At 64.3% G+C, this 57,384-nt stretch carries 52 protein-coding genes, 1 pseudogene and 1 riboswitch (2 of these 54 cut by a window edge); of the genes and pseudogenes, 18 read left to right on the top strand and 35 right to left on the bottom strand.

The window, feature by feature from the left end:
• From B4383_RS10870 to B4383_RS10885, 4 genes and pseudogenes are all read left to right on the top strand, one after another.
• Nucleotides 1-554, top strand: partial view of an NUDIX domain-containing protein gene (locus tag B4383_RS10870; protein WP_078288242.1) — the 3' portion only. The gene continues 166 nt to the left of window position 1, outside the view; only the last 554 of its 720 coding nucleotides appear in the window; its start codon lies beyond the left edge, outside the window; it ends in the stop codon at nucleotides 552-554.
• A gap of 64 nt (nucleotides 555-618) precedes the next feature.
• A complete protein-coding gene (locus B4383_RS10875; RefSeq protein WP_078288094.1) occupies nucleotides 619-1,941 on the top strand; it encodes a lipase family protein in 1,323 nt (440 codons plus the stop codon).
• Between the two features lie 225 nt (nucleotides 1,942-2,166).
• Nucleotides 2,167-3,036, top strand: a pseudogene (locus B4383_RS10880) (FAD-dependent monooxygenase); the annotation flags it as partial.
• A gap of 157 nt (nucleotides 3,037-3,193) precedes the next feature.
• On the top strand, nucleotides 3,194-4,849 hold the full coding sequence (locus B4383_RS10885; protein ID WP_078288093.1) for a hypothetical protein: 1,656 nt from the start codon (nucleotides 3,194-3,196) through the stop codon (nucleotides 4,847-4,849).
• Here B4383_RS10885 and B4383_RS10890 read toward each other — a convergent pair.
• Complete coding sequence (locus tag B4383_RS10890) at nucleotides 4,846-5,766, bottom strand: LysR family transcriptional regulator (RefSeq protein ID WP_078288092.1); 921 nt, start codon at nucleotides 5,764-5,766, stop codon at nucleotides 4,846-4,848. The genes B4383_RS10885 and B4383_RS10890 overlap by 4 nt on opposite strands.
• A 66-nt stretch (nucleotides 5,767-5,832) precedes the next feature.
• Here B4383_RS10890 and B4383_RS10895 point away from each other — a divergent pair, with 66 nt between their 5' ends.
• Nucleotides 5,833-7,329, top strand: a complete 1,497-nt coding sequence (locus B4383_RS10895) for a malate:quinone oxidoreductase (protein ID WP_078288241.1) — start codon at nucleotides 5,833-5,835, stop codon at nucleotides 7,327-7,329.
• Here B4383_RS10895 and B4383_RS10900 read toward each other — a convergent pair.
• From B4383_RS10900 to bioB, 3 genes are read right to left on the bottom strand one after another with little or no spacing between them, the layout of a single operon-like run.
• The gene (locus B4383_RS10900) at nucleotides 7,313-8,062 is read right to left on the bottom strand and encodes a DUF2567 domain-containing protein (protein WP_078288091.1); all 750 of its coding nucleotides are present in this window, start codon (nucleotides 8,060-8,062) and stop codon (nucleotides 7,313-7,315) included. The genes B4383_RS10895 and B4383_RS10900 overlap by 17 nt on opposite strands.
• Entirely contained in the window at nucleotides 8,059-8,286 is a 228-nt protein-coding gene (locus tag B4383_RS10905; protein ID WP_139360283.1) for a hypothetical protein, read from the bottom strand. Before B4383_RS10905 ends, B4383_RS10900 begins: the two co-directional genes overlap by 4 nt.
• A gap of 17 nt (nucleotides 8,287-8,303) precedes the next feature.
• The gene (gene bioB / locus B4383_RS10910; protein WP_078288089.1) at nucleotides 8,304-9,338 is read right to left on the bottom strand and encodes a biotin synthase BioB; all 1,035 of its coding nucleotides are present in this window, start codon (nucleotides 9,336-9,338) and stop codon (nucleotides 8,304-8,306) included.
• Nucleotides 9,339-9,415: 77 nt separating this feature from the next.
• On the opposite strand from bioB, the gene B4383_RS10915 reads away from it, so the two are divergent.
• Entirely contained in the window at nucleotides 9,416-10,057 is a 642-nt protein-coding gene (locus tag B4383_RS10915) for a TetR family transcriptional regulator (protein ID WP_078288088.1), read from the top strand.
• On the opposite strand, the gene bioD is transcribed toward B4383_RS10915, so the two are convergent.
• From bioD to B4383_RS10930, 3 genes are all read right to left on the bottom strand, one after another.
• On the bottom strand, nucleotides 10,050-10,733 hold the full coding sequence (gene bioD, locus B4383_RS10920) for a dethiobiotin synthase (protein ID WP_078288087.1): 684 nt from the start codon (nucleotides 10,731-10,733) through the stop codon (nucleotides 10,050-10,052). The two genes, B4383_RS10915 and bioD, sit on opposite strands and share 8 nt — an antisense overlap.
• Entirely contained in the window at nucleotides 10,730-11,875 is a 1,146-nt protein-coding gene (locus B4383_RS10925) for an 8-amino-7-oxononanoate synthase (protein ID WP_078288086.1), read from the bottom strand. Before B4383_RS10925 ends, bioD begins: the two co-directional genes overlap by 4 nt.
• 63 nt (nucleotides 11,876-11,938) lie before the next feature.
• On the bottom strand, nucleotides 11,939-13,255 hold the full coding sequence (locus B4383_RS10930) for an adenosylmethionine--8-amino-7-oxononanoate transaminase (RefSeq protein WP_176126535.1): 1,317 nt from the start codon (nucleotides 13,253-13,255) through the stop codon (nucleotides 11,939-11,941).
• Nucleotides 13,256-13,377: 122 nt separating this feature from the next.
• Between B4383_RS10930 and B4383_RS10935 the strand changes: the two genes are divergently transcribed.
• Together B4383_RS10935 and glgX are read left to right on the top strand one after the other, a co-directional pair.
• On the top strand, nucleotides 13,378-15,558 hold the full coding sequence (locus tag B4383_RS10935; RefSeq protein WP_078288084.1) for an acyltransferase family protein: 2,181 nt from the start codon (nucleotides 13,378-13,380) through the stop codon (nucleotides 15,556-15,558).
• 40 nt (nucleotides 15,559-15,598) lie between these two features.
• The gene (gene glgX / locus B4383_RS10940; protein ID WP_078288083.1) at nucleotides 15,599-17,740 is read left to right on the top strand and encodes a glycogen debranching protein GlgX; all 2,142 of its coding nucleotides are present in this window, start codon (nucleotides 15,599-15,601) and stop codon (nucleotides 17,738-17,740) included.
• Nucleotides 17,741-17,746: 6 nt separating this feature from the next.
• Here the strand turns inward: glgX and ilvA are convergent, their stop codons facing one another.
• Both ilvA and B4383_RS10950 read right to left on the bottom strand, forming a co-directional pair.
• Nucleotides 17,747-19,006, bottom strand: coding sequence for a threonine ammonia-lyase IlvA (gene ilvA, locus B4383_RS10945; RefSeq protein ID WP_078288082.1), 1,260 nt, complete (start codon nucleotides 19,004-19,006; stop codon nucleotides 17,747-17,749).
• Entirely contained in the window at nucleotides 19,003-19,440 is a 438-nt protein-coding gene (locus B4383_RS10950) for a nitroreductase family deazaflavin-dependent oxidoreductase (protein WP_078288081.1), read from the bottom strand. The genes ilvA and B4383_RS10950 overlap by 4 nt, the downstream gene beginning before the upstream one ends.
• Nucleotides 19,441-19,598: 158 nt before the next feature.
• On the opposite strand from B4383_RS10950, the gene B4383_RS10955 reads away from it, so the two are divergent.
• From B4383_RS10955 to B4383_RS10965, 3 genes are read left to right on the top strand one after another with little or no spacing between them, the layout of a single operon-like run.
• A complete protein-coding gene (locus B4383_RS10955; protein WP_078288080.1) occupies nucleotides 19,599-19,805 on the top strand; it encodes a hypothetical protein in 207 nt (68 codons plus the stop codon).
• 33 nt (nucleotides 19,806-19,838) lie between these two features.
• Entirely contained in the window at nucleotides 19,839-20,597 is a 759-nt protein-coding gene (locus tag B4383_RS10960) for a hypothetical protein (RefSeq protein WP_078288079.1), read from the top strand.
• A 2-nt stretch (nucleotides 20,598-20,599) separates the two neighbouring features.
• On the top strand, nucleotides 20,600-21,418 hold the full coding sequence (locus B4383_RS10965; protein ID WP_078288078.1) for a DUF6498-containing protein: 819 nt from the start codon (nucleotides 20,600-20,602) through the stop codon (nucleotides 21,416-21,418).
• A gap of 7 nt (nucleotides 21,419-21,425) precedes the next feature.
• Here the strand turns inward: B4383_RS10965 and B4383_RS10970 are convergent, their stop codons facing one another.
• On the bottom strand, nucleotides 21,426-21,842 hold the full coding sequence (locus B4383_RS10970; protein WP_078288077.1) for a DUF5313 domain-containing protein: 417 nt from the start codon (nucleotides 21,840-21,842) through the stop codon (nucleotides 21,426-21,428).
• 161 nt (nucleotides 21,843-22,003) lie between these two features.
• Here B4383_RS10970 and B4383_RS10975 point away from each other — a divergent pair, with 161 nt between their 5' ends.
• Nucleotides 22,004-22,396, top strand: a complete 393-nt coding sequence (locus tag B4383_RS10975; RefSeq protein WP_078288076.1) for a metalloregulator ArsR/SmtB family transcription factor — start codon at nucleotides 22,004-22,006, stop codon at nucleotides 22,394-22,396.
• On the opposite strand, the gene dnaE is transcribed toward B4383_RS10975, so the two are convergent.
• The 5 genes from dnaE to lspA all read right to left on the bottom strand — a co-directional run bounded on the left by dnaE (nucleotide 22,367) and on the right by lspA (nucleotide 29,148).
• Complete coding sequence (gene dnaE / locus B4383_RS10980; protein ID WP_078288075.1) at nucleotides 22,367-25,924, bottom strand: DNA polymerase III subunit alpha; 3,558 nt, start codon at nucleotides 25,922-25,924, stop codon at nucleotides 22,367-22,369. The genes B4383_RS10975 and dnaE overlap by 30 nt on opposite strands.
• 154 nt (nucleotides 25,925-26,078) lie before the next feature.
• The gene (locus B4383_RS10985; protein ID WP_078288240.1) at nucleotides 26,079-26,627 is read right to left on the bottom strand and encodes a lipoprotein LpqH; all 549 of its coding nucleotides are present in this window, start codon (nucleotides 26,625-26,627) and stop codon (nucleotides 26,079-26,081) included.
• 12 nt (nucleotides 26,628-26,639) lie between these two features.
• Nucleotides 26,640-27,608 carry an EamA family transporter RarD gene (rarD, locus tag B4383_RS10990; RefSeq protein WP_078288074.1) on the bottom strand — a complete coding sequence of 323 codons (969 nt, stop codon included), beginning with the start codon at nucleotides 27,606-27,608 and terminating at the stop codon, nucleotides 26,640-26,642.
• A complete protein-coding gene (locus B4383_RS10995; protein WP_078288073.1) occupies nucleotides 27,605-28,522 on the bottom strand; it encodes an RluA family pseudouridine synthase in 918 nt (305 codons plus the stop codon). The genes rarD and B4383_RS10995 overlap by 4 nt, the downstream gene beginning before the upstream one ends.
• Nucleotides 28,519-29,148: a signal peptidase II gene (gene lspA, locus B4383_RS11000; RefSeq protein WP_078288072.1), complete on the bottom strand. Its 630-nt coding sequence runs from the start codon at nucleotides 29,146-29,148 to the stop codon at nucleotides 28,519-28,521. The genes B4383_RS10995 and lspA overlap by 4 nt, the downstream gene beginning before the upstream one ends.
• Before the next feature lie 98 nt (nucleotides 29,149-29,246).
• Here lspA and B4383_RS11005 point away from each other — a divergent pair, with 98 nt between their 5' ends.
• The gene (locus B4383_RS11005) at nucleotides 29,247-30,164 is read left to right on the top strand and encodes an asparaginase (protein ID WP_176126534.1); all 918 of its coding nucleotides are present in this window, start codon (nucleotides 29,247-29,249) and stop codon (nucleotides 30,162-30,164) included.
• On the opposite strand, the gene B4383_RS11010 is transcribed toward B4383_RS11005, so the two are convergent.
• Nucleotides 30,129-31,496 (bottom strand): DNA polymerase IV, encoded by a 1,368-nt coding sequence (locus B4383_RS11010; protein ID WP_078288239.1) that lies wholly within the window; start codon nucleotides 31,494-31,496, stop codon nucleotides 30,129-30,131. The genes B4383_RS11005 and B4383_RS11010 overlap by 36 nt on opposite strands.
• Before the next feature lie 161 nt (nucleotides 31,497-31,657).
• Here B4383_RS11010 and B4383_RS11015 point away from each other — a divergent pair, with 161 nt between their 5' ends.
• Entirely contained in the window at nucleotides 31,658-32,227 is a 570-nt protein-coding gene (locus B4383_RS11015; RefSeq protein WP_217697259.1) for a class I SAM-dependent methyltransferase, read from the top strand.
• Nucleotides 32,228-32,315: 88 nt separating this feature from the next.
• Here the strand turns inward: B4383_RS11015 and ileS are convergent, their stop codons facing one another.
• Nucleotides 32,316-35,606, bottom strand: a complete 3,291-nt coding sequence (ileS, locus tag B4383_RS11020; protein WP_286143860.1) for an isoleucine--tRNA ligase — start codon at nucleotides 35,604-35,606, stop codon at nucleotides 32,316-32,318.
• A 213-nt stretch (nucleotides 35,607-35,819) separates the two neighbouring features.
• The gene (locus B4383_RS11025; protein ID WP_078288069.1) at nucleotides 35,820-37,076 is read right to left on the bottom strand and encodes an MFS transporter; all 1,257 of its coding nucleotides are present in this window, start codon (nucleotides 37,074-37,076) and stop codon (nucleotides 35,820-35,822) included.
• A gap of 90 nt (nucleotides 37,077-37,166) precedes the next feature.
• Here B4383_RS11025 and B4383_RS11030 point away from each other — a divergent pair, with 90 nt between their 5' ends.
• A complete protein-coding gene (locus tag B4383_RS11030) occupies nucleotides 37,167-38,039 on the top strand; it encodes a LysR family transcriptional regulator (protein ID WP_078288068.1) in 873 nt (290 codons plus the stop codon).
• Between the two features lie 15 nt (nucleotides 38,040-38,054).
• Entirely contained in the window at nucleotides 38,055-39,104 is a 1,050-nt protein-coding gene (locus B4383_RS11035) for a putative nucleotidyltransferase substrate binding domain-containing protein (RefSeq protein ID WP_078288067.1), read from the top strand.
• Here B4383_RS11035 and B4383_RS11040 read toward each other — a convergent pair.
• Genes B4383_RS11040 through mutA form a run of 4 tightly spaced genes read right to left on the bottom strand, consistent with a single transcriptional unit; the run spans nucleotide 39,093 to nucleotide 44,774 of the window.
• Complete coding sequence (locus B4383_RS11040; protein WP_078288066.1) at nucleotides 39,093-39,677, bottom strand: hypothetical protein; 585 nt, start codon at nucleotides 39,675-39,677, stop codon at nucleotides 39,093-39,095. The genes B4383_RS11035 and B4383_RS11040 overlap by 12 nt on opposite strands.
• 9 nt (nucleotides 39,678-39,686) lie before the next feature.
• Nucleotides 39,687-40,667: a methylmalonyl Co-A mutase-associated GTPase MeaB gene (gene meaB, locus B4383_RS11045; protein WP_078288065.1), complete on the bottom strand. Its 981-nt coding sequence runs from the start codon at nucleotides 40,665-40,667 to the stop codon at nucleotides 39,687-39,689.
• A complete protein-coding gene (gene scpA / locus B4383_RS11050; protein ID WP_078288064.1) occupies nucleotides 40,667-42,943 on the bottom strand; it encodes a methylmalonyl-CoA mutase in 2,277 nt (758 codons plus the stop codon). The genes meaB and scpA overlap by 1 nt, the downstream gene beginning before the upstream one ends.
• A gap of 1 nt (nucleotide 42,944) precedes the next feature.
• A complete protein-coding gene (gene mutA / locus B4383_RS11055) occupies nucleotides 42,945-44,774 on the bottom strand; it encodes a methylmalonyl-CoA mutase small subunit (RefSeq protein WP_078288063.1) in 1,830 nt (609 codons plus the stop codon).
• Between the two features lie 181 nt (nucleotides 44,775-44,955).
• On the opposite strand from mutA, the gene B4383_RS11060 reads away from it, so the two are divergent.
• Nucleotides 44,956-45,687 carry a TVP38/TMEM64 family protein gene (locus tag B4383_RS11060; protein ID WP_078288062.1) on the top strand — a complete coding sequence of 244 codons (732 nt, stop codon included), beginning with the start codon at nucleotides 44,956-44,958 and terminating at the stop codon, nucleotides 45,685-45,687.
• Here the strand turns inward: B4383_RS11060 and B4383_RS11065 are convergent.
• From B4383_RS11065 to B4383_RS11090, 8 genes are all read right to left on the bottom strand, one after another.
• A complete protein-coding gene (locus B4383_RS11065) occupies nucleotides 45,684-46,058 on the bottom strand; it encodes a DoxX family protein (RefSeq protein WP_078288061.1) in 375 nt (124 codons plus the stop codon). The two genes, B4383_RS11060 and B4383_RS11065, sit on opposite strands and share 4 nt — an antisense overlap.
• On the bottom strand, nucleotides 46,055-46,423 hold the full coding sequence (locus B4383_RS11070) for a DoxX family protein (RefSeq protein ID WP_078288060.1): 369 nt from the start codon (nucleotides 46,421-46,423) through the stop codon (nucleotides 46,055-46,057). The genes B4383_RS11065 and B4383_RS11070 overlap by 4 nt, the downstream gene beginning before the upstream one ends.
• Before the next feature lie 53 nt (nucleotides 46,424-46,476).
• On the bottom strand, nucleotides 46,477-46,608 hold the full coding sequence (locus B4383_RS27120) for a hypothetical protein (protein ID WP_286143861.1): 132 nt from the start codon (nucleotides 46,606-46,608) through the stop codon (nucleotides 46,477-46,479).
• Nucleotides 46,609-46,696: 88 nt separating this feature from the next.
• On the bottom strand, nucleotides 46,697-48,418 hold the full coding sequence (locus B4383_RS11075) for an Nramp family divalent metal transporter (protein WP_078288059.1): 1,722 nt from the start codon (nucleotides 48,416-48,418) through the stop codon (nucleotides 46,697-46,699).
• Nucleotides 48,415-49,719 (bottom strand): CBS domain-containing protein, encoded by a 1,305-nt coding sequence (locus tag B4383_RS11080; protein ID WP_078288058.1) that lies wholly within the window; start codon nucleotides 49,717-49,719, stop codon nucleotides 48,415-48,417. Before B4383_RS11080 ends, B4383_RS11075 begins: the two co-directional genes overlap by 4 nt.
• Nucleotides 49,720-49,856: 137 nt before the next feature.
• Complete coding sequence (locus B4383_RS26650) at nucleotides 49,857-49,994, bottom strand: hypothetical protein (protein ID WP_176126523.1); 138 nt, start codon at nucleotides 49,992-49,994, stop codon at nucleotides 49,857-49,859.
• Nucleotides 49,995-50,225: 231 nt separating this feature from the next.
• Nucleotides 50,226-50,394: riboswitch (M-box (ykoK) riboswitch) on the bottom strand.
• A gap of 70 nt (nucleotides 50,395-50,464) precedes the next feature.
• Nucleotides 50,465-51,619 carry an SPFH domain-containing protein gene (locus tag B4383_RS11085; RefSeq protein WP_078288057.1) on the bottom strand — a complete coding sequence of 385 codons (1,155 nt, stop codon included), beginning with the start codon at nucleotides 51,617-51,619 and terminating at the stop codon, nucleotides 50,465-50,467.
• A 30-nt stretch (nucleotides 51,620-51,649) separates the two neighbouring features.
• Nucleotides 51,650-52,075: an NfeD family protein gene (locus B4383_RS11090; RefSeq protein WP_078288056.1), complete on the bottom strand. Its 426-nt coding sequence runs from the start codon at nucleotides 52,073-52,075 to the stop codon at nucleotides 51,650-51,652.
• A 65-nt stretch (nucleotides 52,076-52,140) separates the two neighbouring features.
• Between B4383_RS11090 and B4383_RS11095 the strand changes: the two genes are divergently transcribed.
• Nucleotides 52,141-52,968 (top strand): hypothetical protein, encoded by an 828-nt coding sequence (locus B4383_RS11095; RefSeq protein WP_078288055.1) that lies wholly within the window; start codon nucleotides 52,141-52,143, stop codon nucleotides 52,966-52,968.
• Here B4383_RS11095 and B4383_RS11100 read toward each other — a convergent pair.
• The 5 genes from B4383_RS11100 to B4383_RS11120 form a co-directional block, all read right to left on the bottom strand.
• Nucleotides 52,965-53,987 carry a ferrochelatase gene (locus B4383_RS11100; protein WP_078288054.1) on the bottom strand — a complete coding sequence of 341 codons (1,023 nt, stop codon included), beginning with the start codon at nucleotides 53,985-53,987 and terminating at the stop codon, nucleotides 52,965-52,967. The genes B4383_RS11095 and B4383_RS11100 overlap by 4 nt on opposite strands.
• A gap of 16 nt (nucleotides 53,988-54,003) precedes the next feature.
• Nucleotides 54,004-54,813 carry an NADH-dependent enoyl-ACP reductase InhA gene (gene inhA / locus B4383_RS11105; protein WP_078288053.1) on the bottom strand — a complete coding sequence of 270 codons (810 nt, stop codon included), beginning with the start codon at nucleotides 54,811-54,813 and terminating at the stop codon, nucleotides 54,004-54,006.
• Between the two features lie 75 nt (nucleotides 54,814-54,888).
• On the bottom strand, nucleotides 54,889-55,635 hold the full coding sequence (gene fabG1 / locus B4383_RS11110; RefSeq protein ID WP_078288052.1) for a 3-oxoacyl-ACP reductase FabG1: 747 nt from the start codon (nucleotides 55,633-55,635) through the stop codon (nucleotides 54,889-54,891).
• Between the two features lie 74 nt (nucleotides 55,636-55,709).
• Nucleotides 55,710-56,720 carry a VWA domain-containing protein gene (locus B4383_RS11115; RefSeq protein ID WP_078288051.1) on the bottom strand — a complete coding sequence of 337 codons (1,011 nt, stop codon included), beginning with the start codon at nucleotides 56,718-56,720 and terminating at the stop codon, nucleotides 55,710-55,712.
• On the bottom strand, nucleotides 56,717-57,384 hold the 3' portion of the coding sequence (locus B4383_RS11120; RefSeq protein WP_078288050.1) for a DUF58 domain-containing protein. The gene runs 298 nt beyond the window's last position; the window shows 668 of its 966 coding nt (coding positions 299-966); its start codon lies off the right edge, out of view — the gene reads right to left on this strand; it ends in the stop codon at nucleotides 56,717-56,719. Before B4383_RS11120 ends, B4383_RS11115 begins: the two co-directional genes overlap by 4 nt.

Raw genomic sequence — 57,384 nt, forward strand, 5'->3', positions numbered from 1 at the left:
GCGGCCAAGTCCGCCCCGACGAGGACCTCCCCTCCTCCATCCGTCGGCAGCTCGCCGAGAAGGTGGACGTGCGTGAGTTGGCACACCTTGAACAGTTGGCCGTGTTTTCCGCGCCGAACCGAGTGCCTGGCCCACGCACCATCGCCTCGACGTTTCTCGGGCTCGTCCCCTTCCCCGCCACCCCCGAGCTGCCCGCCGACGCTCAGTGGCACCGTGTGAGCGACCTGCCCGCGATGGCCTTCGACCACCGCGTGATGGTCGCGCACGCACACACCCGCCTGGTCGCGAAGATGTCCTACACAAACATCGGATTCGCTTTGGCACCACAGCAATTCACGCTCTCAACGCTCCGCGACATCTACTGCGCGACGCTGGGATATCCCGTCGACGCCACCAACCTTCAACGTGTGCTGGTGCGGCGCGGCGTGCTCACGCCGACCGGCACCACCGTGCGATCAGGCCGCAGCGGTGGTCGTCCCGCGGCGCTCTACCGATTCACCGATGACCGGTACCGGGTCACCGACGAGTTTGCTGCGCTACGCCCTCCTGGATGACAGGGCTAGCCCCTTAGAGTCTCCTTAAGGTATGAATGCCGGGGACATTGAAGGGAGCGCAGGCATGGCACCCCACGACCTGGCTATATCCGATGACGTCAAGTGGATCGGCGAACCGGCTCATCAGGACATTGAGCGCGGCGTTCGCCCGCTATTGCCCACCGAGGATCCGTTCTACCTCCCGCCTCTCGGCTTCGAACACGCCGCGCCCGGCACCGTGCTGCGCACCCGGGATGTCGAAATGGCGTTCCTGGGCGTGATCCCCCAGCGATTTACCGCGACGCAGCTGCTTTACCGCAGCAATGACCTCAATCGGCGCGCCGACGCCGCGGTCACCACGGTGCTCACACCCACCGGCACCGGCCCGGCGGCAACGGTTCCGATCGTGTCGTATCAATGCGCCATCGACGCCGTCACCGATCGCTGCTTTCCCTCCTACGCCCTGCGGCGGGGCGCACATGCGCTCGGCTCCTTCGCGCAGTTCGAACTGCTGCTGATCGCGGCGCTCCTTGCCCAGGGCTGGGCCGTGTCCATACCGGATCACGAAGGCGTCGACGGCATCTGGGGAGCCCCGGAAGAACCGGGATACCGGACCCTGGACGGACTTCGGGCAGCCCTGAACTGCGACAGACTGGGACTGTCCCGGCAAGCGCCTATCGGGCTATGGGGTTACTCCGGCGGAGGTCTCGCCACCGCGTGGACGGCGGAGGTCAGCGCGGACTACGCACCCGAGCTCACCATCGCCGGCGCTGTGCTGGGATCCCCCGTGGGGGACCTGGGACACACCTTCCGGCGACTCAACGGCGGACTGTTCGCCGCCCTACCCGCCCTGGTTGTCGCCGCTCTGTCGCATGTCTACCCAGGCCTTGAGCGCGTCATCGAGGAGCACGCAACACCCCAGGGCAAGGCATTTCTCGGACGGCTCGAAGACATGCCGACCTTGCGGGCCATCGTCGCCATGGCCTTCAAGGACATGGATGATCTGGTGGACCAGCCACTGGACCAGCTCCTCGAGACACTTGAGGTGCAGCACGTCTTCGACAGCATCAAACTCGGCAAGACGGTCCCCACCCCACCCGTCCTGATCGTTCAGGCCGTGCACGACCAGATCATTTCGACCTCATGCATCGACGAACTGGCAGACAACTACCGCGGCGGTGGCGCCCACGTCACCTATCACCGCGATCTGCTCAACGAGCACCTGCTGCTGCATCCCATGTCCGCACCGATGTCGATGGCATGGCTGGGCGCACGATTCAGCGGCGAGGCACTGCCGACGGCACCGCGCCGTACGAGCTGGCCGCTGGCCTTCAAACCCTCGACCTACCTCGGCCTGCTCAAGCTCGGCTGGGTGAGCGCCAAGGTCATGGGCGGACGTCCCCTCTAAGGACGCTCAGCTGTTCGGCGCGGCGATGGTGGCGTCCACCGCGGCCTTTTTACCTGTCGATGCGACCGATCCGCGTACTCGATGGTGCGCAAGCTGATCGCGTTGCTGGCGGGCGCGAAACCGTCAGGGGTGCAGATGATCCGGGCAACCGTGGCCCGAACTGCCTCATGGTGGCCAGATCGCGCACGATGATGCCCCATGACAACACGATGCGACCACAACACGGAGTACATCTTCGGAGACTCCATCACGTCGCTCACCGAAGACGACATCGGGGTGCACGTGACCTTCGAGCAAGGCCCCGAGCGCCGGTTCGACCTCGTTGTCGGCGCCGATGGCTTGCACTCGAATGTTCGTGGTCTGGCGTTCGGTCCCGAGTCTGGCTGTTCACACTGGCTGGGTGAATACCTGGCGGTCGCATCGATACCCAACTATCTCGATCTGGCCGACCGCGCGGTGATGTTCTCGAAGGTCGACCGAATGGCAGGCATATACAGCACCGCTCAGCTCCCGGATGCTCGGGCGTTCTTCCTCATTCCGTACTCCCGAGCCACTCGACTATCACCACCGGGACATACCGCGGCAGAAGGAACTCTTGCGGGACGTATACGCCGACTTCGGCTGGGAGGTGCCCCGCATGCTGGCGGAGGTCGACGCGACCGTCACCTTCTACATGGACTCCATTACCCAGCTGCGGATGACCACCTGGTCGAAGGGCCGCATAACGCTCGTCGGCGACGCCGGATACTGCCCCGGCCCCGCCGTGGGCGGAAGTGCCAGCCTCGCAGTCGTGGGGGCGTAGGTACTCGCCGGGGAAATCGCGACCGCCGCAGGTGATCACACCCGCGCCTACCCCGCCTGCGAAGCGGCCATGGCGAGCACGTGCACCGCAGCCGCCGCCTGGCTCTCACCCCGTCGGGCACCCTGGTGCCCAAGAGCCGTGTCGGCCTGTGGACTCTTGTTCACGGCGCACGAATCCTTGGCCATTTGCCATCACCACTGGCCCGCATTGCCTCGCGGCTGGTCGCGGCACGCGCGCTCAATATCCACGACACCTTCGCCATCCGTGACTACCAGGGGCTCGTCCGCCCTTAGCATATTAGCCAGGGCCCGGATCGGAAAGCGCGAGAACATCTTTGGAGACGACGGTTGCTGCGTTGCTGCACGACACCGCCTCGTCGGAATGGCCCGTTCACGCGTGAGTACCCCGTACGCTGACGTCCGGGTCGCTTCGAATCGACAGAGGAGTGAGATGGACCGGACCGCCAATCCCTTGTTCAAGGCGGGTATGGCCGCTATCACCGCGACCGCCCTGGTCGTGGCACCAACGGTGGTTCCGCGCACGCCGCAGGCCATCTCATTGCCCGATATCCGATCCGCCTCAGTTCGTCTGAGCTCGTTCGCATTCCCGCCGCAGACCGGCAAGGCCCCGCTGAGCACATTTGCCGCATTGAAGTTCCCGCTGCCGTCGACCGCCGCCGGGGCGTCCAGCGCGCCGATCACCGATCCCTCTCTCTCGGTGAAGCCGCGTGCGGCGGCCCCCCAGCCTCTCACGCCCTCCGCCGCACCGTCTCGGTCCAGTGCGCCCGCGGCGGCGGCCGCGGGTCCGGCCGTCGCGAACTCCATCACCAACGGCATCGACCAGGCCTACCAGTTCATCCAGTACTGGGTGGACTACGGCGTGGACCTCGCGCAGTGGGGTGCCGGATTTGTTCCCGTCATCGGCGGACTTGTCAGCGCGCAGATCGGCATCGTCTACGACAACCTCATTCGGCCCATCGCCAACAGCTTTGTCTATAACCTCGTCGACCCCATCATCAACGACCCCAGCTTCTCCAACATCGTCAATTCGTTCGGGCGATTCGGTGGTGACATTGTCAACTCCGTCATCAATTTCGCATGGGCAGAGGCACGCTATTTCCTACCGCCGTTGCCGCCCCTTCCCGGTTTGGCCCTGCAAGCGACAGCGGATGCCGTCGGCACGACCCCCACGTCCGTTCACGAGGCATTGGCGCCCTTCACCAAGGCGTTCAAGGATGCAGAGGAACATTTCGCGGAGGCACTGGGTCTGACGAAAATCGATCAGAAGCTGACAAGCCTCGAAAAGACCGGCACCGCACAAGAAACCACTGATGATGCCGCGAAGGACACCATCAAGGGCCCCGCTGTCGATACCAAGGAAGCCAAGGACGTACAGGGTCCTAAGGAACCGGGCCCTCAGGAAGCTGCCGAGAGCACGACGCCCGCCAAGGACAAGACCGTTGCCGTCGTCGACAAGGAGAAGAAGACGGACGAGAAATCCACGTCCAAGAACAAGGAGACCGCGGCGGAAGGCACCAAGGAGTCTCCCAAAGATGCCGCACCCACCCGTACGGTGACCGACGCTCAGGGAACTTCTGGCGAAGCAGCCAAGGAGACCACGCAGGCGAAAGACACTGAGAGTCCCAAGGATTCGGCGAAGAACGACAAGTCGCCCACCGCGGCGGCGGCCAAGGACCAGTCGGACAAGCCGGTCAAGCAGAAGGTTCCCACGGCCACCACCACCGAACACGGCACCATCAGCGCACAAGGCACCGTTCGCGGCCCCATTTCGCAGTCGACCACCGGACAAGCGAGGGCATCCGCGTCGGGTGCCAAGGTCGCAGACAACAAGACATCCGATACCACGTCGACGGACGCCAAGGCCCCCAATACCAAGACAAAGGCTTCGGAGACCAAGGGGCCAGAGACCAAGGGTTCGGAGGCGAAGACCTCCGGCACGAAGCCATCCGAATCCAAGAGTTCCGGATCCAAGTCGCCGAGCACCTCTTCGACACACGACTCGACGAGCAAGTCCTCGGGATCGGGGAACAGCTCGTCCTCATCCGGTGGCGGGAGTTCGAAATCGGGCGGCGGCAGCCACGATTAGGCGTCGCGCGTCTCGCCACCGTTGACGGCGGTCGGTGAGAAATGCTGGAGCAAGAAATCGTTCAGGCGACGGGTGGGCGCCGCGCGGGTGGTGGTGCCCCAGGCGAGGGCAATGGAACGGTGCTGGCCTCCGCCTGCGAGCGGAATTTCGCGGATACCGGGCGGCGTGCGGTCATCATGAGGCAGGAGTGCAATGCCAAGCCCGCGGCTGATGAGTTCGCGGATCGTGCCGAACTCGGTGACTTCGATGGCGATGTTTGGGGTGTATCCCGCTTCGCGGCACCACGTCTCGGTGAGCTGCCGGAGGTTGTAGCTGGGCGGGTTGGCGATGAACGTCTCGCCGGCCAGCTCGTCCAGATGTAGTTCGGCCGCCGCGGCGAGCCGGTGGTGCGCGGGGACCGCGACCTGAATCTGTTGGATACCGATCGTGGTGTGGTGCAGGCGCTCTGGCGCGGGGATCACTACGGCAAGGTCGAGATGGCCGGTCATCAGCTCTGCGCCGAGTTGCGATCCGTGCGCCTGCTTGAGGAGCACCCGGATGCCCGGGTTCCGATGACGGAAGGCGGCGAGCAGATCTGGGATATGACCCGAGCCCATGGTGAGCGGGAATCCGAAACGTACCGTGCCGTGCTCTGGGTCCGCGTCGCCGGTGAGCTCCGCGAGTGTGCGATCGAGCTCGGCGAGAGGTTCACGCGCGCGGGCAGCCAGTCGTCGCGCCTCAGGAGTCAGCCGCACCGTCCTACCGTCGTGAATGAGCAGTGGCACCCCGAGCGCCGACTGCAGCGCGTGAATCCGTCGGCTCATCGACGACTGCGGAATGTCCAGCGCGAGAGCGGCCTGCGTCATGTGTCCGTCGTGGGCGGACAGTTCCACCAGAGCCCGCAGTTGGGGAGCCAGCTGGGACGTCCATCGATCCATTATCGGATGGTACTCCCGCAATCATTCATTGGACGGAATGAATGATTGCGGCGGATGGTGGACCATATGAGCACATTCTCGAGCACGCCAGTCCCCTCCCATGACGATGCCGACGTGGTGCTGATTGGCGGCGGCATCATGTCCGCGACCTTGGGTTCGATGTTGTCGGTCCTGGAACCTGACTGGCGAATTGTGTTGCTGGAGCGGGCCGCTGCGCTCGCCAGCGAGAGCAGCGATGCCTGGAACAACGCCGGTACCGGGCACAGCGGATTCTGCGAACTCAACTACATGCCAGACCCCGGGGACGCCACGAAGCCCGCGGCGATAGCTCGCCAGTTCCACCTGAGCCGTCAATGGTGGTCCTACCTCGCCGACAACGGGCTGCTGCAACCCGCTGCGTTCATTCACGCCGCCGGGCACATGGACGTCGTGTTCGGTCAGCGCGATATCGACTATCTACGGCGTCGCTACGAAACGCTGTCTACAGAGCCGATGTTCGCCGGAATGCGGTTCAGCGATGCCCCCGGCACCATCGAGTGCTGGGCACCGCTGGTAATGCGCGGCCGCACGCCCGATGAGCCCGTCGCCGCCACCCTGCACCCCGACGGAACAGATATCGATTTCGGCGCCCTCACCCATGCGCTGACGCGCATCGTCACCGAACACAGTGGTCAGATCCGCCTCGGCCATGAGGTGCGCACGCTCAACCAAACCAGCGACGGATCATGGATAGTGGGCGGGGCAAATCCCCATGGCCACTTCACCATACGAGCGCGCAGCGTGTTCGTCGGCGCCGGCGGCCACGCACTGCGGCTGCTGCAACGCGCGCGCCTTCCCGAGGTGCGTGGCTACGCGGTCCTGCCCGTCGGCGCAGCCTTCCTGCGGTGCGGGAATCCGGGAGTAGCCGATCAGCACGCGACCAAGGTATACGGCCAAGCGCCCGTGGGTGCGCCACCGATGTCGGTACCGCATCTGGACAAACGCCTGGTTCGCGGTCGGCCATACCTCATGTTCGGACCGTATGCGACCTTCAGCACCAAGCTGCTCAAACATGGCCGGTGGGTGGACTTCTTCACCACGGTGCGGTGGCACAACGTACACGTGATCGCGGCCGCGCTCATCCAGAACCTCGCGCTCATCAGATACCTGATCACCCAGGTGATAGCGGGCCCGCGACAACGCTTTTCGCAGCTGCGCCGGTACTACCCCGCCGCCAGGCCCGGCGATTGGGAACTTGTCCCCGCAGGTCAACGAGCGCAACTCATTACGCCCGACCGTCGACGCGTGGGCGTGCTTCAGCACGGCACCGAACTCGTGGTCAGTGCGGACGGCACCATCGCGGGGCTACTCGGCGCCTCTCCGGGTGCGTCCACCGCAGTCCCGATCATGCTCGACGCCCTCCAACGCTGCTTTCCCGAGCGATGGCACACCTCGTGGCAGACAACGATGGTCGGCGCGATTCCCGGCGCCGGGGACGTCAGCTGGGATCACGCGGCGGTGGCGAGCTCCGTGCGGGTGACCGCGTGCTCGCTGAGGCTCGAGGAGGCTACGCCGTCGAACTAGCGCCTTCCACGGGCGGAACGGTCGCGGGTGCCCGGTAGACGGGGACCTTCACCGGCGGCCAGGCATCGAGATCATCACGGGCACAGGCGACTACACAGAACATGTACGTGACCGCCGCCAGACACGGCGCCAGCGCGAGCGTGACCGCGATCTGTGCCGTCGTGTGACCGTAGAACACCGCGGGCGCCTCGACGACATACTTGATGCGATGCCCCTCTTCGAGCCGAGCACCCGCGATATCCAGTACGCCATAACGCAACCGGACCAGCGCGGCTCCGACACCCGCCGCCACCTCCGAGCCCGCAAGGGCACCTAAGGTGAGCGCGCCCACCATCATCGGGCCACGGTGTGAACGCCATTGCCAGGCCGCGGCAGACACGATCACCGCGACCACCGTGGCCATCCCCATCAGCATGGTGGTCGCGATGAAGTAGTTGTCGGCCTCATTGCCCAGGTGCACAAACACCCGGCCGTTATCGCGCGTATCGGCGATGGCTCCGTGCACACCCGGAGCGATGACGCTCCACAACGCTCCCACCAACGCCCCGGCGGCAGTGAGCCCGCCGAGCACGATCGCGGCCGCGCGAAGATGCGAAAAGCGCGGCGGTGCCACCTGATCCACGATATGCGAGGTGGCAGTCACGGGCGTCAACGGCTCGTCACTTGTGCTCATCGGAACCAACGGCTCTTCGCTCGCGCTCATCGGCACCGATGGCTCTTCGCTGGCGCTCATCGCTGCTCGAGCTGCTTGGAGTCCGCCTCGCCGTGTCGGGAGCATTTGGCGTGCCAGCCGTCCGGGCGCACCTGCACGATCATCCGCCGCCCGCATGCCGCACAAAACCGCGGTGGCTCCAACCCAAGCTGTGCCGCCGTCGGCACAAACAGTCCAGTCGACCCGTCCATTGATTCGCCGGTGTACACGTTGTACTTACCGGCGGCTACCGGTTCTGTACCCATCACGTACAGGCTATTGGTCACAGGCTGCTGTTGAGTGCCTTGATCGGCATCTGCAGATCGACGAGCAGTTCCAGGTCCGCCTCGGCCGGACGGCCCAGTGTCGTCAGGTAGTTGCCGACGATGACGGCATTGATACCGCCCAGAATGCCCTGCTTGGCACCCAGATCACCCAGGGTGATCTCCCGTCCGCCGGCGAAGCGCAACATCGTGCGCGGCAGCGCGAGACGGAATGCAGCCACGGCACGCAGTGCGTCCGCGGCGGGGAGCACCTCGAGGTCGCCGAAGGGCGTCCCGGGGCGCGGGTTCAGGAAGTTCAGCGGAACCTCATCGGGTTCCAGCTCGGCCAGGTTCGCGGCGAATTCGGCGCGCTGCTCCAGCGTCTCGCCCATGCCGAGGATGCCGCCGCAGCAGACCTCCATGCCCGCCTCGCGAACCATCCTGAGGGTGTCCCAACGCTCCTCCCAGCTGTGCGTGGTCACCACATTTGGGAAATGCGACTTGGCGGTTTCGAGGTTGTGGTTGTACCGGTGCACACCCATCGCCGAGAGACGGTCGACCTGCTCCTGGGTCAGCATGCCCAGCGAGCAGGCGATCTGAATGTCGACCTCATTGCGGATGGCCTCGATACCGGCCGCGACCTGAGCAAGCAGGCGCTCGTCGGGACCGCGAACGGCCGCCACGATGCAGAACTCGGTGGCACCGGACTTCGCGGTCTGTTTGGCGGCCTCGACCAGGCTCGGGATATCGAGCCAGGCGCTGCGCACAGGGGACGCGAACAGACCGGACTGTGAACAGAAATGGCAGTCCTCGGGGCAGCCACCGGTCTTGAGGCTGATGATGCCCTCGACCTCGACCTCCGGGCCGCACCACTGCATCCGAACCTCGTGCGCGAGCGCCAGCAGCTCTTCCAGGCGGTCGTCGGGGAGCTGAAGCACCCGCAGCACCTGATCCTGGGTGAGACCTACCCCCTGCTCGAGCACCTGCTCGCGGGCGATGGCCAGTACGTCGCGATCGGTGTCGCCCGCGGTGGTTGCTTCGGCTGCCTGAGTCACGCAGCACTCCTCACAGTGTCTTGTCTTTGTGTCTAGTCTCTGACGGTCCCAATCCTGAACGGTGTTCAGGTTAGAGTATTGCCATCACCGAGCCAAACAAGGGGCGTACCGCCCCGCTTAACCGACACGACCTGGTGCGCCGGGCCACCGCGATTCTGGACGACTACGGAATCGCGGATCTGACGATGCGCCGGCTCGCCCGCGAACTCGATATCGCACCGAGCGCACTCTACTGGCACTTCGCGAACAAACAGCAGCTGCTCGGCGCGGTCGCCGATCATGTGTTGGCGCCGTTGGCGGAAACCGACTGTCGTGATGTGCCGTGGCAGCAGCGCGTCGATTTCCTGTGCTCCGCGCTGCGCGACGCACTGCTATCCCACAAGGACGGCGCGGAGTTGGTGTCGGCGAGCTTCGCCTCGGGCCAAACCTCCCATATGATCGCGGTGCTCAATCGCCTGGCCGAGGCCGCTGTCACCTCGGGACTAGGTGCGGTACCCGCCGCACTGGCCGCCCGCAGCATCGTCTACTACGTGCTGGGTTATGTCGCCGACGAACAGTCTCGGCTGCAGTGGGACTCTGCCGGCGCGCTGGAAGATGGCCAGTCGTTCCTCGCCGACGGCGCGGCGCTGGCAGATCCCACCGCCCAGTTCGGTTTCGGAGTGCGCCTGCTTGTGGACGGGATCGACCAATTGGCCCGCCAGTCCAGCCCAATCAGCTAGCGGCCACCAGCTCGGCCACCCACTGCGGGTCGAAGAGCGCCATGCTCATCTCGGCGAACACCGCGGGCATCAGCCGTGCGGCCCCCTCCGGAATCACCGCACGCACCGGTGTCTTGAACTGATTTGCCAGTTCCTCACGGTTGAGTCGCTGCGGCAAGTCCGGCTCTGCCGGGAAACTCCCCACCACCAAGCCGGCGCAGGGAACCGACTGCGCCGCAAGGGCTTCCAGCGTGAGGGCGGTGTGATTCAGGGTGCCCAGGTCGGCGGTCGTCACCACCAGCACCGGCGCGTCGAGAACAATCGCCAGATCGCGCAGCGTCTTACCGCCCGCGGCCAACTCCACCAGCAGACCACCGGCTCCCTCAACCAGCGTCAATGCCCCGGGGCGATCGAGGGCGAATATCGACGTGGCCATCTGTACGTGGTCGAGCAGGGCCAGACCGGCCCGCGACGCCGCCGCCACGGGAGCCAGCGGTTCGGGATAACGCGCCAAGGTCTCGACGCGTGTCACTCCGGACAGGCGGGAAACCTCATCGGCGTCGCGGTCCTCGCCGGTCTGCACCGGTTTGCATACCGTCACCTCGATACCCTGGCTCACCGCGGCCGCAGCCAGCGCCGCCGTTGCCACCGTCTTTCCCACCCCGGTCGATGTTCCGGTGACCAGGAGGACCGTCACCGGCGGGCCAGCGCCAATACTCCGGCGAGCACCTCGCGTACGCGATCCATATCGGCGTCGGTGAGCGAGGCCCGGGCCGTCAAGCGCAGCAGTGACTGCCCCTCGGGGACCGACGGCGGACGGAAACAGCCCACCCGCACCCCCTGATCCAGGCATGCCTTGGCGGCGTTGAACGCGATCGTCGGGTCACCGAGCACCACCGGCACCACCGCGGATTCGGGAGTGTCCGCCAAACCGCACCACTGACCCAGCGTCGCCGCGTGGTCGAGCACTGCGCGGACCCGTTCCGGTTCGTCAGCCATGAGCCGCAGCGCCGCCAACGCCGACCCGACCGCGGCCGGCGCGAGCCCGGTGTCGAAGATGAATGGCCGGGCGGCATCGATGAGGTGTGCCCGGACCGACTCCGACCCCAGCACCGCCCCACCCTGGCTGCCCAGGGCCTTGGAGAGCGTGACGGTGACGACCAGATCGTCGGGACCGGCAAGACCGACTTCGGAGACCAGACCGCGGCCACCGACCCCGCGTACGCCGAGTCCGTGTGCCTCGTCGACAAGTAACACCGCTCCGTGACTACGGCAGACCCGGTGCAGCTCGGTCAGGGGCGCGAGCGCACCATCGGCACTGAAGACCGCGTCGGTGAGAACCAGTGCGCGTTCCTCGGGACGGTGCGCCAGGGCCGCCGCCACTGCCTGGGTATCGCGGTACGGAGTCACGACCACCCGTGCCCGCGACAGGCGGCACGCGTCGATCAGTGAGGCATGGGTACGCGCATCGGAGACGATGAGCGTACCGGGACCGGAAAGCGCGACGACCGCTCCGAGATTGGCGGTGTAGCCCGAGGAGAACACCAGCGCCGACGGCGCTCCCATAAAGGTCGCAAGCTCGTGCTCCAGCTCTTCATGCAGCGCGGTGTTGCCGGTGACCAGGCGTGAACCGGTGGATCCGGCACCCCACATCCGCAGCGCCTCGACGCCGGCTTCGATGACCTGCGGATGGCACGCGAGGCCCAGGTAGTCGTTGGACGCCAGATCGATCTCGGGCTCGGCGGCGCTACGGGTACGAAGCCGGCGGCGCAGTCCGGCAGCTTTCCGTTGACGCTCGACCTCACCCAACCAGGCAAGCGGTGATGATGCCTCGGCCATCGATGAGCCGCTTGCGCGAAGATCATCAGACACCGGCGCCTCCTCTCCTGAACGGTGTTCAGGTTAGCGCACCGCCGACGTGGCTCCTACCGCCGTCGCCGCGCTCACCATCGCGTGTGTGATTCGGTGGATCTCGTCCTGATCGCAGACGTACGGCGGCATGGTGTAGATCAAGGTCCGGAAGGGGCGCAGCCATACGCCTTCGTCCAATGCCGCGTTGGTAGCGATGCGCATACCGTCCGCGCCCAACGAGTTTTCCATGTCGATGACGCCAATCGCACCACACACGCGCACGTCGGCGACCCCGTCGAGATCCGCGGCGGGCGCCAGGCCCGCGCGTAATCCCCCGGAGATCTCTGCGATCCGTGACTTCCAGTCACCGGAGAGCAGCAATTCGATCGAGGCGACCGCCACCGCACACGCCAACGGGTTGGCCATGAAGGTCGGACCGTGCATGAGTGCGCCCGCCGTGCCGTCACTGATGGTGCGCGCGATCTTAGCGGTACACAGGGTGGCGGCCAAAGTGAGATAACCGCCGGTCATGGCCTTGCCGACGCACATGATGTCGGGGCTCACCCCGGCATGATCGGCGGCGAATAGCTCACCGGTGCGCCCGAAGCCCGTCGCGATCTCATCGAAGATCAGCAGCACACCGTGCCTGTCACACATGGCGCGCAGCTCTGCAAGGTAGCGCGGATCGTGGAAACGCATCCCCCCGGCACCCTGCACCATCGGTTCCACGATGACGGCGGCAAGTTCTGCAGCATGCTCGGACAGCTCTGCCTCGAAACGCTCTGTGTACTCCTCGTCGTACGCACTGGGGACCCGTTCGGCGAAGATCTGTTTGGCCAGCACATCGGTCCATAACGAGTGCATGCCGCCCTCGGGGTCACACACGCTCATCGGGGTGAAGGTGTCCCCGTGATAGCCCCCGCGCCAGGTCATCAGCCGATGCTTGGCGGGCAGTCCGAGGCTGCGCCAGTACTGCAGCGCCATCTTGATCGCCACTTCCACCGACACGGATCCGGAGTCAGCGAAGAAGACCGTTTCCAGACCGGGCGGGGTCAGCTCCACCAGCAGCTGCGCGAGCCGCGCGGCGGGCTCGTGGGTAAGCCCCCCGAACATGACGTGGCTCATCGACGCCACCTGCTCGATTACCGCGCGATCCAGTTCGGGGTGACCGTGGCCGTGAATGCACGACCACCACGAGCTCATCGCGTCGAGCACCTCGACGGGATGGCCATCGCGCACCACGGTGATGTTCGGACCACTGGCACTGGTCACCACCAGCGGCCGCTGGGTTATGTCGGGATCGCCGATACTGCTGTACGGATGCCACACATGCGCAGCATCGACCGCTTCGACCTCATCCGGTGTCAACCTCGGCACAGTCGTCGAGCCTGTCACAAACCCTCGGTGCGGAGCCATTCGCCTCGCGCGTACACGCCGTTGGCGCGCACCTGCAGTGACTCTCGGCAACCATGGGTACATTGGGGGCGAAAATGTTCTTCGTCTCAGCAACCAAGCCTATGACCGATCCCGAGGTGCCACCCGCCCCGGCGGTTGACGCCACCCCAAAACCGAAGAGCGACAAGGGATTTTACCGCTACGACCTCGATGGTTTACGCGGTATTGCCATTTTTCTGGTCGCGGTGTTTCACGTGTGGTTCGGCCGGGTGTCGGGCGGAGTTGACGTCTTCTTAACCCTTTCGGGTTTTTTCTACGGCAGCAAGCTACTTCGCACAGCGACCACACAGGGAGCATCCCTCAACCCGGTACCGGTCCTGAAACGACTGGTCCGACGCTTGCTCCCCGCACTGGTTCTGGTGTTGGCGGCCTGCGCCGTACTCACTGTTCTGGTGCAACCCGAAACTCGGTGGGAGACGTTCGCCGAGCAGAGTCTGGCCAGCCTGGGCTACTACCAGAACTGGGAGCTCGCCGATACCGCCGCCGACTATCTGGCGGCCAGCGAATCGGTGAGCCCGCTTCAGCACCTCTGGTCGATGTCGGTGCAGGGGCAGTTCTATGTGGGCTTCCTGGCCTTGGTGTACCTACTTGCCGTTCTTCTGCGCAAACCACTCGGCCGGTACATGCGCCCCGTCCTCATCGTCGTCATCGCGGGCCTGACCGCCGCGTCCTTCGGATACGCGATCTACGCCCATCTCGACTTCCAGTCGATCGCCTACTACAACACGTTCGCTCGTGCCTGGGAGCTGCTGCTCGGTGTGCTGGTAGGCGCGTTGGTGGCGGGGACGCGCTGGCCGATGTGGCTTCGCCAGGTGCTCGGCACCATCGCAGTGGCGGCGATCCTGTCCTGCGGCGCGCTCATCAACGGTGTGCGCGAGTTCCCGGGCCCGCTGGCGCTGGTGCCCGTCGTCGCCACCCTCGTCCTCATCTTGTCGGCGGCAAACCTTTCCACAGAAACGCCACAACCGATCGCCAACCGACTCCTCGCCACCAGGCCGCTGGTCGAGCTGGGGTCGCTGGCCTACTCGCTGTATCTGTGGCATTGGCCGCTGCTGGTCTATTGGTTGGTCTACAGCGGACAACCCAAGGTCTCGTTGTGGGAGGGTGCAGCCATCCTCGGAATCTCCCTGGCACTGGCCTACCTAACCAACAAGTATGTCGAGACTCCCCTGCGTTACCCCCGGCCACTCCCAGAATCCTCCTCACTGTGGACCCGGCTGCGCCGCCCCACCCTGGCCCTAGGCGCAGCGATCGTGTTGATGGCGGTCGCGCTGACCGCCACCTCGTTCACGTGGCTCGAACACGTCACCGTGCAGCGGTCCAACGGCAAGGAGCTCTCCGGTCTGCGTCCTCGGGACTACCCGGGCGCGGGGGCTCTGCTGTATGGCGACCGGGTGCCCGATCTGCCGATGCGGCCCACCACACTGGAGGCCTCCGACGATCTACCGATCACCACTGAGCAGGACTGCATCAGTGATTTCCGGAATCGCGCAGTCATCACCTGTACCTACGGCAATCCGCACGCCACGCGAACCATCGCACTGGCAGGCGGGTCGCATGCCGAACACTGGATCACCGCGCTCGACATCCTGGGACGCCAGCACAATTTCAAGATCACCACCTATCTCAAGATGGGCTGCCCGCTCAGTACCGAAGAGGTCCCCCGTATTGCCGGGTCGAACGACCCGTACCCCGATTGCAAGAAGTGGGTCGACGAGGTGATGTCGCGGTTGATCAAGGAACACCCCGACTACGTGTTCACCACCACCACCCGCCCCCGTTCGGCCCTGGGTACCGGTGATGTGATGCCCGATAGCTATGTGGGCATCTGGACCGCGTTCGATGAGGCTGGAATCCCTGTCCTCGGAATGCGCGATACCCCCTGGCTGATCGACAGGGACGGCACCACCTACACCGCTGCCGATTGCCTCTCAGCGGGCGGAAACTCCGATTCGTGCGCCATGGATCGCAACCGCGCGCTCGATGACGTGAATCCCACGCTCGCCATCGCGAACCAGTTCCCGCTGCTGAAAATCCTCGACATGACCAAAGCGGTATGCCGTACGGACAAATGTCGCGTAGTGGAAGGAAACGTGTTGGTGTATCACGATTCTCATCACATCTCGGCGACCTATATGCGGACCATGGCCAAGGAACTGGGACGGCAGATCGCGCTCGCGACCGGCTGGTGGCGGGCGGCGGCGCCGGGCAAGTGAGGCGCGCGGTCCCGACCACGGACCGATAGGGTCTATCAGCATGACCCTGCCACCGCTTCAGGTATGGCCGGGAAATCCGTATCCGCTGGGTGCCACCTACGACGGGGCCGGCACCAACTTCTCACTGTTCTCCGAGGTGGCCACGGCCGTCGAGCTGTGTCTCATCGCCAAGGACGGCGCCGAGACCCGGGTATCCCTCGATGAGGTCGACGGGTACGTGTGGCACTGCTATCTGCCGACCATCTCCCCCGGCCAGCGTTACGGATTCCGGGTGCACGGGCCCTGGGATCCCGAGAACGGGCACCGCTGTGACCCGGGCAAACTGCTGCTCGACCCGTACGGCAAGGCGTTCCATGGCGAATTCGGCTACGTCCCCGATACCAACCCGCCGCTGCTGTCCTACCAGACCGACCCACTGAACACCGAAACACTTGTCGCGCGAGACTCGCTGGGCCACACCATGACCTCCGTCGTCATCAACCCATACTTTGACTGGGGTTCGGATCGTCGCCCGCGCACCCCGTACCACGAGACCGTCATCTATGAAGCCCACGTCAAGGGCATGACACAGACACATCCCGGGGTTCCCGAGGAGCTCAGGGGCACCTACGCCGGTTTGGCTCATCCGGTCGTGATCGACCACCTGCGTTCCCTCGGGGTCACCGCTATCGAACTGATGCCGGTGCACCAGTTCTTCCACGACAGCCGATTGATCGCCCTTGGGTTACGAAACTACTGGGGGTACAACACTTTCGGATACCTGGCTCCGCACGCGGGGTATGCGTCGTCCCCGCGTGCCGGTGGTGCCGTCGCCGAGTTCAAGGCAATGGTGCGCGCTCTGCACGAGGCGGATATCGAGGTCATCCTCGACGTCGTCTATAACCACACGGCTGAGGGCGACCACATCGGTCCCACCCTGAGTTTCCGCGGCATCGACAACCGCGCCTACTACAAACTCAACGACGACAACCTTGCGCGGTACACCGACTACACCGGCACGGGGAACAGTCTCAATGCCCGCCACCCCCACACGTTGCAGCTAGTCATGGACTCACTGCGCTACTGGGTCACCGAGATGCATGTCGACGGCTTCCGCTTCGACCTGGCCTCAACCTTGGCCCGCGAGCTGCACGACGTCGACCGGCTCTCGGCCTTTTTCGATCTGGTCCAGCAGGACCCCATAGTCAGCCAGGTCAAACTGATCGCCGAGCCGTGGGATATCGGCGAGGGTGGATACCAGGTCGGCAACTTCCCCGGGCTGTGGACCGAATGGAACGGCAAGTTCCGAGATACCGTCCGTGACTACTGGCGGGGACAGCCCGCCACGCTCGGAGAATTCGCCTCCCGGCTCACCGGATCGTCCGACCTGTACGAGGCCACCGGGCGCCGCCCCAGTGCGAGCATCAACTTCGTCACCGCGCACGACGGCTTCACGCTGCGAGATCTGGTCTCGTACAACGAAAAACACAACGAGGCCAACGGCGAGAACAATAAGGACGGGGAAACCTACAACCGCTCCTGGAACTGCGGTGTGGAGGGGCCCACCGATGACGCGGCGATTGTCGCGCTGCGCGCGCGCCAGATGCGCAATATCTTCGCGACGCTGGTGCTGAGCCAGGGAACCCCGATGCTCTCTCACGGCGACGAGATCGGCCGGACCCAGCAGGGCAACAACAATGCGTACTGCCAGGACTCGCCGCTGTCGTGGATGGACTGGGCTTTGGCGAAGACGAACTCCGACCTGCTGCAATTCGCCAGAACGGTGATCGCGCTACGCAAGCAGCACCCGGTGTTCCGGCGCCGCCGGTTCTTCGCCGGACGTCCGATCCGGGAAGGTGAGGAAGTACGCGATATCGCCTGGCTGACACCCGCCGGCGAGGAAATGACCACCGCCGACTGGGACAGTGGTTTTGGTAAGAGCCTGGCCGTCTTCCTCAACGGCGATGCAATTCCCGAACCCAACGCGCGCGGCGAGCGCGTATCCGGAGACTCATTCCTGTTGTGCTTCAACGCCTACGACGAGCCGCTGGATTTCGTGACACCCGAAGGCGACTACGCGGCGCAGTGGACCGCGGTACTTGACACCGGCGAACCGGACGGCCAGTGCTCGGCGGTAGTCGACGCGGGCAAAGCCGTGCGCGTGCAGGACCGCGCCCTCGTCGTGCTGCGCAAGAGCGGATAGCCGGCGCTACGTCAGGTAGCGAAACGCCGCCGAACCCGGTTCCAGCCGTTCGATATCCAGATCGGACACCTGCATCCGATCCAGCAGGCCCGCTAGATCGTCGGCATAGCTGAGCTCGATGCCCACCAGAGCGGCACCCATCTCGCGATTGTTCCGTTTGACGTACTCGAACAGCGTGATGTCGTCGGTGGGGCCGAGTATTTCCCCGAGGAACCGGCGCAACGCGCCCGGCTCCTGCGGGAAGTCGACGAGGAAGTAATGCTTGAGTCCAAGGTGCACCAGGGAGCGTTCCAGGATCTCGCCGTATCGCGAAACATCGTTGTTGCCACCGGAAATCAGACAGACAACCGTCTCGCCCGGCGCCAGGTCCAGCTCTGCCAACGCCGCAACCGACAGTGCCCCGGCGGGCTCGGCGATGATGCCCTCGTTCTGATAGAGCTCGAGCATCGCCGTGCAGGCCGCACCTTCGTCGACGGTCATCAAGGTGAGCGTTTCGCCCGCCGCGGCCAGCAGGCGGTACGGAACCGCCCCGGCGACCTTTACGGCGCAGCCGTCTACAAAGGGGTCGACATGGTCGAGCGGGACCGGCCCACCGGCCCGCATGGCGGCCGCCATACATGCGGCGCCCGCCGGCTCAACGCCTATGACCCGTACCTGCGGAGCCCGTTCCCGCAGGTACGTGACAATTCCGGAGATACATCCACCGCCGCCGACGGGGACCACCACCACATCCGGCTGAACGTCCAACTGGTCGAGGATCTCGGCGGCAATGGTGCCCTGCCCGGCGATGGTTCGGGGATCGTCGAACGCCGGGACCAGGGTCGCACCGGTACGTTCGACATCGGCCTTGGCCGCCGCGGCCGCCTCGTCATAACCGTGCCCCACCGCGATGAGATCCACGAATCCGTTGCCGTGGTAGATGATTCGTTGCCGCTTCTGCTTCGGAGTCTTGCTGGGGATGTACACACGGCCATGCACGCCCATCGACTTGCACGCCAGCGCGAATCCCTGCGCGTGGTTACCCGCGCTGGAGCACACCACACCGGCGGCCTTCTCCTCATCGCTGAGCTGCATCAAGAGGTTGAAGGCGCCGCGCAGCTTGTACGACCGAACCGACTGCAGATCTTCACGCTTGAGGTACACGTTGGCACCGGTCAGCACGGAGAGGCGATCGGCGTGCTGAACGGGAGTCGGGTGCACCACCTCGTCGATGCGTTTGGCCGCCGCATCGATATCGCCGGCAGTGACGGCCTGGGCCGTGCTCAAGAGACGGGCGTCAGCACGAAAACCGGGATCTGACGGTCGGTCTTGGTCTGGTATTCCGCATACGGCGGGTACGCCTCCACGGCACGGTCCCACCATGGCGCCTTCTCGTCGCCGAAGACCTCGCGGGCTTGGTAGTCCTTGGTGGTGCTGCCGTCCTGCAGCTCGACGAGCGGGTTCTCTTTCACGTTGTAGTACCAGACGGGGTTTTTGGGCGCTCCGCCGAGCGAGGCGACAATGGCGTATTCGCCGTCGTGCTCCACCCGCATCAGGGCGATCTTGCGCAGTTTGCCGGACTTGGCACCGAGTGAAGTCAGCAAGATAACCGGCATGTCCACGATGGTGATGCCGTCGGTGGTCCCGCTCTCGATAATCTTGGCCACCTGCTTCTGCGACCAATCGAGTCCACTGGGTTCGTATTCACCGGTTAATGGCATGCCGACAACTGTATCGCTCCACCTACCGGGGAATCACGCCGATAACGCGGAACGCCCGGGTGTCCGGCCTGCACCGGACACCCTGTGACGTTAGTTCTGTCACCCACGATCGAAGTGTTCGGTTGACCGAACTTCCCCGTTAGGCATATCCTCTTTTCATGACGACCTTCGAACGCGCGGCACATGAGGTGCGGTCGGTGGATGTCTCGGACGTCACATGGGCCCCTTACAAGCTGCTCGCGCTCGCGGTAGGCACGGCAGTCTTCGTGGTCGCCCTCTTGCTGGTAGCGTCAATGTCGACCGCGGTGCTCTCCGCTAGCGCCGTGGCCAGTATGGCCTGGCTCGCGGGCTCGCTCATTCACTGAGCAGAACCTGCCCACGGGGTGTAATACATCCCCATGTCTTCGCCAAGTGAATCGGCTGCCGAACATCCTGTCGGGCACCGCATGGAGCGGCTTGCCCATGAGGTCACCGATGACGTGCTGGCCGCCGAAAGACATCTGCCGTCCTGGCTGCGCCCGGGTGCCCCCGAAAGTCGAATACCGGTTCTCATTGCTCTTATCGCGGCGATTGGCCTGCAGCTAGCGATCCCCGCACAGTTCACTCTGACGCCGCGCTGGCCGTTACCCGCTCTCGAGTCAGCGCTACTGCTCGTTCTGGTGATCCTCAACCCGTTAAAGTTCACGCGTTCAACAACTCTCGGGCGTTGGGCCACCTATCTTCTGATCGCTGCCATTACCGCCGATAACACTATCTCGGCGGCACTGCTCGATTACAAGATCGTGACGGGGCAGATGGGTGACAACCCACGCGTGCTCCTCGGCAGTGGCCTGGCGATCTTCATCACCAACGTCATCGTATTCGGCATGTGGTACTGGGAGTTTGACCGTGGCGGCCCCTTCGCGCGCCGCACGCCCCAGCGGCCGCATCCTGACTTCATGTTTCCCCAGATGGCCAATCCCGAACTCGCGCCGCCAGATTGGCGGCCGAAGTTCCCCGATTACCTGTACGTGAGCTTCACCAACGTCGTCGCGTTCTCCCCCACCGACACCATGCCACTCTCGCGGTGGGCCAAGATGTTGATGACGCTGCAATCCATCGTGGCACTGTCCACGGTGGCACTGGTGCTTGCCCGCGCCGTGAACATCCTGGGCTAGCCGTGATCCCACAGAACTCCGTCCCGACATCGGACGTCCCCGGGACCCTCAATCGGGTTCTTCACCTGGCCACGATGATCGCGGTGAATACGATTCCCGTCACCGGCTGGTTCGTGGGCGGATGGTCGGCCGGTACGACGCTCGCGGTCTACTGGTTCGAGACCGTGGCGGCTTCCCTGTTCGTCGCAGTCCGGGCTCTTCTACACAAGCGGTGGCATCCGCGACACGGACACTACCGATACGAGGCGCCCGGACCGGACCAGAGTTACTCGCGAACCTCCTTCGTCAGAGGATTCCTGTTCACGACTCTCGCCTTCTCGGCGGCCCATGGGTTCTTTCTCGCGGTCATCATTTTTCTGCTCACCCACAACGGCAAGGCCGCACTGATCGGTATCGACTGGCACAGTGTGGCATTCGGGTGCCTTCAGGTACTTGTCGCGCTGGCCGTCGACTTCCTGGTGGATCTTCCCTCCCTGCGCCGATGGTCCTTCTGGCAACTGGAGGTGATGGCGAGTCGCGGGTTTATGCGGGTTGCCGTCGTGCATCTGACCCTGATCTTCGGGATGTTCGCGGTCGCTGTCACCAATGCGCCCTCGGCACTGTTCGGGGTGTTCGTCGTCCTGAAGACCATGTATTCGCTCAGCGTCACCTTCCCGCAATGGGAGCCCGCTACCCCACCGCGCTGGCTCAGTAGCGCGATGAATCGGATCCCGAGCGCACGTCCCGGACTGACCTTCGAAGAGCAATGGGTCAAGGACCGTAAGGCCGAGACCGCACGGCGGAAGAAAAACGAAGAGCCGTGGACGGGGTCGCGGCGCTAATCGCTCGTCAGATGGGGTCGCTGCTGGAGTAGGTGTCGTTCGACTCCGGGCGCGCACCGTAGCGCTGGGCGTATGTCTCGTGCTTGCGCGCATGCTTTTCGCGGTTCCCGATGTCGGCGAGCTTGGGATCCAGATCGTGCTGGGCCAACCGGTAGCGGCGCCAAATCTTATTGAGAGCGTGCGTCATCAGGATCGCCCAGACATAGATGGGCAGGGTGATCGCCACGTGCAGGAGCATTCCGCCCGGCAGGAGCCAGAATGGAGCCAGGATGAAATGGGGCGGGATCACATACCGGATCATGTGCCGCCGAATGGCCCCGGGGCCGGACAGATCGTTGGCCACCCAGTCACGCATCGAGTCGGGCAGGCGTCTTCCGTAGGCGTAGGCGATGCACTGCCCAGCGGTGGGCCGATCGGTCGTCATACAAACTCCTGCGCGTCTGAGGCGGCTCTCGCTGGAGACAGCCCTGCGAATACAGACAGTGCCCCGGCAAGTGCCGTCAGGAACTATAGACGCGCCCCTGTCCTGCAGTGTTGTCGGGTTGCTAATCTTTGCAAGTTGTTGTGTGGTGAGGTGGACTTAATATGGATGCACGTCAGCCGCTGTATCGGATGAAGGCGGATTTCTTCAAAACGTTGGGACATCCCGTGCGGATACGCGTGCTGGAGCTGCTCAGCGAACGCGACCGGGCCGTATCGGAGATGCTGCCCGAAGTAGGTATCGAGGCAGCGAATCTGTCACAGCAGTTGGCCGTGCTCCGACGTGCTGGCCTGGTGACAGCCCGCCGCGAAGGACTCTCCGTGCTGTACACGTTGACATCACCACGAGTGGCGGAGCTGCTGGCGACCGCGCGCACGATCTTGACTGGCCTGGTCGCCGATCAGGCCGAATGGCTCGACCCCGTCTCCGCGGAACCCGCGGAGGTCGCGCAGAGCCGCCGTGGAGAACTAGCCGCCCAGGCAGCCCGGCCCGAGTAACGCCTTGAGATCCCCCATCAGAGCCGACGACGGCGTCACCCGAAGCGACTGATCGAGCTCAAGCGTGGTGACGCGCTCCCCACTGATCAAACGCAGATGAACCTGGTTGGTACCGGGATGCCGCGCCAGCACTTGCTTGAGTGCGGTGACCTTGTCGATGGTGCACTGCCTCGTCGGCAATGTGACGGCGACAGGACGGTCGTCGGATGCCTGCGAGAAGTCGGGCACCACAAGGTCATTGGCGATCAGGGAGATTCTGTCATCGCGTATCGCCACCTTCGCGTTCACCAGAACCACCGCGTCGTCGGCTATCTCGGCGCCGTAGACCGAGTAGGCCTGCGGGAAGAAGAGCACCTCGATACCACCCGTGAGGTCCTCCAGCTGCGCGGAGGCCCAGGGCATGCCGTTCTTGTTCACGCGACGATTGACCGACGCGAGAATCCCGCCCACCCGCACCTGTGTGTCGTTGGCGATATCGCCTTCGAGGATCGTGGGAATCTGGGTGTCGGTCTGACGGCCCAGCAAGTGCGCCACCCCATTGAGTGGATGCCCGGATACGTACAGGCCCAGCATTTCTCGCTCGAGAGCGAGCTTGTGCTTCTCTTCCCATTCGTCGTCGGGCACCTTGATGGCGAACACGTTGGCCGCGTCGGCGTCGTCGTCTCCCGCACCGCCGAAGAGGTCGAACTGCCCCATCGCTTCGGCCTTCTTGGTGCCCAGCACCGAGTCGACGGCATCGGACTGGACGAGGAACAGCCCCTTGCGGGAATGCCCCAGGGAGTCAAAGGCCCCCGCCTTCACCAGCGATTCCGTGACCTTCTTATTGCAGGCCGCGATGTCAATCTTGTGCAGGTAGTCGGAGAAATCGGTAAAGGCGCCCTTCGATTCTCGGGTCGCGATGAGCGACTGCACCACATTGGCGCCGACATTGCGGACACCACCGAGGCCGTAGCGGATGTCCGCGCCCACCGATGCGAAGTTGTGCACCGACTCGTTGACGTCCGGGGGTAGCACCGTGATGCCCAGACGACGGCAGTCGGCGAGGTAGACGGCGGCCTTGTCCTTGTCGTCGCCCACGGAGGTGAGCAGGCCGGCCATGTATTCGCCCGGGTAATTCGCCTTGAGATAAGCGGTCCAGAACGACACCAATCCGTACCCGGCGGCATGCGATTTGTTGAATGCGTACCCGGCGAACGGAAGAATTGTGTCCCACAACGCCTTAACGGCCTTTTCGGAGAAGCCGTTGTTGGTCATGCCTTCGTAGAAGCCCTTGTACTCGGCCTCCAGGACCTCAAGCTTCTTCTTACCCATGGCCTTGCGGAGCGCATCGGCCTTACCCATCGAGTACGAGGCGACCTTCTGGGCAATCAACATGATCTGCTCTTGGTAGACGATCAGACCGTAGGTCTCCGAGAGGATGTCCTTGAGCGGCTCTTCCAGCTCGGGATGAATCGGCCTGATCGGCTGGCGACCATTCTTGCGGTCGGCGTAGTCGTTGTGCGCGTTCATGCCCATCGGGCCGGGGCGGTATAGCGCCAGCACGGCGACGATGTCGTTGAACCCGGTGGGCTGCATGCGGCGCAGCAGATCCCGCATGGGCCCGCCGTCAAGCTGGAACACCCCGAGGGTGTCACCGCGGGACAGTAATTCGTAGGTGGCCGGATCTTCCAGCGGCAAATGATCCAGGTCCAGGTCGATGCCCCGGTTGGCCTTGATATTGTCCAGCGCATCACCAATGACGGTGAGGTTGCGCAACCCCAGGAAGTCCATCTTCAACAGGCCGATGGCCTCACACGACGGGTAGTCCCAGCCGGTGATGATGGCGCCGTCCTGCGCGCGCCGCCACAGCGGAATGGCCTCGGTGAGTGGCTCCGAGCTCATGATGACCGCGCACGCGTGCACACCGGCGTTACGGATCAGCCCTTCCAGGCCGCGTGCGGTCTGGAAGATGGTGCGCACATCCGGATCGGTGTCGATCAACGTGCGAACCTCGGCGGCTTCCTTGTACCGCTCATGTTCCGGGTCGGTGATACCCCACACCGGGATGTCCTTGGCCATGATTGGCGGTGGCAGCGCCTTGGTGATGCGGTCGGCGATGGCGAAACCTGGCTGCCCGTAGTGGATACGCGCCGAGTCCTTCAGCGCCGCCTTGGTCTTGATCGTGCCGAAAGTGATGACCTGTGCCACCCGGTCACTGCCCCATTTATCGGTGGCATACCGAACCATCTCGCCGCGGCGACGGTCGTCGAAGTCGATATCGATATCGGGTGCCGACGGTCGTTCCGGATTGAGGAAGCGCTCGAACAGCAGCCCGTGCGGGATCGGGTCGATGTTGGTGATGCCGAGCGCATAGGCGACCAGCGATCCAGCCGCCGATCCACGGCCCGGGCCAACCCTGATACCGACTTCCTTGGCATGCGTGACGAGGTCGCCGACGACGAGAAAGTATGCGGGAAAGCCCTTTTGCTTGATGACGTCGAGTTCGTAGTGCGCACGGGTGAAGTACTCATCGGGCACTCCGCCGGCAATGCCGTGGAAGCGACGCTCCAGCCCGCGGTCGACTTCCTTGCGCAGCCAGGAATCCTGGTCTTCACCTTCCGGCACCGGAAACACCGGCATGCGGTCCTTGAAGCTCCAGACATCCTCATACGACTGCACCCGCTCCGCAATGAGCAGGGTGTTGTCACATGCGCCCGGGACGGAGTCGTCCCACAGGTCGCGCATCTCGGACGCCGGCTTCAGGAAGTAGCCGTCACCGTCGAACTTGAAACGCGTGGGGTCCGACATGGTCTTGCCGGTCTGCACGCACAGCAACGCCTCGTGGTTATGCGCGTGGTCCTTGGTGACGTAATGACAGTCGTTGGTGGCCAAGGGCGGTATGCCGAGCTTCTTGCCCACCTCCAGCAGGCCCTCGCGCACCCGGCGCTCGATGGACAGCCCATGATCCATCAGCTCCAGGAAGAAGTTGTCCTTACCGAAGATCTCCTGCCACTTAGCCGCAGCGGCAAGCGCCTCGTCTTCCTGTCCCAGCCGCAGCCGGGTCTGCACCTCACCCGAGGGACATCCGGTGGTGGCGATGATGCCGCTCGCGTGTTCGGCGATGAGCTCGACGTCCATACGCGCCCACTTACCGAGCTGACCCTCGAACGAGGCCAGCGAGGACAGCTTGAACAGGTTGCGCAGGCCCGTCGCATTCTCGGCGACCATCGTCATATGGGTGTACGAACCCGAACCGGACACGTCATCGGACTTCTGTCCCGGATCGCCCCAGAAGACGCGCTTGGTGTCGAACCGCGAGGCGGGTGCGATGTAGGCCTCGATGCCGATGATGGGCTTGACCCCGGTGGCCGTGGCGACGTTGTAGAACTCGCTAGCGCCGTACATGTTTCCGTGGTCGGTCATGCCGACCGCCGACATGCCCAGGCGCTCCACCTCGGCAAGCATCGGCTTGATCTTCGCGGCACCGTCGAGCATCGAGTACTCGGTGTGATTGTGCAGGTGCACGAACGAAGAATTCGAGGAGCTCACACGTGCCTTTCGTACCGACCCTGATTGGGGCGTCAATCGCTAGAGGGGTCAGTTTATTGCGAGGGTCCGACAGACCCGGGCGTGTCGGGGGTGTGTCGTCGGGCTCATCCAGCAACCCGATTCACAGCGGTCACAAAAGCCCCGCCAGCAACGGTTAGCCCGTGGCCCAGCCCGGCGCACAGTTGACATCGACCACGTAGGTCATCGTCTTCTCGACACCGCTGTCGTGGCCGGACCCTTCCCCCTCGATATGAAAGCTGTCATCGTTCCTGGTCGCCTTGATCTGATCACCGACGTTGTCTTCCTGGTGAAGCAAAATGATGAGTTCAACTGTCTGAATATCGAACATCTGGACCGCCAGCGAATCCGGGTCAAGCTTCACCATCGCGTGCCCCCCAGAGACCTTCTTTGGTCCGACGTTGATGAGCAGCTGGGTCACGCCTTGGTTGGTAAAGCAGTAGACCGGGCCGGGCATGTTCAATAGCGTGCCGTCGACCGTGACCCTTGCCGTGCCCGACTGGATGATGTTCGGGTGCCCGCCCCCGGTTTTCAGCGCTTTCACCGCTCTCTGCGGTGGCATCGCGCCAGCGGCGGCGGCCACGATGTTTGCGTCCGCGGCCCTCAATTCCTCTGCGCTGGGCTGCCCCGTGGCCGAAGCGCACCCGGACAGCGCCGTGGCGATCACTGCCGCCCCGATAATCATGTGTCGCAACACTCAATCCCTCCCGTTGATCGGCGCCATTTCGCTCTGCGAAACGGTAGCCCGTCGGCCCGCCGCGCGCTGCAAGATCAGCGAGCCGCGCACGGTGTCGCCCGTGAAGATCGTCAGCGCCGCCCAAATCAGCGCGAAGCCCGCCCAGCGCGCCGGCGACATCGCCTCATGCTTGACCAGCACACCCCACAGCATCTGCAACGTTGGCGTCAGGTACTGCAGGAGCCCGAGAGTTACCAGCGGAATACGTTGTGCCGCAATACCGAATATCAGCAGTGGCAGCGCCGTCACCACACCGCTGAACACCATCAGCGCGGTGTGGCCGTGGGTGTAGCCGAGGAAATGCTGCCGGCCGCTCACACCGAGGAACGCCAGGTAGACGAGGGCGAACGGCGCCGCGACGATTCCCTCGGCGGTCAGACTCACCCGCGGGTCGACGGTGACGGTTTTCTTGATGGCGCCGTATCCCGCGAACGAAACGGCCACTATCAACGTGATGACGGGTAGCTGCCCGTAGTTGATTGTCAGCACCACAACCGCGGTGAAGGCCAGCACGAGAGCCAGCATCTGCCATCGGCTCAATGGCTCCCGGAAAATCAGCACACCCAACAACACCGTCACCAACGGATTGATGAAGTACCCGACGGCCGCATCCAGCACATGCCCGGAGTTGACGGCGTAGATGTAGACACCCCAGTTGAGGGCGATCAGCACCGAGGCGCCGACAAGCAGCCCCCAGTTGCGCAAGCCCATGGTGACCAGATCACGCAGCCGACGAGAGACGGCAACGACAATCACCATCAGCAGCAGGGTCCAGATCATGCGATGCGCCAGGATCTCTACCGCGCTCGCCGGTTGCAACAGAGGGAAGAACGCCGGGAACAATCCCCACATCAAGTAGGCCGCAGCGCCGAATAGGTAGCCGGACTTCAGACGACGGTTCTGCTCAGGAGTGGTAACGGCCCCACTCATCGCAAAACGTCGAGCGCGTGGGCCAGATCCTCCGGATATTCGCTGGTGATCTCGATCCAGCGACCATCTGCCGGGTGGGCGAAGGCCAACGATTTGGCATGAAGCCATTGACGTTCCAACCCGAGCTTGGCGGCCAGCGTTGGATCCGCACCGTAGGTCAGGTCCCCGCAGCAGGGATGTTTGATCGCCGAGAAATGCACCCGGATCTGGTGGGTACGACCGGTTTCCAGGTGTACGTCCAGCAGGCTGGCCGCCACGAACGCCTCAAGGGTGTCGTAGTGGGTAATTGAATGGCGTCCGTCTTCGACGACGGCGAATTTCCAGTCGTGGCCCCGATGACGCCCGATCGGGGCGTCGATGGTGCCGCTGGACGGGTCCGGATGTCCTTGGACAAGAGCGTGATAGCGCTTCTCGACGCGCCGGTACTTGAAGGCGCGTTTGAGCTCGGTATAAGCCTTCTCCGACAGCGCCACGACCATGACCCCAGATGTTCCGACGTCCAGGCGGTGCACGATTCCCTTGCGTTCGGGCACACCGGATGTGGTCATCCGGAAACCGGCGGCCGCCAGCCCGCCGAGCACGGTGGGACCCGACCAGCCGACGGAGGCGTGGGCCGCGACACCGGCCGGCTTGTCGACGGCCACCAAGTCGTCATCGGCGTACAGGATCTTCATGCCCTCGATGGCCTCGACCCGATTCTCCGGCGGGGCTTTGGGCTCGGGGAGCGTCACTTCCAGCCAGGTACCCGCGCTGAGTTTCTCGGATTTGGTGACCACGACCCCATCCAGAAGCACGGCGCCCTCTTCGGCGAGAGTGGCCGCAGCCGTGCGGGACAGGCCGAGTAGGCGCGCCAGCCCGGCGTCCACGCGCATACCGGAGAGGCCGTCGGGCACCGGCAGGGAGCGCGAGGTCATGAGGGCTTGGTCTGGGAAGCTTGCGCGTCGGCGTTCTTAGTGTCCGCGTGGTCGCTCCGATCCTCGGCCGGGCGCTCGCCCGCCTCGCTCGATGCTCCTCGCGTCGAGCGCTCGTCGCTGTCGTAGTCGTATCCGAACAGCGAGAGCGCCACCAGCAGAATCGCTCCACCCACCACCGCGGGGTCGGCGACGTTGAAGACCGGCCACCACCCCACCGACAGGAAGTCGACCACATGGCCGCGTAGCGGTCCGGGGCCTCGGAAGAACCTGTCGATGAGATTGCCCAGCGCGCCGCCGAGGATCATGCCCAGACCGATGGCCCACCATGTGGAGACCAACCGGCGGCCGATAAGCAGGATTCCCGCCACCACCGACATCGCGATGAGGGTCAGCACCCAGGTGTATCCGGTGGCAAAGGAGAACGCGGCACCGGAGTTGCGTACCAGCGTCCAGGTGACGGTGTCGCCAATGATTGGCACCGGCTTGCCCGGCTGCAGCAGTTTGACGGCAAGGACCTTGGTGACGACATCCACCGCGAGCACCACCGCCGCCACGATGAGCAGCAGTTTTATCCGCCGCTTGGGCTTCGGGGCGGTCTCGGGCTCGTCACTCACGTCACCCATCATCCCCTACTCAGCGGGGCACACCGCGCAGCCTGTCTGCGATGATCGCCGCTGTGCCCGACGTTGTTCGCCCCAGAGGCTCATCACCGACCCTTGTGCTGCTGACCACAGGCGGAACCATCGCGACCGCGGTAGACAGTGATGGCATCGCCCGCCACCGCAGTTCGGGAGACGACCTGCTCGCCGCCTCCGGCCACGGCAATGTCGCAGTCCACGATCTGATGGCCATCGACAGCGCGGAAATGACCCCGCAGCGCTGGCAACAGATCGCCGCCGCTATCCGCGGACATGTCGCGAGCGGGGCCACCGGGGTCGTCATCGCACACGGAACGGACACGTTGGAAGAGACCGCGCTCTGGCTCGCGCTGACGTGCGCGGTGCCGGTACCCGTCGTTCTCACCGGGGCGCAGCGCAGTGGCGACCACCCAGAATCTGACGGGCCGGGCAATCTGCGGGATGCGTTGACGGTGGCCGCGAGCGGTGAGGCTCTGGGCGTGGCGGTGTGTTTCGCCGGGCAGGTGTATCCGGCGCTGGGCATCCGCAAGGTCGATCTGGCAGCACCCGCCGGCTTCGCCGGTGTCGCCCCCATCGGTCATGTGCGCGACGGCGTGTTCGTACAGAACGGCGACGCACCCTCGCCGTTCCTGGGCACCGTGACCCGCGCTGCGTTACCCCGCGTTGACATCGTGAGCCTCTACCCCGGTGCCGACGGTGCGGCAGTCGACTCCTATGTGCGCGCCGGCGCACAGGGACTGGTGCTGGAATCGATGGGCGCCGGCAACGCCAATGACGTTGTCATCGAATCCGTTTCGCGACAGATTGAGAACGGAATCCGGGTTCTTGTCACCACCCGGGTGCCACGTGGTGCGCTGGCGCCCGGCTACGCACCGGGGCAGAAATTGATCGATGCCGGTGGGGTGATGGTGCCCAGGCTTCGATCCGGGCAAGCCCGCGTGCTGTTGATGGCAGCCCTGGCCACCGGATCAGATCTCGTCTCCGTCGTGGAGCGGCTCGGCTGACTCACCCGGCCAGTCCAGACTCGCCACCGGGTCAGCGCGGGTGACACCCGGATCGTCGACGCCGAAGGTGCGCGCGATGCCGGGTCCACTGCTTCGTGTCTCGAACCTCACGGTCATGACGCCATGTCCGGTGCCCTGAATCCAGCCGTGCCCGTACTCGGGATGGAGGACGTCGTCGCCGATTCCCCAGTTCGCGGTGCTCGGCTCGGGCGCTGCGGTGGACGGGGCCTCGTCGGTTTCGGCAACCGATTCGGTCTGGTCCAGATCCGGAAACAGTGAGGTCTGCTGAACGTCGGAAAATCCCGAGAAGCCTACGCCGACAAGGCGAATGGGGCCGATCTCGACGGGGTCTAGGAGTAGCCGGCGTGCCGCCGACATCAGCACGGCACGTTCGGTGGTGGCATAGGGCAGCGTCGCCGACCTGGTCAGAATGCTCATATCCGAGCGGCGCAGCTTCACGGTGACGGTGCGTACGCCGCGACCGTGCTTGATGAGCCGCCGATGAGCATGCGCTCCAATCGGTTCGATGGCATCACGTAATTGATCGAGGGTGGTCAGGTCATCGGCAAAGGTAGATTCCGCGCTGATCTGTTTGGTTTCGGCACGTTCGGCCACGGGGCGCTCATCGATACCGCGTGCGAGCTGGTGCAGGGCGGGGCCGATCGTGCCGCCCAGCACCGAGGCCACCTCGCTGGTCTGCAACGCCGCTAGCTGGCCAATGGTGTTGATTCCCAGACGATTCAGACGTTCCTCCGCCACGGGCCCGATCCCCCACAATTTGCGCACCGGAAGATCGGCGAGCAACGAGTCTTGTTCCTCGGGCGCGATGATCCGCACCCCGTCGGGTTTGGCCAATCCCGACGCGATCTTGGCAAGCTGCTTCCCGGACCCCGCCCCGACCGACGCGGTGAGCCCGGTTTCGGTGAGCACCCGTGAACGAAGCTCGTCGATGTACTCCGCCACGGTTTCGGTTGTGGCCCCGGACAGTTCGATGGGTTCGCCGAATGCCTCGTCGAAGGACAGCTGTTCGAGTACCGGGATCATCGATCGCACCGTCGCGAACACCCGCCGGCTGGCAACGCCGTACACCGCGCCACGAGGCGGCAGAACCACGACATTGATGCCGACCAGTCGTCGCGCCTGATGCATCGGCATCGCCGAGCGGGCACCGAAAACGCGGGCCTCATAGCTCGCCCCGGCCACCACTCCCCGGCCTCCGGCGCCGCCCACAAGGACCGGACGATCACGCAGGGTTGGCCGGGTCAGCTGCTCGACCGACGCGAAGAAGGCGTCCATGTCTAGGTGCAGAACCCAGCGACCGGCAGCACACACGCGATCATCGTATGGCGCAGGTCGGACGCCACCCTGCCTGGCGACACCGATCGAGCTCAGCATGCCGAGTTGACGGTATGGCCTGGGTATGTGGCCGAACCCCGACAAGAGATGGCCGAATCACGCTACTCGGACACCCGTATCGTCCCTAGCCTGGTCTCATGGCAATGAATTTGGTGCACCGTTGGTGTTGTAGCTCGGAGATGTGGGCACGTAAGACCGAGTCGCAGCTCCTCCCGTGGGCGCTCCAGGGGGTTGCGCTTGGTGAGGACACCCTGGAGATCGGTCCTGGCTATGGCGCGAATCTGCGGGTGCTGACCACACGCACCCCCCGGCTCACCGCAGTCGAGATCGACGAGACCATGGCGTCGCGGCTGCAACGGCTCTACGGCGATCAGGCAACGGTGATCCAGGGTGACGGCACCCAGCTCGGTTTCGACAACGACCGCTTCAGCTCCGTGGTGTGCTTCACCATGCTTCACCATGTCCCGACGCCCGATCTTCAGGATGAGCTGTTCGCACAGGCACATCGGGTGCTGGCCCCAGGCGGCGTTTTCGCCGGCAGCGACGGTGTGCATTCCGCCTTCTTCCGGCTGCTGCACATCGGCGACACCTACAACCCGGTGCCCACCACGTCGCTACCGGATCGCCTGCGCGCAGTGGGTTTCACCGACATCGAGCATCACCTTGACGGGGGTAACCAGCGCTGGCGCGCCGTGAAGGCCGCGTAGAACTTCTATCTCGGGCCGAGTGTGCGAATTCTGTCGATTTTCCACTGAATTTCAACACAATTCGCACGCTCGACTGCAAATGGAAAGGCTAGTTCGCGGGAACCTTCTCCATCTTGATGCGGTACCCGCTGTTCAGCGTAAACACCGGAACATCGGTGCTGTAATCAATGGAGCCGCCGATGAGATCGATTGCTTCCGCAGCCGCCGATGGGGGACGAAACTCAATGTTGGCATCCTCTAAAAGTTCGAACTGTGTCGCCAGTACCTCACCAGCGATCAATTCGCGAAGCGAGTCGTCCCACCCCGCAGGCAACGTATTCACCCAGTACGTCACACGAATCCGATCGGAGACATTGAGTCCCTGTTCCCGACGGAACTCTTGAATCTCACGAATACGGTCGCGCGCCCATCCCTCGGCCTCCAGCTCCTCGGTGACGGTGTCGTCGAGGATGACCAGCCCCCCGCCCTCGGGAAGCGCCGCCGTGGAATCCGGCTCCGCGGCCACCAGTTTCGAATCGAACTCGCCCTCCTGCAGGGTGATCCCGGCGGCAATGACGGTTCCATCTGCCTGCTGAGCCCAGTCGCCGGCCTTGACCGCGCGGATGACCGTCTGCACTTCCTTGCCCAGCCTCGGGCCTGCGGCACGTGCGTTGACGGTCAATTCGAACTTGCCGTAGCCAGCGATATCATTGGTCAGTTCCACGGATTTTACGTTCAGCTCATCTGCGATAAGGGCCGCGTACGGCTCCAACCGCTTCGGGTCGGGCACCGCAACCGTCAGTTTGAGCAGCGGCAGGCGCACCCTCAGCTTCTTGGCCTTGCGCAACGACGAGCCCGTCGATGCCACCTTGCGCACCTCATCCATGGCGGCCACCAGATCGGGATCGGCAGGCAGCGCCGATTCGGGCACCCAATCCGTGAGGTGCACGGACCGCTCCCCCGTCAATCCCTTCCAAATCACCTCGGTGGTCATCGGCAACAGTGGTGCAGCCAGACGGCACGTCGTCTCCAGCACGGTGTGCAAGGTGTCGATCGCATCCGCATCCTCGTCCCAGAACCGCGAACGTGACCGTCGCACATACCAGTTGGTCAGTGCATCGGTGAACTGACGCAGTTGTTCGCACGCTCCCGAAACGTCGCAGATATCCATGGACGCTGTGAGGTCATCGCGCAGCTGCGCCAGTTTGGCCAGGATGTACTTGTCCAGCACCTGGGTCGAATCGGTGCGCCACGTGCCGGGTCTGGACGCATACAGCTGCAGGAAGCTCCATGCGTTCCACAGCGGCAGGATCACCTGCCGCACGCCCTCGCGAATGCCCTGCTCAGTGACGATCAGGTTGCCGCCGCGCAGGATCGGCGACGCCATGAGGAACCACCGCATCGCGTCGGAGCCGTCGCGGTCGAACACCTCGTTGACATCCGGGTAATTGCGTAACGACTTGCTCATCTTCTGGCCGTCGTTGCCTAGCACGATGCCATGCGACACACAGGTTCTGAATGCGGGCCGATCGAAGATCGCCGTCGCCAGCACGTGCATGACGTAGAACCAACCGCGCGTCTGGCCGATGTACTCGACGATGAAGTCGGCCGGGAAGTGGTTTTCGAACCACTCGGCGTTCTCGAACGGATAGTGCACCTGCGCGTACGGCATAGAGCCCGAGTCGAACCAGACATCAAAGATGTCCGAGATGCGGCGCATGGTGGACTTGCCGGTCGGATCGTCCGGATTGGGCCGGGTCAGCTCATCGATGTACGGCCGGTGCAGATTTGTCGGACGGACTCCGAAGTCGCGTTCCAGCTCGTCGAGACTTCCGTATACATCGATGCGCGGATACGCAGGATCGTCAGACTTCCACACGGGGATCGGGGTGCCCCAGTATCGGTTTCGAGACACCGACCAGTCGCGCGCACCTTCCAGCCACTTGCCGAACTGGCCGTGCTTGACGTGCTCGGGGTACCAGGTGATCTGCTCGTTGAGCTCCACCATCCGGTCCCGGAACTCGGTCACCTTGATGAACCAGGACGACACCGCGCGGTAGATCAACGGGTTTCGGCAGCGCCAGCAGTGCGGGTACGAGTGGTCGTAGGTTTCATGCCGCAACAGGACGGCGCCGTTGGAGGCAGCGCAACCGGTGCCGTTCTTGAGGTCCTTGATGATCTGCGCATTGGCATCGAACACCTGCTGACCCACGTAATCAGGCACGGTGGCGTCGAATCGGCCCTTCGAATCGACAGGGGTGACGGGGGTGATCCCCGCCTTGTCAGTGACGTTCTTATCTTCTTCACCGTAGGCCGGGGCCATGTGCACGATGCCGGTGCCGTCCTCGGTGGTGACGTAGTCACCCGAGAGCACCGTGAAGGCATTCGGCGACGCATCCTGCTGGAAATACGGGAATGGCGGGAGGTAGCGCATGCCCAGCAGTTCGGCGCCGGTGTAGGTGTCCAGCACCGTGGGCTCTTCACCAAGCTCACGGGCGTAGGACCCGACCCGCGCCTGCGCCAACAGGTAACGGTCGGCGGTGCCGTCGGGACCTTCGGCCGCAACCACCGCATAGGTCACCTCGGGGTTGACCGCGACCGCCAAGTTCGACGGCAGCGTCCAGGGGGTTGTCGTCCAGATCAGCAGGCGCGCACCGTCGAGTACCGCCCATCGGCTGTCCTCATTGCCGGCGATCCGGTATCCCACGGTGACCGCGGGATCCTGACGGCTCTGGTACACGTCGTCGTCCATGCGCAGTTCGTGATTGGACAGCGGTGTCTCGTCGCGCCAGCAGTACGGCAGTACGCGGTATCCCTCGTATGCCAAGCCCTTGTCCCACAATTGCTTGAACGCCCAGATGACCGACTCCATAAACGTCGGGTCGAGCGTCTTGTAGTCGTTATCGAAGTCCACCCAGCGCGCCTGCCGGGTGACGTAGTCACGCCATTCCTTCGTGTAGCGCAGCACCGACTCTCGGCAGGCGTCGTTGAACTCGGCGATGCCCATGTCATCGATCTGCGATTTGTCGGTGATGCCGAGCTGGCGTTCCACCTCCAGCTCGGCGGGCAAACCGTGTGTGTCCCAGCCAAATCGGCGGTCCACCTGGTGCCCACGCATGGTCTGATAGCGCGGCACGATGTCCTTGACGTACCCGGTGAGCAGATGCCCGTAGTGCGGCAGCCCGTTGGCGAACGGAGGGCCGTCGTAGAAGACGTACTCCGGAGACCCGGTGCGGTTGGCGATGCTGGCACGGAACGTGTTGTCCGCGTCCCAGTAGCGCAGCACCTGCTCCTCGAGCGCAGGGAGATTCGGCGATCCAGTGCGCTGATCGGCGCCGAGATCGGTGCGCGGATACGCGTCCGGTCGCTCGCCCTGATGCTGTTCGCCCGAGGGGCTCATCGCGGTCTCCCTGTGCTCGCTGGCACGGGGACGATGGGACGCCGTCGGCGTACCTCCGCGGTACCACCCCGCTTGCCCCACACTGTCAGGGCCTCTCACAACGGCTGTAACGGGCCTGCCCGTCCGGTTCTACTGGGTTATCCGCGCTGGGCACGGAACTTTTCTTCCGGAGACTCCCCGGTGATAGCCGGATCGGTGTCGATGACGCCAATTCTATTCGGGTGCGTTGATATGGCCAAACCGGTTTCGAAGCACCATCACTGCGGCAAGTACCAGCGCAATCGTCAACAACGCGCCCACGAAGAGCACCGTCAATCCCCAGCCACCTGCTTGGTAGGCCAAGCCGCCTGCGGCCCCGGCCACTGAACTGCCGAGGTAGTAACTGAACAGGTACAGCGCAGACGCCTCCGCACGGTCGCGCCGCGCGACGGCGCCCACCCACCCGCTCGCGACGGTATGAGCCGCGAAGAAGCCTGCGGTGAACACACCCACGCCGATGATCACCGCGCCGAGCGAATCCGGGATGGTCAGCGCAAGCCCGACGGCCGTGATGGCGACCGCCCCGATGAGAACCAGCCCCCGCCCGCGGCGGTCCGCCAGCCGTCCAGCCACTGCCGAGGCCACCGTCCCCGCGAGATACAGCAGGAACAACAGTCCCGCGATCGCCGTGGGAAGCCCGAACGGTGGCGCCACCAGTCGGTAGCCCAGATAGTTGTACACGGTGACGAACCCGCCCATGAGCAGGAAAGCAAGCCCGAACATGATGAGCAGAACCGGGTTTCGCAGGTGCCTGCCGAGAATCCGCATCGTGGTGCCGACCCTGACCCGCTTGGGCACGAAGAACTGCGACCGCGGAAGCAGCATGGCGAAAAGCGCCGTGCACACCAACGTCATAGCACCACTGCCTAGCAGCGCTATCCGCCAATTGCTCACGTCGAGTACCGAGGACGCCACCAGCCGTCCGGCGAGTCCACCGACCGTGGTTCCTGCGATGTATCTGCCCATCGCCGAACCCAGAGAGCCCGGGTGCACCTCTTCAGCCAGGAATGCCATGGCCACTGCCGGAATTCCGGCCAGTGCGACGCCTTCGGCCGCGCGGCCAATCAACAAGACCGCGAAGGTGGGGCTGGCCGGTAGCAGCAGCCCGATGATCGTCGTGGCTATCGCCGAGACCAGCATGACCCGGGTGCGCCCGTACCGTTCCGAGAGTGCGCTCGCCGGAATAATCGACAACGCAAGCATTCCCGTGGTCACGGAGACAGTGAGCGCGGCGGCTGCGGGGCTCACCCCGAAATCCTCGGAGAGCGCCGGAAGCATCGCCTGCGTGCCATAGAGAGCGGCGAATGTCGCGAGCCCGGCCGCGAAGAGCGCGCCGGTCAAGCGCCGATACCCGGCAGTGCCCGTTTCGTGGGGCACCGGATCTGCGGCGCAGATTGCCGGGCTGGTCTGGGTACTCGGGGCCGTCGCCATGGATGTAGATGCTCCCCCGATCAGGCATATCGCGTAAATGAGCAATTCGTGGATCTATAATTTAAATTCAACATATAGTGAGGTGGAAGCATGGCAGATGGTGATTACGAGTGGTACATCACACTCGCCGAGCGGCAAAACGTCACTGCGGCCGCCGAGCAGCTCCAGCTCGCCCAGCCCACGCTCACCCGAATGCTGGCCAGATTGGAGCGTCGGCTTGGCGTCCAACTGTTCGACCGGCACGGTAAGCGGCTCACGCTGAATCCGTCCGGGCGGATCTTCTACCAGCACGCCCGGCGCGCTCAGATGGAACTGGACTCTGCTCGTCGAACCATCAACGACCTTGCCAACCCCGCCGAGGGGGAAATTCGGCTCGGATTCCTGCACACCTTCGGGCCGACACTCGTCGCCCGCCTGATCGCGGGCTTCGCCGCGACGTCGCCGCACGTCCAATTCGTGCTCGAGCAGGGCGCGGCCGGCAGCCTCGATGACCTCGTCGCGAACGGCGATCTTGACGTCGCAATCGTCTCGCCACGCCCTCGTCGCGCAAATCTTGGATGGCGCAACCTCTTCCGGCAACGTCTTGGCGTCGCCGTGCCCACAGATCATCGGCTCGCACAGTCAGAAGATGTGTCGATGATCGATCTGGCCGATGAACCATTCATTGCGATGCACCCGGGATTCGGTATGCGCCGTCTCCTCGAAGAGCTTTGCGCTGCTGCACAATTCCAGCCGCGCATCGTGCTGGAATCAAGCAATCTGACGACGGTGGCGGGCTTGGTGGCGGCCGGCATCGGTGTCACGGTGCTTCCCGTCGACGCCACCACCTACCCGCCTGATCTCCGGATGTTGCGCCTGGTAGACGCCGACGCTCACCGGGACGTCGGCATTATCTGGAGCTCCGGGCAGCCCCTCTCGCGCCCGGTCCGTGATTTCATATCCCACGCCGTCGCCTCGACGTAGGTCACAATCATCCTCATGTCTGCCGATGTGCCGCCCGCGAACGGGATCGCCCAGGCGATAGCGCAGATCGATACCGCCGCCGACGAGGCGGCGTTCTGCACTGCCGTGGGCGCGGCGCAGATGGTGATAGCCCTAGAGGTGCGCGTGCGCACACCGGAGACGGCCCTCGCCGCTGCCTGGTCCGAAACGTTGCGGCACAGCATCCGCACGGCCGCACGACTCGTCACTGGCGGGGTGGATCCGGGCTGGACCTGGTTCGTTTCGGGAAGCGTGGCCCGAGGCGAGGCGGCACCCGGTTCCGATATCGAGACCCTGCTTGCCGTCGACGACGCGCTCGACGGAGACGGCAAGACTCACCTGATGGAGGTGGCAGCCCAGGTGCACGCGATGCTCGAACGCGGCGGCATCGGAAGCGATTCGAACGGCGTGCTGGCCAGTCGCGGGCGATTCTGCCGCCGGGCGTCCAACTGGTTCGAAGGAATCGAACGCTGGTGCGCCAACCCGCCCGAAGACCGCGGCGTCGTGATGGCGGGGCTGATGGCCGACTCCCAGGGGGTGGGCGCGGGACCGTTGTTGTCGGACAACGCCCTGCGTACCGAGAATGCCCGCTGCGCACAGCGCCACTACCCCATCCGGCTTGCCATGCTTCAGGACGCGGTAGCCATACGCGCCGGATTCCCTTCGCGGTTAAGGATATTCGCGACGCAATCCGACACCGTCGATCTCAAGGTCGCGGCGATGGATCCGGTGGTCAAGATCGCACGCTGGGCGGCGTTGTCCGCCGGAGCGGACGCACTGTCGACACCAGAGCGCCTCGACGCCGCCGCAGGCAACATCCTGGACGCCGATGATGCCTCGACACTGCGGGATTGCTTCGCCTGGCTCCTTCGATTTCGGTGGCGGTCTCGGGCCACCGCATGGCAGGACGGAGAGCACATGTCCGACACCGTCTCGCTGTCTGCCCTTGCCCCGCAGGAACGTGCGACGCTGCGGTCCGTCGCGCGCGAGATCGCCGGCATCCGACGGAAGCTGATCTACCTGTCGTCGACATCCTCATTCAGATAGTCGGTCGTACCAGCGCATGGCCCAGCGCGCATCTCCCAGGGCCGTGTGCCGCTGCCCAGCGCTGGGGGTCTTCACCCCGAATTGCAGCGAAAGGTTGGAGTAATCGGCGTCGGGTATCAACCCGCGTTCACAGATTCGTGCCGCCGTGCGGGCGACAACATCGACAAGAGCCGGATTCCACGCTGGGCTGACCCCGTGGGCCAGGAACATCCGCGTCAGGCATTCGGCATCGAATTGAGGTATCACCCCGACGAGGGTGGCTCCGGCCGTCCATTCATCAACGAGCGAAACGGCTTCCGCGGCGCGAAAAACGCGAGGGAACTGCACCGGCCTCGAGCGCACTTGCGGGTGCCGCTTGTGGAAACCGCTGATCTCAAGGCCGGCGGGATCCGCCGATTCCAGGTCCAAGTCCTGGACGTCTACGCACAGGTGCAGCTGGCGCTGCCCGGCATCGGTGCGGCGAATGATCGCTACTTCCCATGGCTGGCGCTCACGGTGCAGTCCGGTGGTCTCGGTATCGAGGAAGACCAACGGGGCTGATGGCCTGTCTGATTCACCAGCATCGCCAACCATGCGAGACGCCTACGAACTCAGGTTGAGTAGCCGCTCGGCGGCCAGTGCAGGCGTCAGGGTGCCCTCACGCACCCGCTGCTCGATATCCGCACGCGCCGCCTTCACATCCGGGGCGTTGAGCACCCGATCCAGCACCGCGTCGCGCACCATCGCCCACATCCAATCCACCTGCTGGCGGCGACGTTTAGCCTCAAACTCCCCCGCCTCGGTCAGCACCGCGCGATGCTTCAGCACGGTGTCCCACATCTCGGAGACCCCATTGTTCTCCAACGCACTCATGGTGAGAACCGGTGGGCGCCATAGGGTGTCATGCGGGTAGATCAGGCGCAACGCACCCGACAACTCCCGCGCCGCCTTCTGCGCCTCGAGGGCATGAGCACCGTCTGCCTTGTTCACCACCACGATATCGGCGAGCTCAAGCACACCCTTTTTGATGCCCTGCAGCTGATCTCCGGTGCGCGCCAGCGTCAGGAAGACAAAGGTGTCGACCATGTTCGCGACAGTGACCTCGGACTGCCCCACGCCGACGGTCTCGATAAGGATGACGTCGAATCCGGCTGACTCCAGCAGCACCACCGTCTCCCGGGTCGCCTTGGCGACCCCGCCCAGCGTGCCCGAGGTCGGCGACGGCCGGATGTAGGCATCTGGATGTACCGACAGCCGGCCCATCCGGGTCTTATCGCCCAGAATCGATCCGCCGGTACGCGTCGACGACGGATCGACCGCCAGCACGGCCACCCGATGCCCCTGCTCAATGAGGTACATACCGAGGGCCTCGATGGTGGTGGACTTTCCCACCCCGGGCACACCGGTAATACCCACCCGCAGGGCGTTCCCACCGTCAGGAGACAGGTCCAGCAGCAGCTGCTGGGCCCGTGCACGATGATCACCGCGTGTCGACTCGACCAGCGTGATCGCTCGGGCGAGCGCCGAACGATCCCCCGACCGGATTAGAGCCGCCAGATCATCAGGTGACTGTTTTTCCGGCATTAGGCGAGATCGTAACCGAGCCGCTCAGCCAGCTTGTGCAACAAGCCAATCGCGGCCTCAGCGATGACTGTTCCCGGAGGGAAGATGGCCGCTGCTCCCGCCTCATACAGCTCGTCGAAATCACCGGGCGGGATGACACCGCCGACGACGATCATGATGTCCGGACGCCCGACCTCCGTCAATGCCTCTCGCAACGCGGGCACCAACGTCAGGTGACCCGCGGCCAGCGAGGACACCCCGACCACATGCACGTCATTGTCGGCGGCCTGGCGTGCCACCTCTTCCGGTGTCTGGAACAGCGGACCCACGTCGACGTCGAAACCGATATCGGCGAAGGCCGTGGCGATCACCTTCTGCCCGCGGTCGTGTCCGTCCTGCCCCATCTTGGCGACCAGTACGCGTGGCCGGCGGCCATCGGCGTCGGCGAACTTCTGCACCAGCTCTGTCGCTTGCGTCACGCTGCTAACGGCGCCGTCCCTTCCCACCTCGTCGCGGTATACCCCGCTGATGGTACGGATTTCGGCCTGATGCCGCCCATAGACCTTCTCCAGCGCGTCGGAGATCTCCCCGACGGTTGCCTTGTGGCGAGCGGCGTTGATGGCCAGCGCCATCAGGTTGTTGCCCAGCCCGTCTTCCCCGGCACGGCTGGAATCGGCTGCCGCCCTGGTCAGTTCTTCGAGTGCACGTTGGACCGCGTCGTTATCGCGCTCGGCGCGCAACTGCTGCAACTTGGCGAGCTGTTCGGTGCGCACCCGCGAGTTCTCGACCTTGAGGACCTCTATCTCCTGGTCCTCGGTCACCTGGTACTTGTTGACACCGATCACCGGTTGACGGCCCGAGTCGATGCGTGCCTGGGTACGTGCGGCGGCCTCTTCGATGCGAAGCTTCGGGATGCCCTGATCGATGGCCTGCGCCATTCCGCCGGCCTCGGTGACCTCCCGAATGTGCTCGCGTGCACGGGACGCGAGCTGATGCGTCAGCCATTCGACGTAGTACGAGCCACCCCACGGGTCGATCGGCCGGCACGTACCCGACTCCTGCTGAATGAGCAGCTGGGTATTGCGCGCGATACGCGCCGAGAAGTCGGTGGGCAGCGCGAGCGCCTCGTCCAGGGCGTTGGTGTGTAGCGACTGGGTGTGTCCCTGGGTCGCGGCCATCGCCTCGATACAGGTGCGCGCCACATTGTTGAACACATCCTGCGCGGTCAGCGACCAGCCGGAAGTCTGCGAATGCGTGCGCAAGGACTGCGATTTGGCGCTCTTTGGATCGAACTGCGCGACCAACTCGCTCCACAGCAGGCGCCCGGCCCGCAGCTTGGCAACCTCCATAAAGAAGTTCATGCCGATGGCCCAGAAGAACGACAGGCGCGGAGCGAAAACATCGATGTCCAGGCCGCCCTCCAGCCCAGCCTTGATGTACTCGACACCGTCGGCCAGGGTGTATGCCAGCTCGAGATCGGCTGTGGCACCGGCTTCTTGGATGTGGTAGCCCGAGATCGAAATCGAGTTGAACTTGGGCATTTTGGCACTGGTGTAGGAGAAGATGTCCGAGATGATCCGCATCGACGGCTTCGGCGGATAGATGTAGGTGTTGCGGACCATGAACTCTTTGAGGATGTCGTTCTGGATGGTCCCGGCCAACTGCTGTGGCGAGACACCCTGTTCCTCGGCGGCCACCACATAGAGCGCCAGAATCGGGAGCACCGCGCCATTCATGGTCATCGACACCGACACCGAGCCCAGATCGATACCGTCGAAGAGCTGACGCATGTCCAGAATGGAATCGATGGCCACACCGGCCATTCCGACGTCGCCCTGTACCCGAGGATGATCCGAGTCGTATCCGCGGTGGGTCGCCAGGTCGAAGGCCACTGACAGGCCCTTCTGACCCGCCGCGAGGTTGCGGCGATAGAACGCATTGGATTCCGCGGCGGTGGAGAAGCCCGCGTACTGGCGGATGGTCCACGGCTGATTGACGTACATCGTCGGATAGGGCCCACGCAGGAAGGGCACCTGGCCCGGGAAGGTATCCAGTGGATATCCCTCGGCCCGCACGGCTTCTCGGTCCGCAGCGGTGTAGACCGGTTTGACGGTGATCGACTCGGGTGTCTCCCAGTCGAGCTGCTCGCGGGTGTATCCGTGCGCGCCCGCGGCCTCCGCCACGGCGGCCTCTACGGCGGCGGCATCCGGCGCGACCGACACGCGGTCGCCGTGCAGCGGCACGTCGGCGAAACTGCCCAGGGTGGCGGATACCGAACGATCCGTGAGGTCAGTCATGTCACGCCCCCAACTTGGTCAGGATGGCCGAAAGAGCTTCGACGGCATTAATTTTCATGGTCAGATAGCCATCAGGGCGCGATGCCTCCGCGACCTCCGCCACGGACTTCTCGGGCCCCGCGAGATAGACGTCGGTGGCCCCCGCTGCCCTGGCCGCATCGACGACGGCACCCGCCTCGGCGGCATACCGGGCATCGGTGCCACACATGACGACGACACGCGCTCCCGCATCCGCGACAGCACTGGCGACCGTGCCGGCGTCAAGCACGCCGGGGTTGACGGCCTCGATGCCGCCGGAGGCCAACAGGTTCGAGGCGAAGGTGGTGCGCACGTTGTGCTCGGCCAGCGGGCCCAGCGGAATCAAGAGTGCGGTCGGACGCGTACCCGATGCGGCCAACGAGGCATCCGAGCGGTCCCGCAGGGCCTCGAAATCGGACGCGTACCGGTAACCGCCGGCGGGATGCGGCGGCAGCGGCACCTCTGCCAGGTTCGGGAATTCGTTGACCCCCGTCACCGAGGTCCGCCGATGGGCGATGTCCTCGGCGCGCTGTGCGCGGGTCGCGGCGATACGCTCCCGAATCAGATCGGCGGACGCCTCGAATCCTCCTGCGCCCTCGATCTCAGTGAACAGCGACCACGCCTGCTGGGCAAGGGTTTCCGTGAGATCTTCGATGTACCAGGAGCCGCCGCCCGGGTCGAGCACCCGACCGACATGAGACTCCTCGATGAGCAGCAGCTGCGTGTTCCGGGCGATCCGCGCGGAGAACGCCGGCGATACTGCATCCAGTCCGCCGGCAATCGCGTCGTCGAACCTGCGTACCCGCACGCTGTCCGCTCCACCCACTCCGGCACCGAAGGCGGCCAGCGTGGTGCGCAGCATGTTCACCCACGGATCGCGCTGGGCCATCATCGGTTCGGAAGTGACCGCATGCATGAGGGCGCCGCCACTCTCTGGCACGCCCGCGACCTCGGCCACGCGGGCCCAGAGCACCCTGGCGGCGCGGAACTTGGCAATCGACAGGAACTGATCGTCGGTCGCGGCGAAGCGGAAACTGATCTGCCGCAGCGCTTCCGCGATACCCAGACCCGCATTCAGCAGCAGCCGCAGGTAGGCGACCCCGACTGCCACCGCGACCGCGAGTTCCTGGCTGTCGCTGGCACCCAGCTCGTGCGCGATCGTGCCGTCGACGGTGATCGCGTGGATCTGCTCCGCCCGTACGCTCGCACGCTCGGCCAACGCCACCGTCTCATCGGTCGATACGCCCGACCGGCCCGTGAACGCATCACCGAGCGGATCGGCGCCGAGGTCGACGACAACCCCGGCGGTGTTTCCCTCGTAGCTGTCCAGGACGGTGAAAATCGCCTCGGCCACCCCGGTCAGCTCGGCGCCGGCCTCTACCTGGAGGGGAGCTAGGTCGAGATACACCCCCTGCAGTGCCCGTCCCACCGCCTCTGGTGCCAGACCGGCCAGCACGATGGCGCTGGTCCCCTGCTCCAGCGCATCGAGAATGGCCTCGTTCACGAGAGCAGCGTCGGTGCCGATCGCGCGATCGAAACGCTCGGCGACCTTCCACCCGCTGTTCACATCGCGCCGGCGGTCACCACCGCGCACAAAGGGCCACTGTCCGGGCAGCGACGACTCGGGAAGCTCGTCGAGTGCTGTGTACAGCGGGCGGATCGCTATCCCGTCATATGTCGGCGAATCGAGCAGTCGCTCGGGGTCGGCGGGCAGATCCTCGACCGCCTTGCGGGTGGACTTGGCCAAGACTCCGGCGACGTTCTTCTGCCACCGCGCGAAGTCACGTCGAATCTCGGGCACCTCAACAGTCACCAAACTGCTCCCTGCTGCTCGTCGTCGAGCGACATATATGGCACTCCATGCCGAAATGCCTATCACACTTAGTCATCAGGCTAAATGACGCCATCGACTACTGCCCAGTACGGGGGCGCGGCCACCGCTGCACCCGTGTCCTGTCCCGTTCGTTCATCCGGGCTCCGTAGGCTTGACGATCATGGGATTCCGGCAGGTCTGGGGCGCGGGCGTCGCGGTGGCGCGACGGATCCCGCGACGTCAGCTGCTGTGGACCGGTGTGGCCGTTCTCATCGTGGCCGCGGCCCTGCTGTTTCTTCCGCTGCCTACCGCCCTCCAGATGAGGGATTGGGCTGGTGAGCTCGGCCCATGGTTCCCGCTCGCCTTCCTGGCCGCGCACACCATCGTGACGGTGCTGCCCTTCCCGCGCACCGCCTTCACCCTCGCGGCCGGGCTGCTCTTCGGAACGCAGCTCGGTGTCCTGCTGGCGGTCGTCGCGAGCACCGCGAGCGCGGTCTTGGCGCTGTGGGGGGTGCGCGCGCTGGGGTGGAAACTCAGCACGCTGCATCACCGCCCTGCGGTAAAGAACGTTGACGACCAGTTGCGCCGTCGCGGATGGATCGCGGTGATGTCGATGCGGCTCATCCCGGCGGTACCGTTCTCGGTCCTCAACTACGCGGCTGGCGCCTCGGCGGTACGCGTGGTGCCCTACACACTGGCCACCTTCGTCGGTCTGCTTCCGGGCACCCTGGCTGTCGTCGTTCTCGGTGACGCACTCACCGGTCACATCAGCGGCACGCTCTTCGCGGTCTCGTTGGCGACCTCAGTGGTCGGCGTGCTGGGCATCCTCTACGAGATCCGCCGCTACAAGCGCACCCACACCGAGATCGCCAGTCCTGAGACCTCAGACGAACCCGAACGGGTCGGCGGCTAGCCCGTAGGTTTCCGCTCCTCGAATCCCTTGCCCGCGAGGACGGCGAACCACACCAGCAGGCTCGCCGCCGGCAGCGCGTGGAGCGCCTTGTCACGCACCCGTATGTGCGCCCCGACCGCTAGGGTGAAGTAGATGGTGAGCATCAACGTAGTTAATCGGCCCAGCGCCGCCCACCGGATACCGCCGACAAGCCCCGCCGCCGACGCCAACTTGACGACCGGCAGGACCCACCAGATCCGTTGCGGCAAACCCACTTTCTCCAATGACTCTTTGATGGGCTTGATCGGACGGACGCAGACCGCGGCATCAGCGGCCTGGATGACCGCTAGTGCACTCAACACTTTCGGATTGGCCAAAAGCCGCTCTGTCATGACGATTTGGCCGCCAATCCCTTCGCGGCCAAGACGCCGTATGTGGTGAGCAGTGTCGAGGCCGACATCGCGTTCAGGCCGATGTCACGTGCACGCAGGTGTGCGCCGACCGCGAGACTGAAGTAGACGGTGAGCATGATCAGTGTCAGCTTGGCCAGCCAGGGGAACCGGATTCCGCCTATCAGGCCCAGCGCGGATGCGGCCTTGATCGGCGCGAAGATCCATCGGTTGTGTTGCGGATAATGCACGTCGTCAAGACATTTAGCCACATAGGGAACCGGCTGGACGCAGAGGACCGCATCGACAGCCTGAAAGGAACCCAGCAAAGCTAGGACTCGGGGAGATATGAAAGCGTCATTGCTCATGGCCCCAGTGAACCACCACTACACCACGTAGTCGATAGGTCGGCCGATTCTCCCTAGTGAGGAGCGTGCGCTCCGAGGGAGGCGGAAATGACCGCCAGCGGCGAGTGGGCCAGCTGCATGTTGGCGCGCTCCTGCGGGGTCAACTGATGGCGCTCCCAGAAACGTCGTAACGCGCGAATACTCATGCATTCATTGGACGCGATCGCGCCGAGGCAGTCCAGCGCGACCGCTTATTCCCAACGATTTCATTACGCATTGCCGAAGGTGGAGTCCTCAACTCCCGTGCGCGAGTTGAATTGCCTTCACCACCAACAGAATGGCACCGACAACCAGATATCCCCGCAGCGCGAGCATCCCCAACTTGGTCCCGGGACTCCACGAGACAGGTTCGAGCAATGCCAGCGGCGGCATGCGCCAGGTCCGCGCGTCAACGCCCTCGAGGGCCTTGTTCATCGCCGCAACCGCCGGATCAGCACGTTGTCTCCCCGACGCCCACCGCAGACCAATTCCGACCAGCGTCGCCAGTATCGCGACGCCTACGGCCAGGTCGCCGGCGACCTGTACGACGTCCAGATCCGGGAAGAGCGTCGTGGCCATCAAAATGCCGGAAAGGAACAGCAGCACACCGACGATGAGTCCGGCCACAACGTTGAGCCACCCCTTGTTGACCCACGGCCCCAACACCGCCTTGTCATTGCACAACAACAGCAGGAACACACTTGCGCTGGGCAAGAGCAGGCCGGCCAGTGCCTGCACCGCAGTAGTCATGAGTCCGAGCGGGGCATTCGGGATCAGCACGATGGCCGCGCCCACGCCGACCATCACCGTGTACGACAGATAGAACGGTTTGGCGTCCTTGAAGCTGCGGTGCAGAGAATGCTTGAGCCCAAAAGTGTCACCGAACGCGTAACTGGTGGCCAGGGTGACCGCAGCCGCTCCGATGATGGACGCATCCAGCAGGACGATGGCAAAGATCTTGCCCAACAACGGCTGAACCTGCCCCAGCCAGCTGGCGATCATCCCCGCATCGCCAGCGTCGCCCCATGTGTCAGGGCCCGAGTTGCCGGTCGCACGGGCCGCGTAATCGGCCGTCATGACCAGGGCGGCGGCACCGATCACCACGACGAGTGATCCGATGACGGTGTCGGCGCGTTCGTACCCGATGAACCGCGGCGTGATGCGCTTGTCGACGATGTTGGACTGCTGGAAGAACAGCTGCCACGGCGCGACGGTCGTGCCCACCATCGCGATGATCAGCAGCACAGCACCCGAACTGATGCCGCCGTCGATGCCCGGCACCACGAAACCGTGTGCGGCCCTTCCCCACTGTGGATCTGACATCAAGAACATGGGGATCTGCAGCACTGTGATCACAATGAACACGAATATGGCGCGCTCCCACCGGCGGAAGCTACCGGTAGCCATGATGAGAATCAGCGCGATTGCGGCGAGGGGCACCGTGGAGTACTTCGAGACGCCCAGGTACTCGGAAGCCAGTGCGACACCGATAAATTCGGTGACAAGAGTCAGGAAGTTCAAGATGAACAAGTCGCCTACGGAGAACCAGCCCCAACCACGACCGAATCGTTCGTTGATCAACCGCGCATGTCCGACTCCGGTGACCGCTCCGAGGCGAACGACCATCTCCTGGTTGACGATAAGAACAGGGATGAGCAACAAGAGCACCCACAGCAAGCTGTACCCATAGCTCTGACCGGCCTGGGCGTACGTCGCAACACCACCCGCATCGTTGTCGCCGACCATGACGATGATGCCCGGTCCCAAGATGGCGGCCATCGTCGCCATCCGCGTCTTGAATGTGCGTGCCTGGCCGCGATCGCTCACACTGATCTTGCCGAACGCACCTTCGATATCACCCAGATGGGCCGAATCAAGTACGGCGCTCCTTGGCCGGTCCGTAACTACTTGTGGCGCATCACCAATGCCGCTATCCGGGCTTTCCTTGGAGGCCTCGATGATTCCGTTTTCGCTCATGGCGTAGCTCCGTCTGGGCTCGGCGCAACCTGGCGCACCGGACGGGGGGCGGGCTCGCGACGACGCCAATCCTCGGGGATAAGCGCGGCCAGCACATCGTCATAGGTCACGACACCGAGCACCTTGTCCCCCTCATCGACCACGGGAATCAAGGCAAGGTTGTAGTCCGCCATCAACAATGCGACGTCGGTCAGGTCGGCCTCCGGGGCGACTCGCACCGGGTCGTCATCCATGATCGACTCCACGGCAGCACTACGATCGGCCTGCAGAAGACGGATCACCGACACCACGCCCACCAATTCGCCATCGTCGGAAATCACATGCACCTTCAGGAGCGCCTCGGGCTGTAGGGATTTCGCCGCCGATATCGCACCGAGCGCATCACCGGCGGTGCTGCCGAGCAGGCAGGACACAATGTCGACATTCATCAGGCCACCAGCCGACTCGGGGCTGAACCCCATCAACGTGACCACCTTGGTACGTTGCGGTCCCGGCATCAGGTCCAACACGACTCGCCGACGGGACTGCCGCAGGTCGAAGATCGCATCCGCCGCGTCGTCCGCACGCATCCGGCCAAGAACGGCAGCGACATCCGCATCGGACATGTCCTGGAACAGCTTGCTGGCCTTATCCGAATCGAGTTCCTCGAATACGTCGGCCTCGAGCTCCGGGTTGTCACGGACGCGGTCGAGTATCTCACCACCCTCCTCCTTGGTGGCCTCCTCGAGCAGGTCAGCGATCTCGGCGGGCTTGAGTGTGTTCACTCTCCCGCCGACGCGTCGCGCCAACAGTGACCCACCATGGCCGATCATTGGCTCGAATGCCTTCCAGTCCCGACCGGCCTGGCCCGCGCCGGCCTTGATCAAGCCGAAAAATCTTGCGGGACGGCGCGTATCGAGCCGGGCGAGTATCCATCCCTCGGCGGTTTCCACGAGCTCGATATCGTAGGCATGCACCAGCTCGGCATTGTCCACGTCGATGAACCGATGATCGAGCACATCCTCGTCGAGCAGGTACTCTCCGTCGCGGCGTTCGAAGCCGCGAAGGTCAACCTTGTTCTTGCTCAATTCAATTCGATGTGGTGCCACGGCGGAAACCACATCCGAGGAAACGAACACCCTGCGCCCGCCCATGTCGACCACGTACCCTGTGACCAGCGGATACTCATCCGACTTGCGGAACCGAACGATGACATCCTCCAACCCGCCGATCGTGTCGCCTGAGCGCGCGAAAACCGGAGCCTTCAACAGGTCCGAGAATTGAATTACCCGTGGCGTAGCCGCCTTGTTCGAAGTAGTCATGCCGACTCCTCAGCGTTTGAACCAATACGCTCCGTCCGCCCAGTGGGCGGCGGAAGCGTATTGGCCTCGAATGAATTCCGAATGTCCACGCACTGTGAATCGGCTGCGCGCGGATGCGATAGCAGCACCCCTCAGGGTTACCGCAGTGGGTGCGCCCCTAACGATGCCGAAACAACCGCAAGCGGTGAGTAGGCCAATTGCAGATTGGCGCGCTCTTGCGGGGTCAGCCGATGCCGTGTCCACAGCCGGCGTACTGCGTTGAATGTTGTGCTCATGATCGGACTCCTTTGGGAAAGCCACATACCCGAGCGCAAGCGTCAAAGACGTTGACTAAAGCGAGGTTTCACCCTCGAATAAGCAGCAAGGCATGCGGCAGCTGTTGTCTATGCGGACTGTCACCGGATATCACGGTTGTGCCTCACCTCCTTGCCGTCGGGGCGCACGCGGGCGCCTGCTGTCGGCACAGCGACCACGAGAGAGAAACACCGGACAGCGACGCCGCACGGCAGGCACCCCTCTCGTCAGGGCTTCGGCACTACGTGACGTGTCCGCTCGCGGAAGCCACTTCGGGTCATCCCTTAGTCCGGGAAGACCTGTCCTAACCTTGGGCGTCTCTCGACGTCGTCAGATCAGTGGCCTGTATTCACGTAGGAGCCTCACCTAGCAAGGTGCTGAACCGTTACTCATGATGGGCCGGAGGAATCCCCTTGTCAAGGCGACAACGCCGGTGCGGACACCGCGCGTGTCACGCTCCCGGCGGCCCATGACGGCGCGTCGGGTCGATCGCGGGGTCCGCCGCCCCGATTTCCTGAGCCGCGGATTGCGCTGCGGCAACGGCCGCAGCGACTTCGGGCGTGGTCTTGGTCTCGAACCACCCGGCAACCTCCGCGGAGTCATCCTCGGGACGCTCGGTGGACTCATCGTCCGGGGACGGTTCGTAGCGGAACACGCCGTCAGATCCGGGGGCACCCAGCAACTTGGTGAACCCCTGTAACGCCGAACCGAAGTCACTGGGAATGAGCCACACCTTGTTGGCTTCACCCTGAGCCATCTTCGGTAGCGTCTGTAAATACTGGTAGGCCAACAACTCTGGAGTGGGCTTACCCGATTTCACTGCGGCAAAGACCTTTTCGATAGCCTTGGCCTGGCCCTGCGCCTGCAGATATTGGGCGGCACGCTCACCCTCGGCGCGCAGGATGCGGGACTGGCGTTCACCTTCGGCGGCCAGGATTGCCGACTGCCGCGAACCCTCGGCGGCGAGGATCTGTGCCTGCTTCTGCCCCTCGGCCGACAGGATCGCCGCCTGCCTGGCACCTTCGGCTGACAGGATCATGGCGCGCTTCTCACGGTCGGCCTTCATCTGCTTTTCCATGGATTCCTGCACCGAAGGCGGCGGATCGATCGATCGCAGCTCGACGCGCGCGACGCGCAGGCCCCAACGTCCAGTGGCCTCATCGAGCACGCCGCGCAACTGACCGTTGATCTGATCGCGTGACGTCAAGGTCTGCTCCAGCGTCATACCGCCGACCACATTGCGCAGCGTGGTGGTGGTGAGCTGTTCCACACCGACGATGTAGTTACTGATCTCGTACACCGCAGCTTGCGGATTGGTGACCTGGAAGTAGACGACGGTGTCGATATTCACCGTCAGGTTGTCCTCGGTGATCACCGGTTGGGGCGGGAAGGACACCACCCGTTCACGCAGATCAACCTTGGCCCGAATGCGGTCGACGAACGGCACCAGGATGGTCAACTGCCCGCTGACGGTCTTCGAATACCGTCCCAGGCGCTCGATCACCGCGGCCTCCGCCTGCGGGACGAGTGCCACCGACTTCAGCACGATGGTGACGCCCAGGATGATCAAGACGATCAGCACAAAGGCCCCGGCAGCTACTCCCATACCCGTACTCCTGTCACTGAGGTTATTGCGCTAAATCTTCTCGACAACCGCCGTCGCACCGTCGATCTGAACAACCGTCACCGTCTCACCCTGCTCGAATCGACCTGACTTCTCCAGGCTACGGGCAGACCACATCTCGCCGCCGAGCCGAACCAGCCCATGCAGGTCGTCGACCGGTTCAATCACAATGGCATTCTTGCCCTCCAACGCCCTGGCGTTGGTGTGCAGGATCGGGCCCGCCGTCAGTCGCTTGCGCAACGCCGGCCGCACACCGACCAGCAAAACGACCGCACTGATGACGAAGACCAGCCCCTCGGCCCACAGCGGCATGTCGAACACCCACCCGGCACCGGCCGTGACCAGGGCCGAACCGCCCAGCATCAACAGGAACATGTCACCTGTCATCAGCTCGGCGGCCGCGAGCAGGATGCCTGCGACGAGCCACACAATCGGCATAGGTCCACATTAGACCGCGTGGGCAACTGGTGGGGGCGGATACCGAGCCTTAGACTGCGAGCACTATGGCGAATCCGAGTGTGTCCCTGGCGGTGTGGGCAAGCGCGTGGCTGGCGGGCCGCGCGTCGCCGGACGACGTCATCGACGCCCTCATCGCTTGGGCGCCAAGGCATTTGGTTACCGCATACGACGCCGTCGCCGCCGGCCACACGGGACTCTCGTGGCCAGATATGGACGACAACGGCCCCATCGGCCTACTTCAGACGGTCCGTACTGCAACCGGCCAGCCACACGGTTCGCCCGATATCCACGTGATTCTGCCCGCACCCGGCGACCCGCGGGGCCTGCCCGCCAATACCCAGTTTCAGCGTGACGCGATGGAAGCCAGCGAGGCGATTGTGCTCAGCGATCGCCAAAATAACTCCACCGCAATAGGATTGGTTCCCGCAGTGGAGTACGACGAGGACCGCGGCGAGACCACCGGTCTGTCCTGGACTGTGTACTCGCTTCCTGGCCGGATCCCCGCGCAAGCGGTACCCGACCTCGGAGAAGCCGAATATCAACTACGCCAGGCGGTCCGAACGGCCACGGCGACACTCAACCGCGTAGACCGGGTTGTGGGCCCCACGGATGCCGACCCTCGCGCCCTGGTCGAAGACGTGCTCGCGACGCTACGTGGGCACCGCCTGCCGGACTATGCGCCACACCGGGCGGTCCGCGTGCTCGATTCGGCCAACCAGGTTGAGGCCATTGCCACGGCCGCGGCGGAGATCATGGAATCACCCGGGGCGCTCGACGACGGAACGGTTGCCGACGCGCTACGGCCTCTCGTCATTCTGGTGCGCGAGGCGCGGATGGCTGCCGCGGCCGCCGTCATCGCCGCCGCACCCTAGACCTCCAGCCGGCCGCAGCACAGGGGTGAACACGGGGCGCCGTTCACGCTGAACCCGTATCCGGGGACCGGGTTCTCTCCCCTTGCACGCAGCGCGGACTGCCCATCTGCAATCTCTGCGATCAAGTCCACCGCGATCCGCGCGAATCGCTCGTCGGCCCCCGGCGTCGCCGCCCGCGCGAGCTCGATGTCGTGTGCGACCGCATACTCATGCGCCTCGTTGTCCAAGTCCCACACCACCTCCAGGTGGTCCGACACAAACCCGATCGGCGCCACAACCACCGATCGGATTCCTCGCTCTTTGAGTGCCGCAAGATGATCAACGATGTCCGGCTCCAGCCAGGGCACCTGAGGCGGGCCCGAGCGGGACTGCCACACCACGTCGTAATCCTGGTACCCGGCCGCCTCGGCGACCAATTGCGCGAGGTAGCGCACCTGGCGGCTGTAGAGCTCGGGGCCGTGCCGCTGGTCGGCAGCTATCGGGATGGAATGCGCGGTGAACACCAGCCGCGGCGCACCCCGCATGCCCGAAACCGCGGCGGTGACCGCCTCGGCATACAGCTGCACCAATGCCGGGTGGTCGAAATACTGACGAAGCTTCACCAACTCGGGCGCCCCGTCCCCCACCGCGGCGCGGGCCCTGGCGATGTCCTCCACGTACTGTGTGCATCCCGAGTAGCCACCCCAGGCAGAGGTCGTGAAGACGGCGGCCCGCCGAATCCCTTTGTCGCGCATGTCGGCAACGGTTTCTTCCACCATGGGGTGCCAATTGCGGTTACCGAAGAACACCGGCAGGGGGCGCCCGGCCAGTTCTAATTGGCGCGAGATCTCATCGATCAGCGCTCGATTGATGCCGTTGATCGGAGAGACGCCGCCAAAATGGAAGTAGTGCTCGGCCACCTCGTCGAGACGTTCTGGCGGAATGCCACGGCCTCGCGTGACGTTCTCCAGGAACGGCCGAACCTCCTGCGGCCCCTCGGGACCACCGAAGGACAACAGGAGGACAGCGTCGAATAACATAGCCGATATCCGCAGGTCAGAGCAGCTGGGTGTGCGCGCCGCCGTCGGCGAAGATGATGTCGCCGGTGGTGGCGGGCAGCCAATCCGACAGCAGGGCACACACGGTCTTGGCGACCGGTGTCGGGTCCTTCATGTCCCAGCCGATCGGGGCACGCTGGTCCCAGCCCTCCTCAAGCACGCTCATCTGCTTGCCGGCCTCGTCGCCCAGCGCACCGCCGACGATCGCACTCATGGCCAACGTCCGAATAGGACCGGCGGCAACAAGATTCGAACGAATACCGGCCGCACCCGCCTCGCGCGCGACGAACCGGTTGACCGATTCCAGCGCGCTCTTGGCCACGGTCATCCAGTTGTAGAACGGCATCGCGCGGGTCGGATCGAAGTCCATGCCCACGATGCTGCCGCCGCGGTTCATGATCGGCAGCACTGCCTTGGCCAACGACGCGTAGGAGAAGGCCGAGATGTGGAAGCCCTTGGACACGTCCTCGAACGGCGCCTCGAAGAACGGATTCAGCCCCATGCCGGTCTGCGGCATGAAACCGATGGAGTGCACCACGCCATCGAGCTTGTTGCCCTCGCCGATCACCTCGGTGACACGGTCGGCGAGGCTGTCCAGGTGCTTCTCGTCCTGCACATTGAGCTCCAGCAGCGGTGCCGGCTCTGGCAGGCGCTGAGTGATGCGTTCAATGAGGCGCAACCGGTCGAACCCGGTGAGTACCAGCTGTGCACCCTGTTCCTGCGCGACCTTTGCGATGTGGAATGCGATCGACGAATCGGTGATGATGCCCGTCACCAGGATCCGCTTGCCCTCAAGTAGCCCTGCCACGATTCTCCTTAGTTGTGTTCTCGCTCGTCTTACTGCTCGTCGCGCACGCGGCGCATCGCCGCGGAGTTCCGCTACCTAGTGGCCCATGCCCATGCCGCCATCAACCGGGATGACCGCACCGGAGATGTAACTGGCGTCTTCGGACGCCAGGAAGCTGACGACCCCGGCAACCTCAGCTGCGGTTCCCACCCGCTTCGCCGGAATGAATTCCAGTGCGCCCTCCTGGACCCTCTCATCGAGCGCGCGGGTCATCTCGGTGTCGATGAAACCAGGCGCGACCACGTTGGCGGTGACGCCCGCCTTGGAGAGCTCGCGCGCGATCGAGCGTGCCAGGCCGATGACACCGGCCTTGGAGGCCGCATAGTTGGCCTGGTTGCCGATTCCCCAGGTACCCGAGACCGAACCGATGAAGATCATCCGGCCGAAGCGCTTCCGCTGCATAGTGCGTGAGGCCCGCTGAGCCACCCGGAACGCCCCGGTCAGGTTCGCGTTGATGACTTGCTCAAACTTCTCCTCGGTCATGCGCATCAGGAATGCGTCCTGTGCGATGCCGGCATTGGATACCAACACCTCGACGGCGCCCTGGTGCTCCTCGACCTCTTTGAAGGCCCGGTCGACGGCATCGTTGTCGGTGACATCGCACTCCACGCCGAACAAGCCCTCCGGCACACCGGATCCGCGGTGGGTCACCGCCACCTTGTGCCCGTCAGCGGCAAGACGTTGCGCGATCGCCAGGCCGATACCCCGGTTGCCACCGGTGACCAGAACAGAACGAGAGACAAAGTCGGGACGGGCGGCGCTAGCGCCGAGAGCATCAGACATGGGACTCAATTTATCGTCTTCTTAGACTTTGGCCTAACCGACGGGCCCAACCGAACCCGCGAGCGGACACCGAATCAGTTAGGGAGACGCCGGTTGATCACTAGCCCGACGAACGCCGCCGCAAGCACCAAGAGCGCACCTAGACGCAGCCATCCGACGCTGGCATCGCCGCGGATCGTCTCGTACCCAATCTGCTGCTGCAGGTTGGCGTACACCTCCTTGAGCTGGCCGAGCGTGGACGCCGTGTAGGTTTCCCCACCCGACAGCTTGGCCACCTTCTCCATCATGTCGGGGGCATACGGGACGTTCTGGCGCTGCCCATTGATCTCGACATACCCGTCCTTGGTGCCGAACGCGATCGTCGAAATCGGCACCTGCTGGTCCTTGGCGGTACGTGCCGCGGTGTAGGCACCCTTGGGATTATCAGGGTTCGACGGCACCGTTTCCTTACCGTCGGACATCAACACGATGCGCGCCGGAGGTGCCTTGTCACCGCCGCCGATGACCGCACCCACCGTGGCGATGGCCTGCAGCGCCGTGAAGATGCCCTCACCGGTGGCAGTGCGATCCGCGAGCTGCAGGTTATCCAGGGCGTTCACGGTGGCGTCCCGGTTGGTGGTGGGTGAGACAAGCACTGTCGCGGTACCGGCGTAGGCAATGAGGCCCAGGTTGATACCCGGAGTGAGATTGCGGGCGAATTCCTTACCGGCTTCCTTCGCAGCACCCAGGCGACTGGGAGCGACGTCGGTCGACTCCATGGACCGCGAGACGTCGATGACGAGCATCACCACAGCGCGATTACGCGGAATCCTCACGTCATGACTCGGGCCGGCCAGCGCGATGGTCAGCACCAGCAGGCCGACCACCAGCAGCGCTGTCGCCGCGTGCCGCCAGGCACGAGGCCGAGTCGGGGCCACCGAGTCCAATAGCTCGGTGTTCGCGAACCGCAGCACGCGTTTCTCGCGCAGGTACTGCGCAAACACATACAGCCCGACCAGCGCTGCCACCAGTAGCAGCACCAGGAAGAACCACGGGTGGGTGAAGCCCGTGAGAGTCATCGGCCCGAAGAACGGCAGATCGCTCATCGAGCCCCCGTCCCGGCCACCGCGCCACGGCGCTGTTGGGAGACAAATCTCACGATGTCGTTGATCCAGTCACGGTCGGTCCGCAGGCTCAAAAGCGGTGCACCGCAACGACGCAATGTGCGTGCCACCTCTTCATGATGCCTGGCCGCTGCCTGTGCGAAGTCCCGGCGAAGATTCTCATCGATCCGGTACTCCTTGGTGACTCCGGTCTCGGCGTCCTGCAACAGCACTTCGCCGATGTCGGGGAGTTCCATGTCGCGGGGATCGAGCACCTCGATGCCCAGCACCTCATGGCGGGCACCGATGGCGCGCAGTGGCCGCATCCAGTTGATGGGGCCGAGGAAGTCGCTGATGACGACGGCCATGCCACGGCGACGCTCCGGCCGTCGCAATGCGTCAATCGCCAGCGACAGGTCGCCCCGGACACCCAGTGGCGCCTTGGGCATGGTGGCGATGCTGCGCAGGATGTCCTGCTCGTGGGCGCGCCCGGAACGCGCCGGCAGCCGAACGATCTTGTCCCCATTGGCAATCAGTGCGCCGAGCCGGTTTCCGCCACCGCTGTTGAGGAAGATGATGGCCGCCGCCGCCGCGACCGCGAGGTCGCGCTTCTCGCAGTTAGTCGTCCCGAAATCCAGGCTCGCCGACATGTCAACCACCAGCCACG

This window comes from Mycobacterium sp. D16R24 (genome assembly GCF_002013385.1).
GTDB lineage: Bacteria > Actinomycetota > Actinomycetes > Mycobacteriales > Mycobacteriaceae > Mycobacterium.

What these genes read in the sequence shown, in the direction of transcription:
- B4383_RS11090 (WP_078288056.1), bottom strand. Translation starts at nt 52,075, where the DNA reads ATGCCGATTGTGTGGCTCGTCGCAGGCATCCTGCTCGCGGCCGCCGAG.
- B4383_RS10925 (WP_078288086.1), bottom strand. Translation starts at nt 11,875, where the DNA reads ATGGCCGAGGCATCATCACCGCTTGCCTGGTTGGGTGAGGTCGAGCGT.
- B4383_RS11035 (WP_078288067.1), top strand. Translation starts at nt 38,055, where the DNA reads ATGTCTGCCGATGTGCCGCCCGCGAACGGGATCGCCCAGGCGATAGCG.
- B4383_RS10950 (WP_078288081.1), bottom strand. Translation starts at nt 19,440, where the DNA reads ATGCCATTAACCGGTGAATACGAACCCAGTGGACTCGATTGGTCGCAG.
- B4383_RS10905 (WP_139360283.1), bottom strand. Translation starts at nt 8,286, where the DNA reads ATGGGTACAGAACCGGTAGCCGCCGGTAAGTACAACGTGTACACCGGC.
- B4383_RS10985 (WP_078288240.1), bottom strand. Translation starts at nt 26,627, where the DNA reads ATGATTATCGGGGCGGCAGTGATCGCCACGGCGCTGTCCGGGTGCGCT.
- B4383_RS11100 (WP_078288054.1), bottom strand. Translation starts at nt 53,987, where the DNA reads ATGTTATTCGACGCTGTCCTCCTGTTGTCCTTCGGTGGTCCCGAGGGG.
- B4383_RS10895 (WP_078288241.1), top strand. Translation starts at nt 5,833, where the DNA reads ATGAGCACATTCTCGAGCACGCCAGTCCCCTCCCATGACGATGCCGAC.
- B4383_RS11075 (WP_078288059.1), bottom strand. Translation starts at nt 48,418, where the DNA reads ATGAGCGAAAACGGAATCATCGAGGCCTCCAAGGAAAGCCCGGATAGC.
- fabG1 (WP_078288052.1), bottom strand. Translation starts at nt 55,635, where the DNA reads ATGTCTGATGCTCTCGGCGCTAGCGCCGCCCGTCCCGACTTTGTCTCT.
- B4383_RS10875 (WP_078288094.1), top strand. Translation starts at nt 619, where the DNA reads ATGGCACCCCACGACCTGGCTATATCCGATGACGTCAAGTGGATCGGC.
- lspA (WP_078288072.1), bottom strand. Translation starts at nt 29,148, where the DNA reads ATGATGGGTGACGTGAGTGACGAGCCCGAGACCGCCCCGAAGCCCAAG.
- B4383_RS11070 (WP_078288060.1), bottom strand. Translation starts at nt 46,423, where the DNA reads ATGAGCAATGACGCTTTCATATCTCCCCGAGTCCTAGCTTTGCTGGGT.
- B4383_RS11025 (WP_078288069.1), bottom strand. Translation starts at nt 37,076, where the DNA reads ATGGCGACGGCCCCGAGTACCCAGACCAGCCCGGCAATCTGCGCCGCA.
- B4383_RS10970 (WP_078288077.1), bottom strand. Translation starts at nt 21,842, where the DNA reads ATGACGACCGATCGGCCCACCGCTGGGCAGTGCATCGCCTACGCCTAC.
- B4383_RS10890 (WP_078288092.1), bottom strand. Translation starts at nt 5,766, where the DNA reads ATGGATCGATGGACGTCCCAGCTGGCTCCCCAACTGCGGGCTCTGGTG.
- B4383_RS10900 (WP_078288091.1), bottom strand. Translation starts at nt 8,062, where the DNA reads ATGAGCGCCAGCGAAGAGCCATCGGTGCCGATGAGCGCGAGCGAAGAG.
- B4383_RS10935 (WP_078288084.1), top strand. Translation starts at nt 13,378, where the DNA reads ATGTTCTTCGTCTCAGCAACCAAGCCTATGACCGATCCCGAGGTGCCA.
- B4383_RS11030 (WP_078288068.1), top strand. Translation starts at nt 37,167, where the DNA reads ATGGCAGATGGTGATTACGAGTGGTACATCACACTCGCCGAGCGGCAA.
- B4383_RS27120 (WP_286143861.1), bottom strand. Translation starts at nt 46,608, where the DNA reads ATGAGTATTCGCGCGTTACGACGTTTCTGGGAGCGCCATCAGTTGACC.
- B4383_RS11060 (WP_078288062.1), top strand. Translation starts at nt 44,956, where the DNA reads ATGGGATTCCGGCAGGTCTGGGGCGCGGGCGTCGCGGTGGCGCGACGG.
- B4383_RS11015 (WP_217697259.1), top strand. Translation starts at nt 31,658, where the DNA reads ATGGCAATGAATTTGGTGCACCGTTGGTGTTGTAGCTCGGAGATGTGG.
- scpA (WP_078288064.1), bottom strand. Translation starts at nt 42,943, where the DNA reads ATGACTGACCTCACGGATCGTTCGGTATCCGCCACCCTGGGCAGTTTC.
- meaB (WP_078288065.1), bottom strand. Translation starts at nt 40,667, where the DNA reads ATGCCGGAAAAACAGTCACCTGATGATCTGGCGGCTCTAATCCGGTCG.
- B4383_RS11065 (WP_078288061.1), bottom strand. Translation starts at nt 46,058, where the DNA reads ATGACAGAGCGGCTTTTGGCCAATCCGAAAGTGTTGAGTGCACTAGCG.
- B4383_RS10975 (WP_078288076.1), top strand. Translation starts at nt 22,004, where the DNA reads ATGGATGCACGTCAGCCGCTGTATCGGATGAAGGCGGATTTCTTCAAA.
- B4383_RS11115 (WP_078288051.1), bottom strand. Translation starts at nt 56,720, where the DNA reads ATGAGCGATCTGCCGTTCTTCGGGCCGATGACTCTCACGGGCTTCACC.
- rarD (WP_078288074.1), bottom strand. Translation starts at nt 27,608, where the DNA reads ATGAGTGGGGCCGTTACCACTCCTGAGCAGAACCGTCGTCTGAAGTCC.
- B4383_RS10955 (WP_078288080.1), top strand. Translation starts at nt 19,599, where the DNA reads ATGACGACCTTCGAACGCGCGGCACATGAGGTGCGGTCGGTGGATGTC.
- B4383_RS26650 (WP_176126523.1), bottom strand. Translation starts at nt 49,994, where the DNA reads ATGAGCACAACATTCAACGCAGTACGCCGGCTGTGGACACGGCATCGG.
- B4383_RS11095 (WP_078288055.1), top strand. Translation starts at nt 52,141, where the DNA reads ATGGCGAATCCGAGTGTGTCCCTGGCGGTGTGGGCAAGCGCGTGGCTG.
- B4383_RS11085 (WP_078288057.1), bottom strand. Translation starts at nt 51,619, where the DNA reads ATGGGAGTAGCTGCCGGGGCCTTTGTGCTGATCGTCTTGATCATCCTG.
- glgX (WP_078288083.1), top strand. Translation starts at nt 15,599, where the DNA reads ATGACCCTGCCACCGCTTCAGGTATGGCCGGGAAATCCGTATCCGCTG.
- B4383_RS10885 (WP_078288093.1), top strand. Translation starts at nt 3,194, where the DNA reads ATGGACCGGACCGCCAATCCCTTGTTCAAGGCGGGTATGGCCGCTATC.
- B4383_RS11040 (WP_078288066.1), bottom strand. Translation starts at nt 39,677, where the DNA reads ATGGTTGGCGATGCTGGTGAATCAGACAGGCCATCAGCCCCGTTGGTC.
- ileS (WP_286143860.1), bottom strand. Translation starts at nt 35,606, where the DNA reads ATGAGCCCCTCGGGCGAACAGCATCAGGGCGAGCGACCGGACGCGTAT.
- B4383_RS11080 (WP_078288058.1), bottom strand. Translation starts at nt 49,719, where the DNA reads ATGACTACTTCGAACAAGGCGGCTACGCCACGGGTAATTCAATTCTCG.
- B4383_RS10960 (WP_078288079.1), top strand. Translation starts at nt 19,839, where the DNA reads ATGTCTTCGCCAAGTGAATCGGCTGCCGAACATCCTGTCGGGCACCGC.
- B4383_RS10995 (WP_078288073.1), bottom strand. Translation starts at nt 28,522, where the DNA reads ATGACCTCGCGCTCCCTGCCGGTGCCCGACGGCCTCTCCGGTATGCGC.